We start from the raw sequence: 55,972 nt of genomic DNA on the forward strand, positions 1-55,972 counted from the left end.
TCAGGGGGCAACCCCCGACACGGCCTGGGGCTAGTACTAGCCGCCGCGGCGAGGACCGGCGCACCACCTGAGAGCGGCCCGAAGTTCCTTGACCTCGGCGAAGTGAAGGGTTGACCCATCAACTGGCGGGTTGCCCCCTGGGATCTCGGCGGGGCAACCGACCAGTTCAGGGGGCAACCCCCGACATGGCGTTGGCTAGTACGAGTTGTCGTGGTGGGGGCCTGCGTACCAGTTGAGGGCGGCTCGGAGTTCGTTCGTCTGGGTGAGTTGGCGGTGGTGGGTGGCGCCGTGGGCTATCGGGTAGATGCGTAGCGCGCCGTGGTGGCGGCGGTGCGAGACGGGGAGTTTGTTCTGGTACGGCGGCTCGAGCCAGGCGATCAGCCACGGGCGTTTGACGTCACCACTCACGCGGATCCGCGTCACGCCGTACCACGGGATGGTGGCCTCGCGGTACGCGCGCGTGACCGTCAATCCCTGTGGGGACAGGCGAAGGACGACCTTGGGTCGGAGGACGAGGATCCAGTGGCGGACGGCGAAGTACCCGAAGGCGAGGGAGACCAGGGCGGACAGGGTGGAGAGGACGGGGTGCAGGGCTTGGATCCGCGGGTCGCCGGGGATGAACGCCAACCCCAGGAAGCTGGTGATCGCGGCGAACACCGCAGGTCTCGCGCGGCTCGTGACGAAGCTCGCACCGACGCCCTGCGGCTGCGGCAGCTGGTGAAGCTGCGGTTGCAGCGGCTGGTGAAGCTGCGGTTGCGGCAGGTGGGGAGGCTGCGGCGGGTTCAGCGGCGCTGGGTTCAGCGGCGGCGGGTTCAGCGTGGGCGGGTTCAGCGTGGGTGGGTTCAGCGTGGGTGGGTTCAGCGTGGGTGGGTTCAGCGCGGGTGGGTTCAGCGTGGGTGGGTTCGGTGGTGGTGGGAGGAGTTTGGTTGGGGGTGGGAGGGTGCGGGTGGTGGGGTGCTGGAGGGTGGTTGGGGTCGGAGGGCCGAGGGTTTGCAGGACGTCGGCCGGGGTTGGGCGTTGGGCGGGATCGCGGGCGAGACATCGGCGTACGACGTCGTACAGCGGGCCCGGGAGTGGTGGGATGTTCGGCTGCTCGTTGACGATGCGGTGCAGCAGCGACGCCGGGTTCCCGGTCGCGAACGGGCCACGCCCGGACGCCGCGAACACCAGCACCGCACCCAGCGCGAACACATCACTCGCCGGCCCGATCCCGCTCCCCGTGATCTGCTCCGGCGACAGGTATCCCGGCGTACCGATCACCATGCCCGTCGCCGTCAGGCTCGCCTCCTCCAGCGCTCGCGCGATCCCGAAGTCGATCACCCGTGGACCGTTGTCGGTGAGCACGATGTTCGACGGCTTGAGATCGCGATGCACCAGGCCGCTCGCATGGATCGCCCCCAACGCCTCGGCCAGTCCGCCCGCGAGCGCCCAGACGCCGTCCGCAGGCAACGGTCCCGAGGTCTCGATCGCCTTCTGCAGCGTCGGTCCCGGCAGATATTCGGTCGCCAGCCATGGCCGGTCAGCGTCCGGATCGGCGTCGATCACTGCCGCGGTGAACGCCCCGCTCACCTTCCGTACGGCGGTGACCTCGCGCGCGAACCGCGCGCGGAATCCCGAGTCACCGGCGAGCTCGTCGCGCACCACCTTCACCGCGACCAACCGGCCGCCCGGAGATCGCGCGAGATAGACCGCACCCATCGCCCCACGGCCGAGCCGGCCCTGGATCGCGAACGACCCGACCACCGCCGGATCCTGTGGGTGCGTAGTCATCGGGCGTCACGCTAACGCGCTTCAGGACCGCGGGTACCCGATCTCGGCGATCCCTTCGGCGAGGTCAGCCAACCGCCGCTGCCGGTTGAGCGACGTCACGACGTACTCCGTCAACGGCATCAGCGCGTACACGTACCGGATCGCCTCCAGGTCGAGGGCGACCTCGTAGTAGTCCTCGGCGAACGTCAGGTACGCCTCCGGTCGCCCGTCAGCCACCAACTCGAACAGCCAGTCGGCCCCGTCGGCCTCGACGTTCTCGACCGGACCGCACTGCCAGGCCGCGTCGCCGGTCGTCCGCCAGAAGCACACCGTCGCCCGCGGCCCACCGGCCACGTCCCAGAACGCCTTGTCGTCCCGCGCCTCGCGGAACTCCTCCGGGACGCCGTCCAGCAACCCCGGCCACGGCCGCATGTCGTTCCCGTACGGCGACATCGGCGACTCGTGATCGAACCCGTACGCGAACGCCCCATCCGGCGAGAACACGATCGAGTACTCGTTCCCCGACCCGTCCCGCATCAGTGCCGCTTCCTCGGTCGCGGACCAGCGCGCATCGAACTCGTAGTACCGCGTGGTGGCGTCCTCGTTCAACACCAGATCGAGCACTGCCAACGCGCGGCTGACCCGCCGTACGTCGCTGATTTCCGGCATCCGCCGCACCACTTCGAGAACCGACACCGCACCATTCAACCGAGTCCCGGGTGCAGAGCTCAGAACGGGTCGAGGTAACGGCCGCCGCACCCCATGACGGCGGTGCGGAACTGCTCGAGTTGTTTGGTGCGCTTACGCGTGGACCGGCCGAGCCCGACCGGGAGCACCCAATAGCTGCCGTCCTCCCGACGTCGGACCGGCACGTCGTCCGGGGTGACTGTCGCGTCGAGCCAGACCACCACCCACGGGACCTTGGAGTGCCATTCGACGCGGACCCGCCCGACGGACTGCCACGGCGCGATCAGTTTGCGACGGCCACGTTTGATCGTCAGCGCGTCCGACGCGAGCCGGAGCTCGAAGCGCGGACGCAGTACGGCGATCCACGCGCGGACCGCCAGGACGAGAAACAGCAGGCAGACGAGGTTGAAGAACACGTCCCAGACCGGGTGCTCGTACTTCAGATCGCGGGGGGAGAAGCCGACGACGAGGAACGTCGCGATCGGCGCCCAGATGATCGCCCGCACGCGCGACGTACTGAACGTCGCGCTGAGTTCCTCCACCTGCTGGTCCACAACGGGCCTCCTGACCGGGACGATCCCTCACCGTAGGGGCTGAGGACCCCGCGTGGGCCGGTCAGGAGCAAGCTGTGGATAACTACCGGCGCTGGACGACTTCCTCGGCGACCTCGACCAGTTCGCGGTCGGTCGCCTCGGTCTCGGCGTCGTGCGCCGGCTCCAGCCGGTCGTGCGCGATCAGCGACTGGATGGCCCGCAGTACGGCGCTCGCCGCGGCACCCCACGTGGAGACGTAGGAGAACTGCCACCACCACAGCGCCTCGACGACCCGGCCGTCCTCGTAGTGCGCGAGGCCGTGCACCAGGTCGGTCGCGATCGCGGTGAGGTCGTCGGAGAGCCGGTTCACGGTGATCTCCGGCGGAGCGGCGTACGGGTCGAAGACCTCGGCGTACTCGTCGAGGCCCTCGAACAGCACCGCGAGCCGGTCGCGCATCGCGTCCAGGTCCGGGTCCGGACCGGCGTCGCTCTCGAACCGCTCCTCGGGGACGAAGTCCTCGAAGGCGCCGAGCCGGCCGCCGGCGAGCAGCAGCTGGCTCACCTCGAGCAGCAGGTACGGCAGTGAGGCGAGGCCCTCGTCGACCCCGTCCTCGTCCGGCTGCGCGGCGATGTCACGCACCGAGATCAGGAAGCTCCGGACCTGGTCGGCGATCTGTTCCGCGAACTCGGTCAGGTCCTCGTTGTCGGTGGCCAAAGCGCGTTCCGCAATATCCGTTGGTTCAGTCATCGATCGATCGTCGCCCTTCAAACGCCCGTCCGAGGGTGACCTCATCCGCGTACTCGAGGTCACCGCCTACTGGAAGTCCACTAGCCAATCGGGTCACGCGCAAGCCCATGGGCCGGAGCAGACGGCTCAGGTACGTCGCCGTCGCCTCGCCCTCCAGGTTCGGATCGGTGGCCAGGATGATCTCGGTCACCTCACCGCTGGCCAGCCGCTGCATGAGCTCCTTGATCCGCAGCTCGTCCGGCCCGACGCCCTCGATCGGCGAGATCGCCCCGCCGAGCACGTGGTACCGGCCACGGAACTCGCGGGTGCGCTCGATCGCCACCACGTCCTTGGCCTCTTCGACCACACAGATCAGGCTCAGGTCCCGGCGCGGGTCACGGCAGATCCGGCACTGCACGTCCTCCGCGACGTTGCCGCAGATCTCGCAGAACTTGACCTTCTCCTTGACCTGCACGAGCACGTGCGCAAGCCGCCGTACGTCGGTCTCGTCCGCGGCGAGCAGGTGGAACGCGATCCGCTGTGCGGATTTCGGGCCCACTCCGGGCAGGCGCCCCAGCTCGTCGATGAGATCCTGAACGGCCCCCTCGTACACGTCAGGCCGGGTTCTGACCGGGCTCGCCGGTCGCGCTCCCCGGGTTCACGAACCCGACACCGCCGCTCTTGTCGCTCGCGCTGCCCACGTCCTTGCCGGTCGCGCCGCCGGGCGTCGGCTCGTCGTCGCCGGACTCGACCGCCGGCTGCGCCGCACCAGGCAGGGTGAATCCGGCCGGGCCGGACTGTCCGCCGCCGAAACCGGGGATGCCGCCCTCGCCGCCGAACGCACCGCCGAGCCCGCCGGCCAGCGGTCCCATCGCGGCGGCCGCGGCCTGCTTGGCGTTCTCCGAGGCGTCGCGCACCGCGGCGACGATCAGGTCAGCCAGCGTCTCCGTGTCGTCCGGATCGACGGCTTCCTTCTTGATGTTCAGGCTGAGCAGCTCGCCCGTGCCGGACACCAGAGCGGTCACCAGACCACCACCGGCCGAACCCTCGATCTCCTGACCCTCGAGGTCGGCCTGCGCTTCCATCAGCTGGTTCTGCATCGCCTGTGCCTGCGCGAGCAGGTTGGACATGTCGAAGCCCCCAGCACCGCCACCGTCGAACACTGCGATCTCCTCGTCCGAACCGCTCTCCCGAGCCCCGTGCTTACCTTCCCGGCCTCGACACGCCTCTCCGGGCCTGTCTGCCACCGGAGCCTCAACACTAGCCGGTCCTCCGGACAACCCCAGCCGCACCCAGAAACCGACCAGTCTCCCCATGGTTGTTCACACTGTTGTGGACAACCTTATCCACAGGCCTGTGGATTATGGGGATACTGCGCGTGACTGCGCTCCGCAGCGTGTGGACGAGCCTGTTACCAGCGAGCGACGCCGGCGTGAACTCAGTTGGGCTCTTCGGTGATGATCTGGGCACCGAGCGTGTCCCGCAGCAGGTCGGTGTGCGATCGCGAGTCCTCTTCGAGCACCAGGTCGTCCTCGCCGATCGAGTCCGCTTCCTCCTCCGGCGTCAGCGGCACCTCAGGCGCCGCCGGAGCCGCAGCCGCCCGCCGCGCCTGCTCGGCAGCAACCGCCGCCTCCGCGGCCCGCCGCTTACTAGCCGCCTGCTCCCGCCGATCCACCGCGGCCTGCCGCCCCGGCGACTGCCGCCCCGGCCGCGCCGCCGGCCCGTCCTCCCACGGATCCGGCTCCGGCGGCACATCAAACTCAGAGTCCGGCGGCTCCCGCAGCGCAACCGACCCTCCAGGCCCCTCACCCCAGGCCCCAGTCCGCGCGCCATCTCCACCGGCCGCCCCCTGGCCACCAGCTCCACGCTGACCACCAGCACCCCCAGCACCGCCAGAGGCCCCGGCACCGCCAGAGGCCCCGGCACCAGCGCCCGCGGCCGCACCAGCGCCAGCAGGACTACCGGCGCTCGCGGCGCCGCTAACACCTCCTGCCTCACCAGCACCAGCCGCGCCGCCGCCAGCTCCTGCGGAACCAGCCCCCAGGCCTCCGGCACCAGCGCCACCGCCAGCCGAGGCACCCCCGCCTACGTTTCCAGCACCGCCAGCCGCACTCCCCGCACCGCCGCCGTAACCAGCCGAACCGAGCGCCGCGCCACCAGCTCCAGCTCCAGCGCCGCCGGTGCCGTGCCCACCGCTCACGTTGCTCGCAGAACCACCAGATCCACCCGGCCCACCCGAGCCCCCGAACCCGTCCGCGCCGTCCGCGACGGCCGCGCCGCCTCGCACCGCGGCACCGGATCCACCCGAGCCAGCCTCGCCCGAGCCAGCGGCGCCGGATCCGGCCGCGCCCGACCAGCCGGCGCCACTACCGTCAACGCCCGTGCTGCCCGCGCCAGACCAGCCGGCGCCATCCCCGTCAGCGTCAGCGCCCATCGCACCAGGTCCGGTCGCACCAGGTCCGCTGCCGCCAGGTCCGGTCGGTCCTGAGCCGGTCGCTCCTGGACCACCCGCGCTGGAGCTTGCTCCGCCTGCGCCGGTCGCCGGGCCACCCGAACTCGCCGTACCAGCCGGCGCGCCTCCGCTCGGCGCGCCTCCGCTCGGCGCACCGGATCCGCCGGGCGCGTGGCCGCCTGGGCCGCCCGCCTGCGGGCTGGAGCCGCCGGGTTGGGGTCCGGGGCGGCTGACGGAGCCGCCGCCCGGATCGGTGGACGGGTCGACGACTGCCTCGACCCGTCGGTTCACACCGATCGTGTCGATCATCGCCTGCCGAAGAATCTCGTCGCTGCCGGACCGGGCAAAGCTCTCGCGGGCACCTGCGTTCACCAGGCCGAGCGTCAGAGTCTGATCGTCGATCGCGATCACCTGAGCGTTCTGGCTCAACATGATCCAAGCGAACCGCCGCTTGGCCTTCACCGCGTCCAGCACCTCAGGCCACAACCGCCGAATATCCGCCAGCCCAACACCCCCACCCTGCGCAACGGGCGAAGCCTGAGCGGCCGCCGGAGCCTGAGCGACCGGACCGGACTGCGCGGGGGCTGCGGACTGCGCAGCTGGTGCTGACTGTGTATTTGGTGCCGACTGTCCAACCGTCGCAGCCGACATCGGCGGCTCATCACCCCAAGCCCCCGTACGCGCACCACCAGCGCCGCCTGCCGCCGCACCACCGGCACCACCCGAACCCGCACGACCCGAGCCCGCCCCACTCGAGCTCGCCGTACTCGAGGCCGCACCACTCGAGGCCCCACCGCTCGAGGCGGCATCAGCGCCTGCGGCACCAGATGCAGCAGCACCGGGCGCCCCACCAGCACCCTGCGACGCCGCAGCGCCAGCGTCGCCTGCAGGAGCACCACCGGACGATCCGCCGTCTGCTCCGCCGCGACCATCGGCACTACCCGACCCACTCGGACCGTCCGACCCGCCTGCACGGTCGGCGCTAGCTGGACCGCCCACACCCGCCGGGTCACCCATGCCACCTGCAGCAGATCCGGACGGGGAGTCCGCGGTGCCAGCGCGGCTGGTGGTTGCGGCAGCTCGAGCCGCGGCTCGGCTGCTGGAGGCGTCGGCTGGGGGGGTACCAAGGCCCGCGTCGCCGTAGGAACCTGCGGCCGAGGCCGAGCTCGGGGCCGCGGCGCCGGGCGCGAGGTCCGGCGTACCTCCAGGGACCCCGATGGCCAGGCGGCGTTCCATGCGGTCGAGGCGGGCCTGGATGCCGTTGGTGGAGTCGTCGGCGCCGGGCAGAAGCACCTTGGCGCAGATCAGTTCCAGCTGGAGCCGAGGCGCTGTCGCCCCCCGCATCTCCAGCAGACCGGCCGCGACGATGTCCGCCGCCCGCGTCAGCTCCGCGGGACCGATCCCGGCGGCCTGCGTCTGCAGCCGCTCGCCCTGGTCCTCGGCGGCCTCGATCAGGCCGGACGTGATCGCAGACGGTACGGCGGACAGCACCACGAGATCACGTAGCCGGCGCAGCAGGTCCTCGGCGAACCGCTTCGGGTCCTGGCCGGTCTCGATCACCTTGTCGATGGTCTCGAACACCGCCGCGCTGTCGTGCGCCGCGAACCCGTCGACGCACGCGTCGAGCAGCGAGTCGGGCGTGAAGCCGAGCAGCGCGACCGCCAGCTCGTACGTGACCCCTTCGGGGCCAGCGCCGCCGATCAGCTGGTCGAGCACGCTCAGCGAGTCACGCACCGAACCGGCACCGGCCCGCACGACCAGCGGCAGCGCCGGCGACTCGATCGCCACGCCCTCCGACTCGCACAGCCGGGCCATGTAGTCGGCGAGGACCTTCGGCGGCACCAGCCGGAACGGGTAATGGTGCGTCCGGGAGCGGATCGTCCCGATCACCTTGTCGGGCTCGGTGGTCGCGAAGATGAACTTGAGGTGCGGCGGCGGCTCCTCGACCAGCTTCAGCAGGGCGTTGAAGCCCTGCGTGGTCACCATGTGCGCCTCGTCGATGATGTAGATCTTGTAGCGGCTCTCGACCGGCGCGAAGAACGCCCGCTCGCGCAGATCGCGAGCGTCGTCCACACCACCGTGCGACGCCGCGTCGATCTCGATCACGTCGATGCTGCCGGGCCCGCCGCGCGCCAGGTCGGTGCACGACTTGCACACTCCGCACGGCTCGGCGATCGGGCCCTTCTCGCAGTTGATCGCGCGGGCGAGGATCCGCGCGCTGGTGGTCTTCCCACATCCGCGTGGCCCGGAGAACAAGTAGGCGTGATTCACCCGGTTGTTACTCAACGCGTTCCGCAGCGGTGCGGTGACATGGTCCTGCCCGATCACCTCCGCGAACGTCTCCGGGCGGTACCGGCGATACAGAGCAAGAGGCGCTTCCACGCGGCAACCCTAGCGCCGCCCCCGGACATTTCCCCGCCCACTCCACGTCCCGGCCTCGCGCGACCAGCGCGGCCCCGGTGATACGGCGGCGGCCTAGGGTGGGCTGGATGTGGACTGGGGACGAGCGGCAGCAGGGCGTGATCCAGCGGGCGCGCGAGGCGTTTGTCACGGACCCCCGGGTTCTGGCGGTTTACCTGGTCGGCAGCTTCGCGACGGGTGCGGCCGACCGGTTCAGCGACGTCGATGTGCATCTGGTGGTGGCGGACGAGAGTACGGCGTGGTTCCAGGACCACTGGGACGACGTACTGCGGGAGCTCACCGGGCCGACCGTCCACACGGACCGAATCCCCGGGCTGGTCGGCGGGCTGGGCATCACGCCGGACTGGCTGCACGTCGACCTGATCATCCACCCGCTCGCCTCTTTCGACCGGCTTCAGTACGACGGGGTCAAGGTGCTGTTCGATCGGGACGGGACGTTGTTCCCGGACGGCGACATCGCGCCCCAGGGTGGTCGCCCAGGTGACCCGTACTGGCCGACCGATGCCGTCAACCTCTTCTTCTACTTCCTCGGCAACCTGGTGACGGTGCTCGGTCGTGACGAGCGGATCGTCGCGAACCAGGGCGTCGGCGCCGTACGCGACCAACTCGTCACGCTGATGCTGGCCGAACGCGGCGTACGCCGGACCAGCGGGGCCAAGCGCCTCAACGCCCTACTCTCCGACGAACAGCGCGCAGCGCTGGAGGCCATCCCCGCGGCCGGCACCGACCCGGCCGACGTGATCGCTGCGAACCAGTACATCTGCCGCCAGTTCATCACCCGCGGCACTGCCCTGGCCAAGCTCACCGACACCCCGTGGCCCACCGAGTACGTCGAGGCGACCCTCCAGCACCTCCACAACCACTTCCACACCAACTTCGCCTGACCCACCACCGCCGTACGCAGAGCTACCGCCGTACGCAGCGCTACCCGTCTTGGCGCGGGCCCCGAGAAGGCACACACGGGTGGATGCCCCTCGAGACGGAGGGTTGCCCCCTCAGAATCCGAGGGGGCAACCCTCCACTTGAGGAGGCACCCCCCAGAGCGCGATGGCCTCGGCTGGCGGGACGTACTGGGCGGCGGCGCCGGGAGCCGCCGGACGCTCGCACGAATGTCAGACGAGGGGTTAACCGTCAGTGTTGTCCCTTCTCCCCTGGTACAGGAGGGGAGAAGGGACAACACGAGGGGATATCCCCTGAGATGGAGGGTGCCCCCCTAGGAATCTGAGCGGGCAACCTTGGTAGCTGCGGGGGGCAGCTACCAAGCCGATGCCTGTCCGCCGGCACGCCGGATCCGCGGGGATCGTGTTCGGGGCGACCGAGACGGGGAGTTCACGGTCGCGGAGTAGCGTGCCGGACGGGCCGTTCACGGTCGCGGAGTAGCGTGCCGGACGGGTCGTGCGGGAGGGACCTTCCGGGTGGACGATCCTTGGCGACGCCGGGTGCCCCTCCGAGCGCATCCACAAGAACCGTGAACGCTCACCGGTGGTGCCGTTCGCGCCCGCGCTCCCCGTCGCATCCCCCGCCCGGGCCGTCACCCCCGCCAAGCTTCCCCACGCTCCATCTCTCCCGCCAAGCCTCCCCACGCGGTCGCCGATACGCCGCTCGAGGAATCCACACGGCTCCTCGGGGTGGTTGCCGTGGGCACGGATGCTCACGGCAACCAACCTGCATCGGCCGAGGACTTACTTCATGTGGTAGTTCGCGAACCTCGTCCGCAGATCCTTCTTGGAGAACTTGCCGACCGACGTCTTCGGGACCTCGTCGATGAACTCGACCGCATCCGGCAGCCACCACTTCGCCACCAACGGCTGCAGGTACTCGAGGATCTCCTCGCCCGTCACGCTCGAACCCTCGACCCGTACGACGCACGCGAGCGGCCGCTCGTCCCACTTCGGGTGCGGTACGCCGATCACCGCGGCCTCCTTGACCGCGGAATGGGCCATCAAGAGGTTCTCGAGTTCGACCGAGCTGATCCACTCGCCACCGGACTTCACCAGGTCCTTGGTCCGGTCGACGATCCGCACCGAGCCGTACTGGTCGATCGCGGCGACATCGCCCGTCTTCATCCACCCGTCCTCGGTGTTCAGCTGAGCACCGTCGTCGGGCCGGTAGTACTCCGCGGCGATCCACGGGCCGCGGACCTGCAGCTCGCCGGTCGCTTCGTCGTCCCAGGGCAGCGGCGTGATCGAACCGGGCTCGACGATCCGCACCTCGACACCAGGCAGCGGCAGACCGGCCCGCGCCCGCAGGTGCGCCTGCTCCTCCTGCGGAAGATCCGCGTTCCGCGCCGGGACGTGGGAAGCGGTCGCCACCGGGCTCGTCTCCGTCATCCCCCACGCCTGCAGGATCGGCCTGCCGAGCTTCTCCCGGAACGCCTCCGACAACGCCTCGGGTACGGCGGACCCGCCGCAGGGGATCCGCCGCAGCTTGGGGAGCTCGACCCCGTCGAGCAGCGGTAACAACCCCTGCCAGATCGTTGGCACGCCCGCCGACAGCGTGACCTCCTGCTCCTGCAGCAGCTTGAGAATCCCCTTCGGCGTCATGTCCGGCCCCGGGAAGACGAGCGACGCGCCCGCCATCGGCGCCGCATGCGCGAGACCCCAGGCGTTCGCATGGAACATCGGCACGACCGGCATCACGGTGTCGGTCTCGGTGAGCCCGATGCCGGCGTTGGTCAGGACACCGATCGAGTGCAGCCAGGTGGACCGATGGGAGTAGACGACACCCTTCGGATTCCCCGTCGTACCGCTCGTGTAGCACATGGCGGCGGCCTGGTTCTCGTCGTCGACGTGGAACTCGACCGGGTTCGCGGCGGCGAGCAGCTCCTCGTAGTCGTGGAAGCGCGGATCGTCCGGGATCTCGGCGCCGGGCGCGCCGGGCGGCAGGTCGTCCATCACGACGATGTGCCGCAGCTGGGTCAGCCGGTCGAGCAGCGGCAGGAACAGCCCGAGCAGTGACCGGTCGACGAACACGACCTCGTCCTCGGCGTGATTCGCGATGTAGACGACCTGGTCGGGGAAGAGTCTGATGTTGAGCGTGTGCAGCACCCGGCCGGTGCAGGGCGCGGCGAAGTACAGCTCGAGGTGACGGCCCGAATTCCACGCGAAGGTGGCGACGCGGCCGTCGGGGCTGATCCCGAGCGTGTCCAGGACGCCACCCAGCCGTCTGGTGCGGTCGGCCCATTCGCCGTACGTCAGCGTGACCGGCGCCGGGCCGCCGGTGTGCACCGTCTTGTCCGGGTAGAACTGCTCCGCACGACGGAAGATCGTGTCCAGTGACAGCTGGTAGTTCTGCATCAGACCCTTCATGCACACACTGTGCCAGTCGCGATGTCACCTTGACCATGACCTCAACCGGACTTTCTCCGGCACTCTTCCGGAACCGGCGCCTCGGGCAACAGCGATCGGCCGATCACCGGAAACACGCCTGCCAGATAAATGACACGACATACATGTCGTGTAATATGTCCGGCATGAAGGTTGTCGAGGAGCTTCGCTATCTCGTGCTGGCGATTCAGCGCGAGGGCAATCGGCTGCTCGCTGCCGAGCTACGCCCGTTGGGCATCACGCCCTCCCAGGCAGAGGTTCTGCGCGTCCTCCGCGACCACGGTCCGATGACGCTCAACGCACTGGGGGCCCTGCTCGTCTGCGAGACCGGTAACAGTCCGAGCCGACTCGTCGACCGGCTGGTCGCGCAGGGCCTGGTGAAACGTGGCATCGACCAGGTGGACAAGCGCTATCTCACGCTCAGCCTGACCCCGCAGGGCCGCGCCCTGCACCGGCGCATCATCACCGCGGAGAACCGGCTGCATCGCACCATGCACGACCTTGTCGCCGGCCAGGCGCTCGACGAGACCATCACCACGCTCCGCACGCTCGCCGACGCCTTTCCCACCGGGGCCGCACTGGCCCGCCGACGGGGTCCCGTCCTCGCCCACCAGGAGAACTAGTCATGGAACAGGCCACCGAGACCATCCACGCCGGCCAGGCAGCGATCCGTCAGGTGCTGCTCGACGCCCTCGGACTGCCGGAGTGGAACGAGGCGTTCCTCGCCATCGACGGCCCCCGCGAGACCAACCCCGGCACCCGCTACTCGCTGCGCGTCCGGCCGGGCTTCTCCGGCGAGCTGCAGTACACGGTCGTCGAGGCGGACCGGGTGGAGATCGTCTGGCAGGTCCCCGGCTTCCGCGAGGTCGGCACGTGGACGATCGGCGACGACAGCCGGGTCACCCACACGTTCGAGCAGTCCGGCCCGCTCGCGACGGTCCTGCGCCCGGCGTACCGGAACATCGCGACCATCCGGCTGGCCCGCCTCGCCAACCGCATCCGGCAAGTTCAACTGGCCCATACCGCTTGACGCGTGCGCGAACTACGCTCACGCCATGCTGACGAAGGTCCGTGACACCAGGCTGTACGTCGACCAACGCGGACCCGCGGACGCGCCACCACTGCTGTTCGTCCACGGCGGCCCCGGCGCGGGCTCGTACGACTTCCTGGCGTTCCAGGGCGATCGCCTCGCCAAGAGCTTCCGGTTGATCGCCGTGGACCAGCGTGGCGTGCAGCAGTCCGACCCACTCACCGGACCGGTCACGGAGCAGGACCTGGTCGCCGACTACGAGGCCCTGCGTCAGCAGCTCGGCATCGAGCGGTGGGCGGTCCTCGGCCACTCGTACGGCGGCCGCGTGGCGCTCCGCTACGCCGCTGCGCACCCCGACTCGATCACGAAGATCGTCTTCGAGAACCCCGGCTGGGACATGGTGCTCGCTACCGACACTCTCGTCCGCGCCGCGCTGCCACTGCTCCCCGGTGCGGAGCTCCCACCGCACACCGGCCCAGCGACGAAGGCAATGTGGGACGAGCGGACCGGTCTGCTCGTCCAGCTCGGTGACCGGCGTATGGAGATCTACCTCGGCCCGGACTCCCGTGACCTGCAGCTCCCGGCGGACAGCGAGATCCCCGCCGAGTACCACCAGCGGTCCGGTCAGTTCTCCGAGGCGATCACCTCGTCAGAGAGCTTCGCCGAGCCGTTGCTGCCGTCGCTCGCCAAGCTCACCCAGCCCGCCCTGCTGATCAAAGGCGAGTACGACCCGGTCACCAGCCCGGAGGAGATCGAGTTGTTCCGCTCCGACGTAGCGACCGGCACCTATTACTACGCGACCGGTGCCGGTCACTTCGTGCACGCCGAGCAGCCGGAACTCTTCACCCGGCTGGTGACCGAACACCTCAGCTGAAGGCGACCGGGACGGCCCGCTTGTGAGCGGTACGGCGGTGCGTCGCGATGATCGTGCTCGCCGCCTTCTCGTCCACGTCGTGGCCCTCGAGGAAGTCGTCGATCTCGTCGTACGTCACGCCCAGCACGTCCTCGTCCGGGACACCCGGGTTGTTCGTCTCCAGGTCGGCGGTCGGGATCTTGCCGGTGATCTCCGGCGACGCACCGAGCCGCTCGCCCACCGCGCGGACGCGACGCTTGGACAGCCCGGACAGCGGCGTGAGGTCGCAGGCGCCGTCGCCGTACTTCGTGTAGAAGCCCATCACGGCCTCCGCCGCGTGGTCCGTGCCGACGACCAGGCCGCCGCGGGCGCCGGCTACGACGTACTGCGCGACCATCCGCTGGCGGGCCTTGATGTTGCCGACGTGGAAGTCCTCGCGGTCGCCGAGTCCGGCGTGCCGGACCGACTCGACCATGGCGTCAGTGGCCGGCTTCACGTCGACGACCAGCGTCTCGTCCGGCTTGATGAACTCCAGTGAGCGCTGCGCGTCCGCCTCGTCGGCCTGCACGCCGTACGGCAACCGCATCGCGATGAACGTCGCCTGACCGCCCTCCGCCCGCACCCGCTCCACCGCGAGCTGGCAGAGGCGCCCCGCGGTCGCGGAGTCGACGCCACCACTAATGCCCAGCACGTACGCCGTCGCGCCGGTCTGCCGGAGCCGGTCAGCCAGGAACTCGACCCGCTGCTCGATCTCGCCGTCCACGTCGAACGCCGTCGGCACGCCGAGCTCGGCGATGATCAGTTCCTGCAGGTAATCGCTCTCGGGGTTCATCGATCTCCTCAGTCGTGGGAGACCAAGCCTAGACATGAGCCCGGACATGAGGATTCCCCGCGCACCCGGAAGAGCTCACTTACCCTTGCTGCCTTCCGGCCCTGGGGGGTTTGGGCGAGATACCGCCACGCGGGGAACCAGCCATGAGTGTACGGGATCGACTGACCACGCCCGAAATCCGCCTCGGGATCGATCACCCGGACGGTCGCGGAGGCCAACCTCTGATCCGCCCTGAGCGAACAGGGGTGCCGGGGTCGGCCGGCGGGGTTCAAGCTGTTTGGGTGACGGATCATCAATTCGGCCCGTTCGGGATCACCACCGGGCTCGACAGCAGCGCGGAGTCCATCGCGGCGGCGCAAGCAGCCGAAGATCTCGGGTACCCGGTGATCTGGTTGTCCGGCGGGCCGCTGCCCGGACTGCAGACGATCACCGACCTGATCGGGGCCACGGCGTCGATCCGGTTCGTCACCGGGATTCTGGCGGTGGACAAGTACCGCGCGGCCGACGTGAGCGCGAGGTACGCCGTACTCGAGGCGATCGCACCGGGGCGACTCACTGTCGGTCTCGGCGGGGCGCACGGCGCTAAGCCGCTGGCCACACTCAACGCGTACCTGGACGAGATCGACGTACCTGTGGATCGTCTGGTGCTCGCAGCGCTCGGTCCACAGATGCTGAAGCTTGCCGGCGAGCGGACCGCCGGTGCGTACCCGTTCCTGACCGCCGCGTCGTACTCCGCCGAGGCGCGGAAGGTGTTGGGACCGGACAAGCTCCTGGCCGTCAGCCACCTCGCTGTCGTCGAGGAAGACGCGGACCGGGCGCGCAGCATCGCGCGGGACACCATCAGCTTCTTCACCCGCATCCCTGGGTACGTTGCCTCACTGAAGAGGCAGGGGTTCACTGACAGCGATCTGTCCGAGCTGCCGGACCACATGGTCGATTCACTCGCCGCGTGGGGCAGTCCGGCCGACATCAAGGCCAAACTGACCGAACACCTGGACGCCGGCGCCGACCACGTCGCAGTCAACGTCATCACGGGCGTGACCGGTCCACAGCCGGTGGAGCAGTGGCAGACGCTAGCTCCCGTCCTGCTCAGGTAGCTGCTTCTCGTACAGCCGGGCGGTCGTCTCGAGCTTGTCGTAGGTGTACGGGCGCTCCTCGCCGGTCGGCGTGAAGCCCTGCCGCAGCCAGAACCCGGTGGCGACGTCCGAATTGGTGTCCACCACGGCGAGCCGCATGGTCCGCACCTCGGGCCACGCGCTCTCGACGTACCGCTGGACGAGCCCGTACGTCGCACCGCCGTACCCGCGACGCTGGTGACGCGAATGGACCTCAAGCAGACCGATGAACGCAGTCCGGTCGTTCGGGAACCCTCGGAGCAGGTCGACGGCCGCCACCAACTGCTCCTCCGCGAAAGCCCCCAGCACCACCTTCGCGTCCTGGGCGAGCCCCTCCGGCCGCATCATCAGCAAGCTCTGCGCGTCCGCCGCTCCCGGCGGATTGCCCGTCACCCGCTCGGTGTACCCCGGGTCGGACTCGATCAGATCCTGCAACGCCCCGACGTCCCCCGGCTCGATCAGCCGCAGCACCAACTCCGCCATGCGCCCGACCCTAGCCGCCGCCCCGATTTCGGATTCGCCGCCACCGCCCGGTATCCTCTCCGCTTGGAGGATTCGCCTAGAGGCCTAGGGCGCACGCTTGGAAAGCGTGTTGGGGGCAACCCCTCACGAGTTCGAATCTCGTATCCTCCGCCAGTCTCCCGGACTGAAGAAACCGCAGGTCACACGGAGACATGCACCGCAGAGGGGCCGGACGCTGAGCGTCCGGCCCTTCTTTTGTCCAAGGGTTCAGCTGTCGTGCGGCGCGCCGGTCGGGGCTGCGACCGCAGGGGCCGTCTTCGCAGCCGTGGGAAGGTTCATTGGGGTTTCAGCTCGACGCGGTAGGCCCGGTAGGCATGATCGTCGATGTTCTCCACTGAGTGGGGACCCTCGGCCTCCATCCACCGGGGTTCGCGCGTGCCCGGTGGCTCGTCCTCAACCGACTCGAACATCAGCCGGGCACCCCTGAAATAGCGGATCTTGGTGGCTTGGGTCACGACCATGACGCTCGGCCTGGCGTGTGTGTGCTCCGGCTCCCGCTGTCCAGGTTCGAGCACGACCTCCAAGACCCTGATCTGGTCGTTCTCGAAGATGACCCGGTGTGACTCCGGAGCAGCGACAGCACCATCGAGCCGATCTGGCCATGGCCACGCATCTTGCTGGGTCAACGCCGGCCCCCTTCAAGCGAACGAGTTCTCAGAACCCTAGCCATTTCCGAGTGTGGCGAGTTACGGCAGGTGATTCAGGGACTTGCGGAGGAAGGCGTCGCGGCGGGCGGTGGCGGGGGCGGCGTACAGGGTGGTGGGGGTGTTGAGGGCGGCGACTGCGTCCCAGTAGGCGACGTGGTCGGCTCTGCGGCCGGTGGCTTGTTCCCAGCCGGTCAGGACGTGGGCGGGGGCGTCGGGGCCGAAGCTGATGGCGACCTGTTTGCGGAGCTCGGACAGGTCTACGCCGGGAGCGCCGACGCCGGCGGTCTTCCAGTCGATGAAGGCGGTCAGGTGGTCGCCGGCCCAGACGATGTTGCCGGGCCAGACGTCGCCGTGGAGGAAGACCGGTTCCGCAGCCGGCAGACCGTGGGCGGTGACCAGGTTGTCGGCCTGCTGGAGGAGAGCCGTGGTCGGCATGCGTCCGGCGCGGCGGTCGGCGGCGAAGTCGTCCACGGCGATCGGGCGAGGACGGAACGGCAGGAACTCCCGCGGAGGCATCTGAAGGTCGTGCAGGCCGGCCAGTGCGGCGCCGGCTGCGCGGAGGCTGTCAGGCGTTCCCACCGACCATTCCGTTGTCCCAGGAGCCACCGTCTCCAGAGAAGCGGGTACGCCGGCATGCTCGCCGGTGAGGTCTGCGGCCAGCAGGCGTGGCGCCGGCAACCGATGGCGCTCAGCCACCTGGAGAGCCGCGGCGGCGGTCGCGATCATGGTGGCGTCGATTCGTGGTGTCGGTGCGCGCAGGATGCACCGCGTTTCGCCTGCGACGAGCAGCCACGGGCCTTGAGCGCCGTGCAGGGGTCGGACTTCGCGGATCGGCGCACCACACCAGGTGGCGGCCCAGGCGGCCGTGGTTTCCCTCATGGCCGAGCTTACGTCGCCCCCGGGGTGATCAGGCCGGTCTCGTAGGCGAGGACCACGGCCTGGGCCCGGTCCCGGAGGGAGAGCTTCGCGAAGATCCTGGCCGCGTGGGTCTTGACGGTCGCCTCGCTCAGGGTGAGGGCAGTGGCGATCTCGGCGTTGGACAGGCCTTGGCCCATCAGCGTGAGGACCTCGAGTTCGCGTGGGGTGAGTGTGGCGAGATCACGGTGGATGGCGGGCTGGGCGGCCGCTGGCGTGGCGAAGCGTTCGACCAGGCGGCGGGTGATCGAAGGCGCCAGCAGCGCGTCGCCGGTGGTGACCAGACGGACGGCCGCGGCCAGGTGTTCGGGCGTGACGTCCTTGAGGAGGAAGCCGCTGGCGCCGGCCGCGAGGGCGGCGTACACGTAGCGGTCGAGGTCGAAGGTCGTGAGGATCAGTACGCGGCAGTCGGTCGGTGTAGCGAGGATGCGCCGGGTGGCCTCCAGGCCGTCCATCGTGGGCATCCGGATGTCCATCAGCACGACGTCGGGGCGCAGGCGCCGTACGGCATCCACTACTTCGGCGCCGTCCGCTGCCTCTCCGACGACCTCGATACCGCGGGCGGCGAGGATCATCCGGAAGCCGGTCCGCACCAAGGCCTGGTCGTCGGCGATCACCACTCGCGTTGTCACGGGCGCTCCAGCGGCAGCTTGGCCCGGACGCGGAAGCCACCACCGAGTCGACGGCGCGCGTCCAGGTCCCCGCCGTACACAGCCACTCGTTGTTTCAGGCCGTGGAGACCGCGGCCCTCGCCTTCAGGAGCCGGGGGACGCCCACCGGTGAGAATGCTCGGTCCGGTGTTGAGAACCTCCAGGCGCAGAGCGTGCGGCGCGTAGCGAACCGTCACCTCGGCTCTGACGCCGTCACCGTGCTTGAGCGCGTTGGTGAGGGCCTCTTGAATGATCCGGTACGCCGTGACGTCCACCCCAGCCGGAAGCTCGCAAGGCTCACCAGAGATGCGTACTTCGACCGGTAGGCCCGCAAACGCGATTCGGTCGATCAAAGAACTCAGCCTGGTCAGACTCGGCTGCGGAGACAGCTGCTCGTCCGACTCGGCCTGCGGTACGAGCACACCGAGCAGATGGCGAAGCTCAGCCATCGTGTCGCGACCGGCGGCCTCTACTGTCAGCATTGCCGACTCGGCCTGTTCCGGCGCAGTGAGAAGGACGTGCCGCGCCGCACCGGCCTGGATGACCATGACGCTGACGTTGTGACTCACGATGTCGTGCAGGTCGTGAGCTATCCGCGCCCGCTCGGCGTCGACTGCGTTCCGGGCGGCTGTCTCCCGTTCGCGTTCCAGCAGCCACCCGCGCTCCTCCAGGGCTCGGGCGTGTGCACGTCGCGCCCGTACCAGTGCGAGCGTGAGCAGCGCGGCCACGACGGCCAGCGCCGCGACAACTAGCCAGAGGATCGTCACGAGGTCCACTGTCCCAAAGGCGTCCGCTGGTACGCATCATCCGCAAGGCGCACGCCGTACATCTCCAGGATGACGGCCGCCGGTCTTTACCTCGGCAGGGTGACGCCAGCAGCCTGCAAGCGGGCCTAGCGTGAGCGGCATGACGGAGGACGTAGGCAACGGACAGGCGGTCGTACAGCTCACCGCCGTGCACAAGGAGTACGGCGAGTCTCTCGCGCTGGACGGGGTATCGCTGGAGATCCACGCCGGTGAGGCAGTCGCCGTGATGGGGCCGTCCGGCAGCGGCAAGTCGACATTGCTCAGCATGGTCGCCGGACTGGACCGACCGACGTCAGGTTCCGTCGTGGTGCACGGCGACGACCTCGGCACACTGGACGAGAAGGGCCTGGCCCTGTTCCGCCGCCGGCGGATCGGGATGATCTTCCAGTTCTTCAACCTGCTGGACGACCTGTCCGCGCTCGACAACGTCGCGCTGGCCGCACAGCTCACCGGTACGTCGGCCCCGCACGCCCGTAAGCGTGCACTCGAGCTCTTCGAGGAGCTGGGCATCGCAGGCCGACGCAACACCTACCCGGCGCAGCTGAGTGGTGGTGAACGGCAACGAGTCGCTGTCGCCCGCGCCCTGATGAACCGCCCGGCCGTCCTGCTCGCCGACGAACCAACAGGTGCCCTGGACACGCGGTCCGGTGAACAGGTCATGGACCTGCTGCTGGACCTCAACCAGATCGGCCAGACGCTGCTCCTGGTGACACACGACCAGCAGCTCGCGACCCGCTGCGCCAGCCGAGTCATCGACTTCGTCGACGGCCGGATCGCCGGCGAACGCAGCCTGGAGCGTACGTCGTGACCGCGGTGTGGCCGGTGTCGCGAGCAGCGGTACGACGCCGTCGCGTGCAGACCGTGGTGATCGGCGTGGTCGTCCTGCTCTCCACAACCATGATCGTGGTCGCACTGGGACTGCTGGCCGCCTCAAGTGGTCCGTTCGATCAGGCGTACGCCAAACAGAGCGGTGCGCAACTGGCAGCGTCGTACGACCGCACCAAGGTCAGCGACGCCCAGTTGACGGAGGCTGCGCGGAGTGCGGCGGCTACGTCCGGACCGTTCGCGCAGGCGACGCTGGACGTTTCTCAGCCACCGATGCTCGGATCACTGGTGGCTGTGGGCCGCGCGGACCCGAATGGCGCCGTCGACCGGCTCAATGTCTGGAAGGGGCGCTGGGCCGACAAGCCGGGCGAGATCGTGCTCAACCGAAACCCCACCGACTCCGCCGGGCCTGGTACGCCGCAGCTGAACGGGACGCTGACGATGTCGGACGGTCGGACGCTGACCATCGTCGGCTTCGCGTACAGCGTCAGCCAGTCGGCGGACGCATGGGTCAGCCCGGCGCAGATGAGCGAGTTGAAGCCGACGTCGACGCAGATGCTCTACCGGTTCACCCACGCTGCGACGAACGCTGAGGTGACGGCCGGCCAGAATGCTGTGACTGCAGGCCTCCCTTCCGGCGCACTCCTCGGCGCACAGTCCTACCTGGCGTTGCGGGCGGCCGCGGCAGGTGAGCCAAACACCTTCGTACCGTTCCTGATGATGTTCGGCTGGCTGGGGCTAGCGGTCGCCGTACTGATCGTTGCGAACGTCGTCAGCGGTGCTGTGGTCGCCGGCTTCAAGCACATTGGCGTGCTGAAGGCTCTGGGGTTCACCCCGACACAGGTGCTGGCCGTGTACCTCGGGATGGTGTCGATCCCTGCCGTCATCGGGTGTGCCGGCGGGGTTGTGCTGGGCAACGTACTCGCCACTTCCCTACTGACCAGGGCTTTCGAGAGCTATGGAGCCGGTGGGCTCGGCGTACCTGTCTGGGTCGACGTCGCCACGCTGATCGGCGTACCTGCTCTAGTGGCGTTGTCTGCGTTGGCGCCCGCGCTGCGAGCACGGAGTCTTTCGGCAGCACAGGCGATCAGTGCTGGAAGCGCACCGCGGGCCGGGCGCGGTCTGACCGTACAGCGCTGGCTGAGCGGGACTCGACTGCCACGGTCGGTCAGTCTGGGCCTGGGACTGCCTTTTGCTCGTCCTGGACGTACGGCGCTGACGCTGGCAGCTGTCGTGCTCGGCGTCACCAGCGTGACTTTGGCGGTGGGGCTCGGGAAGTCGCTGACGACGTACCAGACTGCTGCCAGCCGGGTGAACGCCGTTGACCTGACGTTCCTTGCCGGTCCGAACGGAGCGAATCCAAGCGACCCCGAGGGCCCGCCTGGTGCGAAGTTGAGTGACGCGGAGGACGAAGCGGTACTGCGGTCCGCTCCAGGCGTCACGTCGGTCGCAGCGATGGCTGAGCTGGACATGCGGATCGTTGGTACGCAGACCGACCTGCGGACGTCGTTCTACCGCGGGGACTTCGATCAGCTCGGGTACCGCATCCTCGCCGGGCGCTGGTTCGACGGACCGGGCGAGGTGGTCGTGTCGGAACGCTTCCTGCGGCAGCGGGGACTGGCCGTCGGCGACACGATCACACTGCAAGGACAGGGCAAGACTGTTCGCGCAGAGATCGTCGGGAAGGCGATGTACAACTCTGCCGACGAAGTGCTGTCCAACTGGTCGACACTCGCACTGATCGCTCCCCAACTGCGCGCGAACCTCTATGAGGTCAATGTGAAGCACGGGACAGATCTGAACGCGGTCGTGCAGGCCGTGCAGGCAAAGGACTCCGGTCTGGAGCAGGCAGATGGCCAGGACGCCGGCACGTTCGTCACCGTGGTCCTCGCGACCGTAGTACTGCTCACGCTGATGCTGGGGACTGTCGCCGCACTGGGTGTCTTCAATACCGTCATACTCAACACCCGAGAACGGCGGCGCGACCTGGGGATGCTCAAGTCGATCGGGATGACACCCGCACAGGTCACGCTGATGGTCGTGACGTCCATGACGGCGCTGGGCGCCATTGGCGGCCTGTTGGGCATACCGCTCGGCATCATCGCCCACCGCCTGGTCGTGCCCGCGATGGCGAACGGGGCCCAGATCGAACTTCCGTCGTTCATGCTCCATGTCTTCCCCGTGAGCCTGCTGGCCCTCCTGGTGCTGGCCGGGATGCTGATCGCGGCCGCCGGCGCATACTTCCCGGCCCGCGCAGCCGCCCGTACGACCATCGCCGAAGTCCTCCACAACGAGTAAACCGAGTTGCCTGATCGGCGCCGGTCGGGCTGACTGGACTCATGGACGAGGTGGTCGCGGGCAATCGCGTGGTCTGGGAGCAGGCCTCCAACAAGCACATCCAGGAGTACGACGAGTTGCTGGAGCAGGCCCGCGGTGACGGGTTGCTGTTCGAGCGGGAACTGGAGTTGCTGGCTCCTGTGCTCGCAGAGCGGCCGATAGTAGTGCATCTGCAGAGCGGACATGGGCTCGACGACATCGGCCTGGTCAAGGCAGGCGCCCAGTCGGTTACTGGTGTGGACTACAGCTCCGTAGCAGCCGGCGCGGCGCAGCGACGGGCTGACGAGCTCGGGCTGGCCTGCCGCTATACAGTGGCCGAGGTTCCCGGCGTACCGCTGGAGGACGGTTGTGCGGACCTTGTCTACACGGGCAAGGGCGCGCTGATCTGGATGCGGGACATCGACGCGTGGGCGCGGGACGCGGCGCGGTTGGTCCGGCCGGGTGGGCATCTGTTCGTGTACGAGGCCCACCCGGCCGTACCGCTGTGGAGCTGGGACGCGGACGAGCCACGGGTCCGTCCGGACCGCAGCTACTTCGCGGAGTCACACATCAACGACACGTTCCCGGGCAACGGCGCCCAGGAGTGGCAGTGGACGCTCGGCCAGATCGTCACCGCAGTCTCCCGTGCCGGTCTGCAGATCCAGGTCCTCGAGGAGTACGCCGAGCCGTTCTGGCGACCGCAGGACGACACCAACGCGGCCGCCTGGTCCGGTCGGCTCCCCAACTCCTACTCGCTCCTGGCCCGTAAGCCCTTATAGATAAGGCAGGAGCGCAGCCTCCTCGCGGTCCAGGTGGGCGTTGAGCTGCGCGATCAGCTCGTCGATCTGGTCGAGGACTTCGGGAGCTCCGACCAGGCGCTCCAGTTCACCGAGCAGTACGGCGATCTGGTCGTGCTCCACCTGGAGCGCGTCGACCACCTCGGTCAGCTCCGGGTGCTGCTGCACCAGCGCCGGGAACAGCCCGGTCGACTCGCCGGTGTGATGGAAGTGCAGACCCTGGCAGACCGTCAGGCAGTTGATGCGGAGCTGTGCGCCGAGCGTCCCGGAGGTCGCAACCTCCTTGCGGATCAGGGAAAGCTCGCGCCGGAAGGCGGCGTGGATGATCTTCAGCGCCTCGCCGAACCCCCGGTCGGCGCCTGGCGGCGGCCCCGGGCGCTGCTCGAGCGCGACGACCGGAATCGCCCGGGTGGTCTTCTTCTGGTACTCGCCCCACCCCGGGTCGGCCTCGACGAGTCGTGCGAAGACCTCGTCGCGCTCCGAGCCCCGCAGTACGACGGCTGTTGCGGGGTAGCTGAACAAGCCGAGGTCAACGGTGACCTCGGGATCGGCGAGCAGGTTGTGGTACCAGGCCGGGTGTTTCGGACTGCCGCCGGCCGAGCCGACGACCAGGGTCCGGGCGCCGTCGGGGTAATAGGTGAGGATCGCCGTCCGCGGCTGGCCGGTGCGCGCGCCGGTGGTTGTCAGGAGCAACAACCGGGAGTTCTCGAAGGGGCCGCCGACCTGGCCGGCGTTGGCCCGGAACTCGTCGATGAGTCGTGCGGTGAAATCGTTCAGGATTCGCTTCTCTCTGGGTCGTGGAAGAACGTGCGGACGAGGAGAGAAGCAGGCCGGCGGGGCCCGCGCGGCGCTCAGAACGCAGCCGGGAACCCGACTCGTGAATGGCTGGAAGCCGACCCGGCAGTCACGCCGAAGATCGTACCCAAGCCACCGGGCCAACCCAAGGACGGCAACAATGTTCCCGTGTCCGATGTGTCGAAGTCCGAGGCAGCCCTGCCCGATCGGCTCGTCCAGGCCGGGGTCGACCTTCTCGAGGAGGAGGGTCTCGGCACCTTGACCCTGCGCGCGATCGCCCGCCGTACCGGCGTCTCACACGGCGCGCCGCGGCGGTACTTCCCGACCCACAACGCGCTTCTGGCCGCGATCGCCGCCACCGGACTGACCGACCTGGCCGCTCGACTGACGCCGTCCGCCGAGGGAGCGCCCGAGGACCAACTGGTCCGAGCCGCCACCCGCTACCTCGAATTCGCCGCCGAACGCCCTGGCATGTTCGACCTGATCTTCCGCCACGACCTACTGTCCGGCGCCGGCGGCAACCTTCGCGCGACCTCGCTGCCACTGTTCCAGACGTTCGCCGACCTGATCGCTCGCCAACACCCCACCGACGCGAACCTCCGCGCCACCGCCCTGTGGACGAACATCCACGGCCTGGCCACCCTCCGAGCCACCAACGCCCTGGAACTCCTGGGCACCACCGACCTCACCCCAACCATCGAACACGTCGTCCACACCCACCTCAGGTAACCCACCGTCGTCGGCCGTCTGCGGTACGTCGTTATTCGGGGGTCATGGTGGAAATCGGGGTCGTACTAACGAAAAAACCTCACGAACGCTGTAACGACCCGCACACTGGGCCGATAAACGGGTGAGTGACCCAGTGGGGGGACCAGGTGGGGAGCTCCGGTGTTTCTTCGGGACCACCGCGTGTGGAGGGGGCCTCGCAGGTGCTCACCCGGGGCGGGGTGAGCACCTGCTCGAGGGCTTAGGGCGTGTCTCCCAATCCCGCGCAGTAGGCGGGGGATTGGGAGACACGCCCTAACCCTTGATGCCGACGTTCGCCATTCCTTCGACGAACCGCTTCTGGGCGAACACGAACAGCACGATCATCGGCAGCGTCGCGAGCGCCGTACCGGCCATCAGGTACGGCCACTGGATCTCGGCCGGGTTCTGGGAGAAGATCGCCAGTCCCAGCTGCAGCGGCCGCATCTCGTCCGACGTGGTGATCATCAGCGGCCAGAGGAAACCGTTCCAGGCGGCCTCGATCTGGAACACCGCGATCGTGATCAGCGCCGGCTTGATCAGCGGCGTCATGATCCGCCAGAAGATGCCGAACTCACCGAGCCCGTCGACCCGGGCCGCCTGCGCCAGCTGATCCGGCAGCGAGACGTAGAACTGCCGGGCCAGGAACGTGAACAGCGGCGCCGCCCCGAGCGGGATGATCAGGCCCCACCACGAGTTCAGCCAGCCGATTCCGCCCTGGCCGAGGATGTTGTTGCCCCCGAACAGCGGGATCGACTTCACGATCAGGAACAGCGGCACCAGGATGATCTGGAACGGCACCATCAACAGCACGATGAAGTAGCTCAGCAGTGCCTTGCCGCCGCGGATCGGCAGTTTCGCCAGCGCGTAGCCGGCCGTCGTACAGACCGCGAGCGTGAACGCCGTCTCGCCGACCGCGATGAACAGGCTGTTGCGGAAGTACCGCAGGAACGGCGCGGTCTGCATCGCCTCGACGAAGTTGTGCCAGCGCAGCTCCTGCGGCAGCCAGCCGAACTTCGCGATCTCCAGGTTGGACTTGAACGCGGTCAGCAGCATCCAGACGAACGGCACGATCATCAGGAACCCGCCGACCGTGAGGACGACGTACAACAGGATCCGGCCCGGCCGGACGGCCGGCCGCTTGGTGCCGGCGACGGCCGGCAGCGTTGCGCTAGTCATTGGCATCCGCCTTCTGGAGCAGACGCCCGGCGCCGATGAAGAGCGCGATCACGATCATCATGATCACGGTCTCGGCGGAGGCGTAGCCGAGTTTCAGGTTCTGGAACGCGTTCTGGTAGATGTCCATCACCAGCACCCGGGTCGACGAACCGGGGCCGCCCTGGGTCATCACGTACACCAGGTCGAACACCTGGAAAGTGCCGACGATCGACGTGATCAGTACGAAGAACTGGACCGGCCCGATCGCCGGCCAGGTGACGTTGACGAACCGCTGCCAGCGGCCGGCACCGTCCAGCTCCGACGACTCGATCAGGTCGCGGGACACGCCCTGCAACGCGGCCAGGTAGATGATGATCTTGGTGCCGAGACCCTGCCAGATCCCGACCACCATCAGCGATCCCAGCGCGGTCCCCGGGTCGGCCAGCCAGCGGTTCGGCGCGAAACCGAACAGGCTCAGGAACCCGTTCGCCAGGCCGGAGCCCGGGTTGTAGATCCACAGCCAGATGGTGGCCACGGCGACCGTCGCGGTGACAGTGGGGATGTAGAACGCCGTCCGGAAGAAGCCGAGGCCGCGGATCTTCTGGTTCAGCCCCATCGCGACCGCGAGCGAGACCGCCATCGAGATCGGGATCACGATGATCGCGTACAGCACGGTGTGCCACAGCGACGCCAGGAAGTTGGCGTCCCGGAACAGGTCCGCGTAGTTGCCGAACCCGACCCAGGAGAAGGAGTCACCGAAGCTGTAGTCGGTCAGGCTGAGCACGAGGACCGCGATCACCGGGAGCACGATGAAGATGCCGGAGTGCAGCAGTGCGGGGGCGAGCAGCGTCCAGCCGGCCCGGACCTGGCTGCGGATCAGCGTTCGATCGGCCTTCGGCGGCGTCACCTTGCGAGGCGTGGCGACCGCCGGACGTTCAAGAGTTGTACTCATCGCGACTGTCCTGCCAGGTTGTGCAGCACCTTGGCGGGATCCTTCTGTCCGAGGACCGCCTGGGTGAGCTGGATGTCGAAGTTGCCGCGCATCTCGAGCCAGTTGGCCGGTACCTCGTTCTCGTTGACGGCGTACGGCAGGCCGTCGGCGACGAACTGGCTCAACGGGTTCGACTTCGCGGCCGGGGAGTTGCTGGCGTCCTTGTAGGCCGGGATCTTCTTGTTCAGCTTGGCCAGCGCGTCCAGGGTGGCCGGCTTGGTGAGCGTCTGGATGAACGACCAGGCCGCGTCCTTGTGCCGGCTGCGCGACCCGATCGAGGCCAGGTCGCCACCGACGTACTCGATCTCCTTGCCGCTGTCGAAGCGGAAGAACTCCAGGTCGTCGCAGTTCTTCTGCCCGATCCCGTCCGCGGAGCAGTCGACGCCGCCGTTCACGATGCCCATCGCGGCCTCACCAGTGAGCACGAGTGGTTGCTGAGCGGCGTTCGTCTGGCCGTACGGCTGGACGTTGTTGATCATCGACTTGATCCACAGCAAGGTGTCGAGCCCCTCCTTGTTGTCGAAGTTCGGCTCACCCCCGATGTAGAGCGGCGTACCGGTCGCGGCCAGGAAGGTCACGAACGACTGCCGGAAACCGGTCGCCGAGGCGAGGTCGAAGCCGCTGCGGGTGATGTTGCCGTTCTTGTCCCGCTTGGTCAGCTTCTCGGCCACGGCCTTGATCTCGGCCAGCGACTTCGGCGGCTTGGACGGGTCCAGGCCGGCCTCCACGAACGCGCTCTTGCGCAGCGCCACCGCGCGGGCGTCGGCGATCAGCGGGTAGGCGTACAGCTTCTTGTCGTAGGTCACGGCCGGGATCAGCGCGGGCGTGCTCTTCTCCTTGATCACGTCCGGCGTCACGCCGTAGTTGCCGAGATCCTCGAAGATCCGCTTGGACGCGAACGGCTGAACCCATCCGACGCCGGTCACCATCACGTCGTACGGGATACCGGCCGCGATCGAGGTGGACATCTTCTCGTTCAGGTTCTTGTACGTCGCGAAGTCCGGCTCGACCTTCATCTTCGGATAGGTCTTGTGAAAGTCGTCGACGACCTTCTGGAACTCGGCCTTGCCCTTGGCACTGGGCGGGTAGGACGGCAGCAGCACCCGTAAGGTCCCGGTCGCCTCGGCCGGCGGCACGCCGTCGGTGCTCTTGTCGATCACCCCGTTGCCACAACTACTGACCACCACGCTGAGCGCAGCCGCCAGCAGGGTCAGTCCCACTCCACGTCTCACAGGGGAACTCCTTCGCTGACTGGTTCAGCCGGGGCCCAAGACCCCACCCAAGTGCAGCGAAAGTATGGGAAAGGGCTTTCCTCGTCAATACCCAACCGCTCGAACGATCACATTCGATCAGGATCGATGCCTGGGGGTTATCTGAGGTGGGGGTCGGCCGCGCCGCAGGAGGTTCGGATGTTGAGGGTGGGGAGGAGGCTGAGGTGCTGGACGGGGGTGGTGGGGGTCTGGATCTTGCGGAGGAGGAGGTCGCAGGCGGTTTCGCCGAGGGCCAGGCGGGGTGGGCAGACGGCGGTCAGGGGTACGACGGCCAGCGCGGCGGTCACGTCGTTGTACGCGATCACCGACAGGTCCTCGGGGACGCGCAGGCCGAGCTCCATGGCGCGCTCGACCAGGCGGGCGCCGTGTTCGTCGGAGTGCACGAGAACGGCGCGGCTCCCGAACGACTCGCACTCGGCGAGGAACGCGTCCAGCTGCGCGACCGCGCCGGGGTCGTCGCCGCGCATCGGGAGGTCGACGGGTGACAGGAAGACCTCGACGCCGAGCGCCTTCGCGGCGGTCTCGAGGCCGAGCCGCAGCCAGTACGCCGTGACCGTCGCCTGCAGGTTCACCGCGATCCGCCGATGACCGAGCGCCACGAAATGCCGGAGCGCGAGCATCGCGCCGTACGCGTGGTCGGTGCGCACGTGGTCGTACTCGCGTGCCACGTGCGGGAACCCGAACGCCCGCTCCATCAGCACCACGGGTACGTCGAGCTCGTCCAGCCGGCTGCCGAGTCGATCGGCCGCGCCGTCACCGAGCGCCGTGCTGATCAGCAGTCCCGCGATCCCGATCCCGAGCACCTTGTCGATCCGCTCGCGTTCCGTCGCCGAGTCGTACCCCGAGACGCCGAGCACGAGACGGGCGCCGTACCGATCGGCCATCGCCTCCGCGCCGCGGATCACGTCCGAGTAGTACGGCGCCGCGCTCGGTACGACGATGCCGATGGTGAGCTGACTCCCGCGGGCCGGCAGTTCGGCGGTGCGGGTACCGATCGCGCCGCCGTGCACGCGGCGGAGCAGGCCTGCCGTGTCCAGTTCGGCCAGGTCCCGGCGTACTGTGATCGCGGACACGCCCAGCTCCGCCACCAGGTCCGCCACCCGGAGCCGGCCGTGCCTGCGCAGGCTGCGCAGGATCAGCTCGTGGCGCTCCTGTGCAAGCATGCTGTCCCCTGGCGGTCCCGGTGAGGTGGCTGCGTGATTGTTCGTGATCATACGATCAAGGCACGCTCGGACGGAACGAGGAGGCGATCGGTGGAGAAGGCCGGCCGGACGAACACCGTGTTGTCGAAGCTGTCGGTCGTCGGCGACCTGTTGATGCTGCAGTTGGTGTTCCTGGTGATCAGCCTGGCCATCGTGACGTTGTTCCCTGCGGCATTCGCACTCCAACGGGTGCTGCCGGATGCGATCAGTCAGGACAAGCCGAAGCTGGTGCGCCGGTACTTCCGCGAGTTCCGCTGGGCGATGAAGCACTTCTGGCTGTCCGGCTTCGCCCTGTACGTCGGTGGGCTGATGCTGGCGTTCGGCATCTCCTTCTGGGCGTACGCCGCCGGACCGGCGCGGATCTTCGCGCTCGCAGTCCTGATTCCGCTCACCGGGATGATCCTGGGGCTCTACCTGAGCGGACTGGCGATTCTGCCTGAGGCGCCGGAGACGGCGACCATGAAGTCGCTGTTCCGGTCCGCCAACCTGTTCCTGCTCCGTCGACCGCTCCCGGTGGCCGGCGGGGTCGTCGTACTGCTCACCTGGTTCGCTCTGGCATCGCAGGTACCCACGCTGCTCGTCGTGGGGTCCGGACTGGTCCCGGCACTCACGGCGTACGCCATGTCACGCACTCGTCGCGAAAAAACTTCTGAAGACGTGTCAATCTGAGCTCTCCCCGTCCGACGTAGAGGTGAAAGGCCAAAACGACGGACCGAAGGAGAACCGGAATGTACGCGACGACCGACACCCTGGCGACTGCGCCGGCCGCGCAGGGCGGCCGCTCGCGCTGGCTGGCGCTCTACACGCTGTGCGCGGGCATGTTGATGATCGTGCTCGACGTCACCGTGGTGAACGTGGCCCTGCCGGCCATCCAGGACGACCTCGGCTTCACCAGTTCCTCCCTCGCGTGGGTGGTGAACGCCTACCTGATCGCTTTCGGCGGCCTGCTCCTGCTGGCCGGGCGGCTCGGTGACCTCCTAGGCCGCCGGAACGTCTTCACCGCCGGACTGGTCGTCTTCACGGCCGCTTCCGTGCTGTGCGGTCTCGCCAGGTCGCAGGAGGTGCTCGTCATCGCGCGGTTCATCCAGGGCGTCGGCGGCGCGCTGACCTCCGCAGTCATCCTCGGCATGATCGTGACGCTGTTCCCCGAGCCGCGGGAGCAGGCCAAGGCGATCGGCATGTACGCGTTCGTCGCGTCGGCCGGTGGGTCCATCGGTCTGCTCGCCGGCGGTGTGCTGACGCAGGCGATCAGCTGGCACTGGATCTTCTTCGTGAACCTGCCGATCGGCGTGCTGACGACCGTACTGGGCGTCAAACTCATCGAGAAGGACAAGGGGCTCGGGCTGGGGCGCGGAACCGACGTACCGGGTGCTGTGCTGATCACCGCCGCGCTGATGGTCGGTGTGTTCACCATCGTGAAGCCGGCTGCTGAGCTCGGCTGGACCGCTCCGCGGACGCTGGTGCTGGCTGCGGTGACGCTGGTGCTGCTGGCCGGGTTCGTGGTCCGTGAGGCGACTGCCGACAACCCACTGGTGCCGCTGCGCATCTTCCGCTCCCGCACTCTGACCGGCGCCAACCTGATCCAGGCGCTGTCCAGCTCCGGGATGTTCGGCATCTTCTTCCTCGGCTCGCTCTACCTGCAGCGAGTGCTCGGGTACGACGCTCTGGAGATCGGACTGGCCTTCCTGCCGACCACGCTGGTGATGGGGCTGCTGTCGGTGAAGTACTCGGAGAAGCTGGTGATGCGCTTCGGCCCGCGGCGCCCGCTGATCGCCGGACTGTCGCTCATCGTCGTCGGACTGGTCCTCTTCACGCAGGCTCCGGTCGGTGGCAACTACTTCGTCCACGTACTGCCGGTACTCGCGCTGCTGGGCCTCGGCGGCGGCATCTGCTTCCCCGCACTGATGGGTCTGTCGATGTCAGACGTCAAGCCCGAGGACGCCGGCCTGGCGTCCGGCCTGATCGGCACCATGGGCGAGGTCGGCGCCGCACTGGGCCTGGCGATCCTCGCCACCCTCTCCGCCACCCGCACCGCCGCCAGCCCCAAGCCCGCCCTGGAAGCCCTCACCGACGGCTACCACTTCTCCTTCGCCATCGCCGCCCTCATCGTCACCGCCTCAGTCGCCATCGCCATCACCGTGATGCGCACCCCCAAGCCCCAGCCCGAGCCGCAGGCCGAGGAGCCCCTCCTCTGCGAAGCCGCCTGACCCCGCACGCCGAACTCCCCGCGACCACACCGGCCACGGGGAGTTCGGCGTACCAGCGGAGGACCACGGCAACCACGCCGGGCCGCCGACGTTCGCTCACTGTCTGGTTCGGGCGTGTTGGCGGACGACGCCTGTTGCGGTGAGGACGAATGCCGTCGGTACGGCGATGTAGAGGCTGGTCGGGTGGCTCAAGAACTTGGCGAGGAGCACGAAGAGGGCGCAGAGCATCAGCAGGAACATGCATACGGCGCTGAGAACCAGATGACGCTCCAACGCGGCGAGACGAGCGCGGTGTGCCTTCGGAGCGATACCGGCCGGCAGGAACAGCACCACGCCGAACGCTGCGGTCAAGATGTCGTCGAGCCGGTGGCTGCCGACAGCCTGCACGATCATGGCGATCGGCATGACCAGGCAAAAGACGCGCATCCCCCTGGACGACGGCTTGGCGTTCCGCTCGATGAATCTGTCGAACTGGCCCATGTGGTTCCTCCCCAGAACGGGATGATCGCATGGGTTGTGCACCGGTGGGGATGGGACGGGTTTCGGGGTGGGGGGTGGGATGCGGAAGGATATGGGGCTGCCCAAGGCAGAATGCTTCGCGGTGTGTTGGTCGTAGAGGGGAACGGACAGTGGTGGTGCAGTCGGTCGAGCAGCGGATCGCCGGAGAACTCGAGGTCGGCGAGAACCAGGTGCGGGCAGCGGTGGCGCTGCTGGACGAGGGCTCGACGGTCCCGTTCATCGCGCGGTACCGCAAGGAAGTCACCGGGATGCTGGACGATGCCCAGCTCCGGACGATCGAGGAGCGCCTGCGGTACCTCCGCGAGCTGGAGGAACGCCGGCGGACGGTGCTCGAGTCGATCGAGAGCCAGGGCAAGCTGGACGACGCGCTGAAGGCCTCGATCCTCGCCGCGGACACCAAGTCCCGGCTGGAGGACATCTACCTGCCGTTCAAGCCCAAGCGCCGGACGAAGGCGATGATCGCCCGGGAGAACGGTCTGGAGCCGCTCGCCGACGGGCTGATGGCCGACCCGGACGTCGAGCCGTTCGCCGCCGCGGCGGTGTTCGTGAACGCCGAAGTACCCGATCCGCAGGCTGCGCTGGACGGTGCCCGGGCGATCCTGGTCGAGCGGTTCGCCGAGGACGCCGACCTGATCGGCGAGCTGCGCGAGCGGCTCTGGGAGCAGGGCCGGCTGGCGTCCACGGTGCGCGAGGGCAAGGAGACCGAGGGCGCGAAGTTCTCGGACTACTTCGACTTCGACGAGCCGTTCACGAAGATGCCGTCGCACCGGATCCTCGCGCTGTTCCGCGGCGAGAAGGAGGACGTGCTGACGATCTCCGTCGAGCCGCTGCCGGCCGGCGTCGAGGTCGACGGACCGACGGAGTACGAGACCACGATCGCCCGCAAGGTCGGCATCGAGAACCAGGGCCGCCCGGCCGACAAGTGGCTGGTCGAGACGGTCCGCTGGGCCTGGCGGACGAAGATCCTGGTGCACCTCGGCATCGACCTGCGGATGCGGCTGCGGCAGGTCGCCGAGGACGAGGCGATCCGGGTGTTCGCGGCCAACCTGCGCGACCTGCTGCTGGCCGCCCCGGCCGGTACCCGCGCGACGATGGGCCTGGACCCGGGCTTCCGCACCGGCGTGAAGGTCGCCGTCGTGGACGCGACCGGCAAGGTCGTCAACACCGGCGTCATCTACCCGCACGTCCCGCAGAACCAGTGGGACAAGTCGATCGCCACCCTGGCGCAGCTGGCGGCCGCGCACAACGTCGACCTGATTGCCATCGGCAACGGTACGGCGTCCCGCGAGACCGACAAACTCGCCGCGGAGCTGATCGCGAAGCACCCCGAGCTCAAGCTGACCAAGGCGGTCGTCTCGGAGGCCGGTGCGTCGGTGTACTCCGCGTCCGCGTTCGCCTCCCAGGAACTGCCCGGGATGGACGTGTCGCTGCGTGGCGCGGTCTCGATCGCGCGCCGTTTGCAGGACCCGCTGGCCGAGCTGGTGAAGATCGACCCGAAGTCGATCGGCGTCGGCCAGTACCAGCACGACCTCCCGGAGAACTCACTGTCCCGTTCGCTCGACGCGGTCGTCGAGGACTGTGTGAACGCGGTCGGCGTCGACCTGAACACCGCGTCCGCGCCGCTGCTGACCCGGGTCTCCGGGATCACGCCCGGGCTGGCCGACAACATCGTCCTGCACCGCGACCAGAACGGTCCGTTCAAGTCGCGGACGGCACTGAAGGAGGTCCCGCGGCTCGGCCCGAAGGCGTTCGAGCAGGCGGCCGGGTTCCTCCGGATCCCCGACGGTGAGGACCCGCTGGACGCGTCCAGCGTGCACCCCGAGGCGTACCCCGTCGTACGGCGGATCCTCGACGCGACCGGGTCGGATGTGAAGGCGCTGATCGGCTCGCCGGAGCTGAAGCGGCTGAAAGCGGCGGACTTCGTCGACGACATGTTCGGTCTGCCGACCGTGACCGACATCCTGGCCGAGCTGGAGAAGCCCGGGCGGGACCCGCGGCCGGCGTTCAAGACCGCGGTGTTCGCCGAGGGTGTGGACAAGATCGCGGACCTGAAGCCGGGGATGCGGCTGGAGGGTCAGGTCACGAACGTGGCCGCGTTCGGGGCGTTCATCGACATCGGTGTGCACCAGGACGGGCTCGCACACGTGTCGGCGCTGTCGAAGAACTTCGTGAAGGACCCGAGCGAGGTCGTCAAGGTCGGGGACATCGTCACGGTCAAGGTCCTCGAGGTCGACATCCCGCGGCAGCGGATCTCGCTCACGCTGCGGCTGGACGACGAGGTCGGCTCGGGCGGTCAGGGCGGCCGTGGTCAGGGCCGGGGTCAAGGTGGCCAAGGCGGTCAGGGCGGGCCGGGTGGGCGCGGCGGTCAAGGCCGCGGACCAGGCGGAGGTGGCGGCCAGGGTCGTGGACCCGGTGGCGGCCAGGGTCGCGGACCGGGTGGACCCGGCGGGCGCGGTGGGTCCGGCGGCCAGGGCGGTCGCGGTGGAAACCGTGGCCCGGGCGCCGGCCGCGGCAACCAGCAGGACACGCCGATGGACGAGACCTCGCTCGCCGACGCCTTCCGCAAGGCCGGCTTCACCGTCCGCTGACGGCGAGGTTCCGGAGGGTCGGCTTCAGTGGCAGCCGACGCCGACTTTCCGGAGCGTCGGCAGCTGATTGCGGACGGGTTAGATCCCCTCGGCCTGGTAGCCCGCGGCCTCGACGGCTGTTCGGATGACTGCCGGGGCGAGGGGCTGCTTGCTGACCAGGGAGACCGTCCCGGTCGGCAGATCGACCGCGACCGATTCGACACCTGGCAGCGTCTCGAGCTCCTCGGTCACGAACCCGACGCAGTGTGCACAGGTCATCCCCCGCACCTGGAACGTCGTCATGACGCGCTCACGTCGCGCGTGGCCTGCGTCGTACGGCGCATCCGTCCGTCCGGCGCCAGCTCGCCGAACAGGTACACCTCGGTGGAGATCGTCCGTCCATGCCGCGTCTCCGCGTGGATCGTGAACCGAGCCGCCACCCGATCGCCGGTGCGGATCGCGTCGTGAACGTCGTACCGGCAGGAGATCACGTTCTTCCGCACCGGGCGGATGTGGTCGAGCAGGCGTTGCCGGTCGAGGGTGATCCCGTCGGCGGTCTGCTCGATGTCGGGGGTGTAGTACCGGTCCACGACGGCGGCGGGATCGTCGGTCCCGACGACCTCCCGGGTGAACGACTCGTAGAAGTCCGCGACGAACTCCCGTGCGCTTAAATCTGACATACCGTCAAAGATAAGCACCTCCGCTAACCTTGACAAGGTGTCAGAGAACAAGCCGGTACGCCGTCGGCGCCGCGCGGACGCGGACCGCAGCCGGACCGCGATCCTGACCGCGGCGGTCACGGTGCTGGACGAGCGGCCCGACGCGAGCCTGGAGCAGGTCGCCGAAGCAGCCGGGGTCACGCGGCAGACGGTGTATGCGCACTTCAAGTCCCGGGATGTGCTGGTGAGCGCGGTCGTCGACGAACTCACCGCGGAGAGCCTCGTCGCGATGGACGAGCTCGACCTCGATCACGGGTCGGCATTGGAGGGCGTGCTGCAGCTGATCCAGGTGGCGTGGCGGATGTTCGAGCAGCACCCGTTCCTGCTGCACCTGCCGCAGACCGGCGTACAGGACGAACGGCACGATCCCGTGACGGCACGCCTCGAACGCCTGATCCGCCGCGGCCAACGCGCCGGGGAGATCACCCGCGACCTCCCCGCCCCTTGGCTCGTCACCACCGTCGTAGCCCTGGGCCACGCCGCCGGCGAGTCAGTCGCCTACGGCACCCTCACCTCCCGCGCCGCCCCCAAGACCCTCCAAACAACCCTCACCCGCCTCCTCCAACCCACCTAGCCCGCAGGTCGACGTCGGCGAGGCGGCGGCCCAGCGGACGTTCGCGAGGCGAAGGCCGGCTGACCCGGGCGAGGCGGAGATCAGCGGAGGTTCGCGACGCGAAGGCCCGCTGACCCGGACGAGGCGGAGATCAGCGGAGGTTCGCGACGCGAAGGCCGGCCGACCCGGACGAGGCGGAGATCAGCGGACGTTCGCGACGCGAAGGCCCGCTGACTCGGACGAGGCGGAGATCAGCGGAGGTTCGCGACGCGAAGGCCGGCTGACCCAGGCGAGGCGGAGATCAGCGGAGGTCGGCCAGGTGAGGGCCTGGGTCGCCTAGGTGGATTGCCGTGGCTTGGGGGGTGTAGGCGAGGCGGCGGTAGACGCGGTCGGCGCCGTCGTCGCCGGGGGTCAGCCAGGCGAGCGTTGCGCCGCCGAGTTCGAAGGACTTGCGGGTCGCGTACGCCGTCGCGATGCCACCGAGCCCGCGGCGCCGGTGACTGTGGATCGTGCCGACCCCGGCGATCTCCGACACCTCGTCGGCGACCGCGGTCCACGCAGCGGTCGCGACCGGTACGTCGTCGGCGTACACCAAGACCGCGCCACCGTCGACCGGATCAGGCTTGTAGGCGAAGTCGGCACCGTCCATCTCGTACGCCGCGGCCGAGACAGCATTCGCGACCTGCTGATCGGCGTCCGACGCGACGACCTTCACCGTCACACCATCCGGGAGCTCAGGCACGACCAGGTCAGGAGGCTCAACGACCAGCAGCGGCAGATGGGAGACGATCGTCATCCCATTGGCCTCGAGCGCCTTCGCGAGACCGGGGCTCGCTTCTTCGACGAGCTCGGCACTCAGCCACCGATCTTCGGCAGCGAACGCCTGCCGGATGATCGCAAGGTTCGACGCGACCTCCTCGACATCGAACGGTTGCCCAGGCTCCGACGCGACCATCCCCGACAAGTACCACTCGTCCTGGTCGTGCAGCATCCCCGTCAGCGGCCCCGCGACGATCTGCCGCCGCGATCTCCCCAACCCCGCCACCTGCGCCCGCGCGATCCGCGTCCCGATCTCCATGCCGCGGACCCTACGGCGCCCGCCCCTAACCCGCGAGCACATAAACACCCCCTGAGCCCATCTCGCGCTGCCGGGGCAAGCGGCCAAGCACACGCGGCGGACGCGTGCGGCGCAAGCACGGCGGGCACCCGCGGCGCGTGTGGCGCAAGCACGACGGGCACCCGCGGCGCGTGTGGCGCAAGCACGGCGGACACGTGCGGCGCAAGCACGGCGGGCACCCGCGGCGCGTGTGGTGCAAGCACGGCGGGCACCTGTGGCGCGGGTGGGCACACGACGAGCGCACGGTGAACGTGTTGTGCGCGCGTGCGGCCGCGCACACCTGGTGGGCGGTGGACGCACGGCGGCTGAGCGCGGCTCAACCCGCCGAGCGCCTGGCCCGCCGAGCAGCCAGCCGGTGGTTCACTCACGGAACCACATCAGGCAGAAGAACGGATAACCCCTCGAACTGGGGGTTCTTCCCTCTCACACCAGCAGACAACCCCCAACACCAACGGTTATCCCCGCCTACGCGACCTGCGGTTCGATGCCCGCCGCGCCGTTCGGGTGAGGGCGATGGACGCGCGGTGGGTGCGCGGTGGGTGCGCGGTGGGTGCGCGGTGGGTGCGCGGTGGGTGCGCGGTGGGTGCGTGCGGTGGGCGCATGTGCTGGGGCAGGCCGCGGGAAGCCTGAGCAGCGGTGGACGAACGGCGGCACGAGCGGCGGGCACGCGTGAGCAGCGGTGGACGCGAGGTGGGCTGGGCGGCGGTAACGCGTGAGTGCCGGTGGACGCACGGCGGGGGGAGGTGGTGGGCGGCGAGTGAGCGCGGCGGCAGAGCGGACAACCGGTCGAGCAGCTGGCCGGTCGTCCGCTCTCGGAATCACAGCAGGCAGAGGAACGGAAAACCCCTCGGAGTGGGGGTTCTTCCCTCTCACACCAGCAGACAACCCCCAACACCAACGGTTATCCCCGCCTGCGCGGCGCGCGGTTCGGTGCCGGCCGCGCCGTTCGGGTGAGGGCGGGCGACGCGGCGCGGGTGTACGCGGCGCGGGCGAGTGGGCGCGGGTGGGTGGGAGTAGGCGAGTGGGCGCGGGTGTATGCGGCGCGGGTGGGTGGGCGTAGGCGAGTGGGCGCGGGTGTACGCGGCGCGGGCGAGTGGGCGCGGGCGTACGCGGCGCGGGGGTACACCGCGCGGGTGGGTGCGGCGCGGGTGAGTGGGCGTGGGTGTATGCGGCGTGGGCGAGTGGGCGTGGGGGGTGGGCGTGGGGGTGGTTAGGCGAGTTGTAGGAGGTCGAGGAGGCGGTTGAGGTCCGCGGACGTCGGGGGGTGGCCGAGGAGGTGCGTGAGCGCGTCGAGGGTCGCGATCAGCTCGCGGCGGGTCGACGCACGCGATCTCCCACCGGCTATGCCCGCGAGGACCGCGTCGACGCGATCCGAGGCCGCGACCAACTCCGCCCCGGCCGATGGCGGTGGCGCCGGCTCCTCGTCGCCGATCCGGACCTCCAGTCGCGCCCCCAACGCCGTCGCCAGCCGATCCAGCGCGGCAACGGTCGGATTCCCCCGCCCGTTCTCCAGGTTCGCGATGTACGGCACCGACAGACCCGCATCGACCGCCACCGACGCGATCGTTCGCCCAGCCGCCTTCCGGCGCTCCCGCAGTACGTCGCCCAACTCCATGCGATCTATCTTCACAGAACACTCTTGCCGATGTCTATCCCGACAAGATAGATTCCGTCGCCGTGAGGAATCGAGACTTCCAGCGACTCTGGTTCAGCGGCGCGGTATCCGGCATCGGATCCTGGCTGCTCGTCGTCGCGATCCCGTTCCACGTCTACGCACTGACCGGCTCAACCGTCACCACCGGCCTGACGCTCGCCCTCGAGGCGCTCCCCGCGCTCCTCCTCGGCCCGTGGGCCGGCGTACTGCTCGACCGCTGGAACCTCGCCCGCGCCATGTGGATCGCCGACCTCACCTGCGCGGCCGCGGTCAGCCTGATCCTGTTCGCCGACCGCGATCACATCTGGCTGATCTACCTGGCGATCCTGCTCGAGAGCAGCGCGACCATCGTTTTCCGGCCGGCCTCCCGGGCGCTGCTCCCCGCCGTCGTCGGCACCGGCCCCGAACTGGCCAAGGCGAACGCGATCAACGCCACCACCGGCAGCGCCATCCGCCTCGCCGCCCCACCGCTCGGCGCCCTGCTGCTCGGCGGCCCCGGGATCCAGTTCGTGCTCGCGGTCGACATCATCAGCTATTTGTTGTCCGCAGCAACCATCGCCACGATCCGCACCCGGCGGCCGATCACCCACGACAGTACGACGGACCACCCACTCGCCGGACTGCGCTACATCGCACGGCATCGCGTCCTGCGCGGCATCCTCCTCGGCCAGACGATCTTCCTGACCGCGAACGCCGGCCTGACCGCACTCCTCGTCCCGTTCACGGTCCAGCGCCTGCACGCACCCGGGTACGTCGTCGGCTACCTGATCTCCGGCCTCGGCGCCGGATACCTGATCGGCGCCGCACTGAGCACGAAAGCCCTGACCTGGTTGGGCATCCGTGATCTCCTGGCCGTGACCCAACTCGCCACCGCCGCCGGGTTCTTCGCGCTGTTCAACGCACCGAGCGTCCCGGTCGCGATCGGCGCCGCGGTCCTGATCGGCCTTCCCGGCAGCATCCTGCTGATCACCGCGCAGACAACGATCCAGCGGACCACACCACAAGCCGTACTTGGCCGCGTCGGCGCACTCTTCTTCGCCGGCGACTCCCTGGCGCTGCTGATCGGCGCACTCGGGTCACCCGCGATCACACTGGCCCTCGGACTACCGCTGACCCTCAACCTCGTGGCCGCCTCCGCCGTTCTCGCGGCCGTCCTGACCTTCGTCGCCGTACCGGGTCATCCGGCCGCGTTCACGAAGACACCGGCTCAGCAGTAGTCGCGTCGTACCGGGCGCGGGCCGCGGCGATCTCGGCCTGGTGGCTCTCGGTCCAGGTGACGAGGGACTGGATGGTGGCGTGCAAGGTCACCCCGAGCGGGGTCAGTTCGTAATCGACCCGCGGCGGCACGACCGGGTGCACGGTGCGGTTGACGAGGCCATCGCGCTCGAGCTGCCGCAACGTCACCGTGAGCATGCGTTGGCTGATCCCGTCGATCGTCTTCTTCAGCTCGGTGAAGCGCATCGACCGGTTGTCCAGCAGCGCGACCACCAGCAGGGACCACTTGTCGCCGATCCGGTCGAGGATCTGGCGGACGTCGCAGTCTTCCCGGGTGTCCCACTGGAACGCCTCCTCGGTGCAGCAGGAGTGACTCGGTTCCTTTGAAGTGCCTTCTTCCACGACTCCCGATAGTTCCTGATGATGGGGTCAGTTACAAGAGGTAACTATGGACGAAGGAGTTGTTCCGTGTCATCAACCGTCACCCCGGGCCGGCTGACCGGCCGGTCCTGGGCCGTGCTGTTCGTCCTCTGCGGCGCGATCTTCCTGGAGGGCATCGACGTCTCGATGATGGGTGTCGCGCTGCCTTCCATCCGGGCCGAGCTCGGCCTCGCGACCGGTGAACTGCAGTGGATCGTCAGCGCGTACGCCCTCAGCTACGGCGGCTTCGTACTGCTCGGCGGCCGCGCCGCGGACCTGCTCGGCCGGCGCCGGATGTTCGTCGGCTGGCTGACCGTGTTCCTGCTGTTCAGCGGGCTGGGTGGGTTCGCGACCGAGGGTTGGGTGCTGATCCTGGCGCGCTTCGTCACCGGTGTGGCGGCCGCCTTCATGACTCCGGCCGGCCTGTCGATCATCACCACGACGTACCCGGAAGGACCGCAACGCAACAAGGCGCTCCTGGTGTACGCCGGGACCGCGGCCGGCGGGTTCTCACTCGGGATGGTCACCGGCGGACTGCTGGCGTCCATCGACTGGCGTTGGGTCTTCTTCGCGCCGGTGATCGTGGCCGCAGTGGTCCTCGCAGGTGCGCTGGCACTGATTCCGCGGGACACCCCAACGACCGCGCAGCGCCCCGGATTCGACTTGGCCGGCGCGCTGACTCTGACCGGCGCAATGCTTCTGCTCGTAGCGACAGCAGTCCGCGCACCCGACGTCTCACCCGCGCTGACGACCCTGACCGCGGCGGCCGGCCTGCTCCTGCTGGCGAGCTTCGTCATGATCGAGCTCCGCACGTCCGCCCCGCTGGTCCGGCTCGGACTGCTCCGCAACACCGCCCTGATCCGCGCGAACCTCGGCGCGATCCTGCTGGTCGGGTCGTTCGTCGGGTTCCAGTTCGTCGCCGTTCTCTACCTGCAGGAACTGCGCCACTGGACCGAACTCGAGACCGGCCTCGCCCTGATGGTGATCGGCATCGACGCGGTGCTGGCGCCGACGCTGACCCCATGGCTGGTCAAGCGCTTCGGCAACGGCCGAGTGGTGTTCGGAGGCTTCGTCCTCGCCGCGCTCGCCTACGCAGCGTTCCTGCCACTGAACATCGATTGGACGTACGCCGCCATGCTGCCGGCCTTCCTGCTCCTCGGACTGGCGTTCGCGCTGACGTACGGCCCGCTGACGATCGCCGCAACCGAGCGCGTGGCCGAGAACGAGCAGGGACTGGCCGGCGGCATCCTGACGACGTCGTTCCAGTTCGGGTCCGCGCTGGGTCTCGCGATCGTGGCCGCCGTACTCAGCGCAGCGGACGAACTGACCGTCGACACGTTCCGGTCCGGCCTCTTGGTGCCACTCGCGGCCGCCGTCCTCGGCGTACTGGTATCGGTCGCAGGCGTGCCTGCGCCAATGCGTGAGCGGCTGCACGCAAAGGGTTAGCAGGACGTCATAGATTTCTACGCCGATCGAATAACCTGGGCGTCTCCGAATCGTTATCTGCAAATAACTGCAAACATTCTTGACAGGGTTTCCGGGCCTGCCGGTGACGCGCCGGAGACGGCGTTGACCTGCAGGTTCGTGGGCCGTCCCTACTCTGCGTTAGGCCTCTGTAAAGGTCCCTATCAAACTGTTCCGAAGGTGGCGGCAGGTGCGGTGTTCTTTATCTCAAGGCCGGACAAAGCCGTCCGGCCCTCGACCGAGACTGCCGAAGGAACCGCGATGACCGAGACGCTCGAAACCCCCGTAACGCACCGTCGGGTGCGGGTCTGGTTCGGCGCTCATCCGATCGCGGACCACACCGCCGCCGCGGAACTGGCGGGGCAGTACGAAGAAGCCATGCGGCGCCGGTTCGCGTCCCTCCGGGTGACCAGCGAGCCGGTACTGGACAGCGCGGCAGAACGATGACCACCCGGCCGACGTTGCTCGGGTACGTACGGGCCGACGCGCTGAGCTGCGCGGAGGAGCTGGCCGCGGCGACCGATTCACTGGTCGCTTTCGCCAGCGCCGAGGGGTTCACCCTCGGCACCGTCTACACCGAGCGTGACGCGGCCGAGTCCGCAGCGTTCCACGCGTTGCTCGACGAAGTGAAGCGGTCCGATGTCCGGGCGGTCGTCGTACCGACGATGAGCCACCTCGGGCTCGGGCAGCCGGGGGACACCCCGACGGCCCTGCGGCAGCACCTCGAGTTCCACCAGGCGCAGGTCTGGGCCGTGAACTCGCGCACAACTCCATAGACAAGCGGAGCCGACGTCTTGACCCCTGCATCGGCGTCGGTTCCGCTCTCCACCTCCACAGCTGCACCGGGGATGCCCGGGCGGTAGTGGACCAAACAAGACCCCACCGGCTGCTACCGGTGGGGCCTTGTCGTTGTCGGGGGTGCTCAGGCGACGATCGTGTACCCGTACCGCTTCATCTCGGCCGCCACCGCCGAGTTGAAGATCCCGGTGACCTCGAGCTTGAAGTGCGACTGCACCTTCCGGATCACCCGCTGGAAGTGCAGGTGCCACGGTACGCCGGCCGCCGGGACCGTCTCGGCCTTCGTGATCGCTCCGACCCGCGGGTGCGCCGCCCAGGCGATCACCCGGGCCCGGTCCGCGCCCCAGACCCCGGTCATCGCGTCGTGCGTGCGCGCATACGCCATCGCGGCCAGCGAGATCGTCGAGTCCGGCACCGGATCCTTCGGCGGGTGCTGTTTCTGGTACAGCTCCCAGGTCATCCCGTAGTACCCGGCCGGGCCGTCGTCCGCGCCGCGGTTGGCGAGGCCGTTGCGCTTGCGGTGGTACTCCGCGACCTGGTGGGCGGCGCCGCGGGACAGGTCCTTGTCGCCGACCGCGATCGCGTGCACGTGGTACGGCCAGTTGCCCTGCGCGGGCGTCCGCAGCCAGGCGGCGAACCCGACCTGCCGGAGCGCCTTCACCACCGCGACCCGCTGCGCGGCGCTCTTCGTCCGGACGTCCACGTCGACCGCGCCGCCGCCGTCGTGGGTCCCGGCCGAGGCATCGACGCCGCCGGCGTTGTACGAGCCCTGCAGGATCGCGAACTTCGAGTGGTACAGGCCTTCGGCGGCCTCGACCATCGCCACGGTCCGCCGGTTCATCGTGAAGCCGCGCCAGGAAATCCTTGCCTCAGGCATCTTTCTCACCCGGTCCGGCGCCGAGGATCAGCTCCGCGTCGTCCGCGGCACCGAGCGCCTCCAACCGGTCCAGCTCGGATTCCGGCAACTCGTCGTCGAACACTTCCGGCATTGCTGTTCCTCCCCCTGAACGCTCGCGCCGGTGCGCGAAACCGCAACCACCGTAAGCGGGTCTCAGGTCACGTCCGGCGAGCGTTACACCGAAAAGTGTTCGAGGAACGTCAAGTTTTCCGTCCGCGATGCGCGTCGGAGTGTGTACGGAGCCGCGTCATGGGGTACCTCTAGGTGGTCCCGCGGTTCGGTCAGCGCCATTCGGGCATGGGTGGAGTTCACCGAGCCGCGAGTTCTCCCACTGAGGGGCGGGAGAACGACCGGCCCGGCGGGTGCGTCTCTCCCAGGATGCACCCGCCGGGGTACGGAACCGGACTCGTCCGGTACGGGTCTCCGGAAAACCGGAAGCCCGACGCGGATCGCCCCGCTACGGTGTCGCGGGTGATCGAGCTGCCCGACGAGTTCCTGCGGATGCCACGGTGGTGGACCGAGGGCGCCGACTGGCTGCGCGACCTGCCGATGGCAGTCGACCGGCAGTGCGCCCGCTGGGACCTGCGGATCATCGGACCAGTGGCGCACGGCTCGAACGCGGTCGTCGTGCCGGTCACTCACGCAGACGAGGAGTTCGTATTGCGGATGTCGCCACCGGGAGACGAGGTGGCGCAGCAGGCGTGGGCGCTGCGATGGTGGGCGGGCCGAGGCATGGCCAACCTCTACGACGCGGACGTCGACGCCGGTGCGATGTTGCTGGAGCGGTTGTCCACGCCGTTGTCATCACGTCCCGTCGACGAGGCAGTCGCCGTACTCGGGCAGCTGATGCGCAGACTCGCCGTACCGGCGCCGGAGGATGCGGAGTCGACGGGGGCCATCGTGACCAGGCGGTCCGCTCAGCTCGAGCCCGAGTGGGAGCGGCTCGGTCGGCCGTTCGACGCCGGGATCCTGCGCGAGGCACTCCGAGTCGCGCCGTACGAGACCAGCTCCACGCTCGCGGTGAACGGCGACCTCCACTCCGACCAGGTGCTCGCCGGCACGCGCGAGCCCTGGCTCACCGTCGACCCCGTGCTGCTCCAGGGCGACATCGAGTACGACCTCGGACGCGTCCTGTGGACCCGTCTCGACGAGATGACCGACATCACCCGGTACTTCGACCTCGCGGTGGCCGCAGCCGGCCTGAACCGGGACCGCGCCCGCGACTGGGTGATCTGGCGAACCGTCGACTACTGGCTCTGGGGACTGTCGGTCGGCCTCACCGAGGATCCGGTGCGGTGCGCCCGGCTGGTCAGCTCGCTCGCCTGATGAACCGGCTGCGCATCATCCGCGGCGTCTCGGCGGCGTTCGGCGCGATCGAGTGCAGGATCCACGGATGCGTCACGTACACGTCGCCGGCCTGACCGGTCAGCTCGACGACCCGGACCGGCAGGCCGTCGAGATCAGCCGGCGCCATCGGGTCCACCGAGCGCTCCTCCGCGGTCAGGTTGCGGAACCACGGATCCGAGCGCAGGACCTGGTCACGGACGGCCTTGAACTCCCGCTCGCCGGTCGTGGTCAGGAAGCGCGAGATCACCTTGTGGGAACCCGCGACCTGCGGAGTCCCGCCGCCACCCGGCTCGAGATCGCCGAGCAGCGCCCAGATCTTCACCGAGTCCGGAACGGTCTCGAACCCGACGTCGGTGTGCCACAAGCGATGCGGCACCGCCCACGGCACGCCCTCGGGCATTGTGACCAGCACCTGTCCCTGGTGCGACGGCTCGACCCACTCGCCGAGCAGGTCGTCGAGAGCTGAGCGCACGGTCGGACTGAGGATCGCGTGGGCACGGCGATCGGACTTGGTGGTCTTCAGACCGGTCGGCCGGAGCGTCGTCCAGGTCGACCGGTCGTCGGGTTCCATGCCGTGCCGCGCGGACAGCTCGCGCCAGAGCGCGTCGCGCATCGCCGCGGCATCGTCGGTGGAGAACGCGGACGGGAGCTTCACGATCCCGTCCCGCTCGAAGACATCCAGCTCGTCAGCGGTGAGCATGGTCCATCGTGCGCACGCCGGCCAGCGATCCTCCACCGAATTAACAGCCGCGCACCGGCATCTTTCCGAAGGGACGACTCAGTGCTCCGGGGCGAAGTCGTGGAAGCCGATCAGCTGCCGGATCTTGCCCTCGGCGTCCAGGACGACGATGTCGGTTCCGCCCGCGACCGGTTCCTGCCCGTCGGCCTTCAGGTGCCAGGTCCAGCGCAGGTAGCCGTGGTGCTCGTCGATGGCACCGACCCGGACGAACGACAGCCCCGGGAACATCTGCTGCGCGGCACCGACCAGCTTGTTCAGCTCGTCGTGGCCGGTCGTCTCGAAGCTCGGGTCCTGGAAGGTCGCGTCCGCGGTCCAGGTGCCGGCGATCAGTTCGGCCCGGCGGTCGGCGTCGGCAGCGTTCCACGTCGCGAAGTAGAGGTCGGCGAGAGCGGTGGCGTTCATGGTGTTTCCTCCTCGATGGGTTGCGATGAGCAGAACCTTGCCGCCACGCTCGGCGGACGGTCGATGACGTCGCAGGTAATGGCGATGTCTATGCCAGCCGCTACGGTCGGAGCATGGCAGCGACGATCGAGGAGACCTTCCAGCGCCCGGTGGGTGAGCTTCTGCGCGGCTGGCGGGAGCGCCGGCGGCTCAGTCAGCTCGAGCTGGCGAACCGGGTCGAGGTGTCCACGCGGCATGTCAGTTTCGTGGAGACCGGGCGGTCGAAGCCGAGCCGGGACATGGTGCTGCGGTTGGCCGAGCATCTCGACGTACCGCTGCGGGACCGGAACCAGCTGCTGCTGGCCGGTGGTTTCGCGCCGATCTTCAGCGAGGCCTCGCTGCACTCGCCGGCGATGCTCGCCGTGCGGACCACACTGCGCCGGCTGCTGAAGGCGCACGAGCCGTATCCGGCGTTCGTCGTCGACCGCTGGTGGAACATCGTCGAGACCAACTCCGGGATCGGGATCTTCACCGCCGGCATCGACGAGAAGTTGCTGCAGGCACCGATCAACGCGCTCCGGCTGACCCTGCACCCGGACGGCCTGGCCCAGCGGATCGGCAACATCGCCGAGGTCCGCGCCGCCGCGCTCGCCAGCCTGCAACGGCACGTCGCGAGCACCGCCGACCCCGAGCTCCAGGACCTGTACGACGAACTTCGCGGGTACGCCGTCGACGACAAGCCGGCGCCACCCGGTCCGGCGGACGTCGTCGTACCGTTCAAGCTGACCCACGACGGACGGGAGTTGTCGCTGCTCACGATGATCGCGACCTTCGGGACGCCGCTCGACGTCACCGTCTCGGAGCTGATGATCGAGTCGTTCTACCCAGCCGACGACGACACCGCGGAGTACCTGCGGGGGTTGTCGTGAAGCCGGCGCGGGACCTGGCTGACACGATCGAGCTGCATCTGCAGTACCTCGATCGCTATCGCGGCATCATCGAGTCGAAGCTGACCGGGCTGCCGGAAGCCGACCTGCGCACCAGCCGGCTGCCGTCCGGATGGACTCCGCTGGAGCTGCTGAAGCACCTGATCTTCATGGAGCGGCGCTGGCTGCGCTGGGGATTCACGGCCGAGCAGGTCGCGCACCCGTGGGGTGATTCGGCGGACAACCCGGACGGTCCCTGGACGCTCGAGCCCGGCGACACGCTGGCGGGGCTCGTGGCTCAGCTGCACGCCGGAGGCGAGTTCACCCGGCAAGTCGTCAGCGGGGCCGATCCGGCGGCGATCGCGGCGGCCGGTGGTCGTTTCGGGACCGACGACCGACCGACGCTGAACTGGATCCTGTTCCACGTTCTCGAGGAGTACGCCCGGCACGCGGGCCACCTGGACGTGGCCCGCGAGCTGGCGGATGGTGCCACCGGCGAGTAGGGCTGCGTGACCTACTCGCCGGTGGCGGGGAGGCCCTACCGGCCGGAGGAGGGGTGGCCGGTCGGGAACGTCGTCGGGAAGCTCGGTGTCGGCATGCTCGGCTTCGTGGTCGGGAAGGTGGGCTTGGTGGTCGGCACCGGCGGCTTGTTCGGCAGCGTCGGCTTGCCGGTCTGCTGCTTGCCCGGGTCCACCGTGACCTCGACCCCACCGGAGACCGTCACGGTCGGCAGCGACGGCGCGGTCGGCTTCGTGGTCGGCAGGGACGGCTTGCCCGGCAGCGGCGGAGTCGGCACCGAGGGCTTCGGGGCGGTCGGCTTCGTCGTCGGTACGCCGTGCACGCAGTCCGGCACCGACGGAGCCGGCTTGCCGGACGGCACCGTGGTCGGCAGCGCGGGCGTCGGGAGCGACGGCTTGCCTGACGGGACCGTCGGCACGTTCGGCTTGGCCGGCAGTGTCGGCAGGCTCGGCTTGGTGGTCGGGATCGTGGGCTTACCCGGCAGCGACGGCTTCGTCGTCGGCAGGGTCGGCTTGCCGGGAAGCGACGGCTTGCCCGACGGCACCGTCGGCAGCGACGGCTTACCGGACGGCCAGGTCGGCTTCGTGGTCGGGATCGTGGGCCTGCCCGGCAGCGACGGCTTCGTCGTCGGCAGGGTCGGCTTGCCCGGCAGCGACGGCTTGCCCGACGGCACGCTCGGCAGCTTCGGCAGGGTCGGTTTGGCCGTTGGCGGCTGGTTCGGGTCGATGGTCTTGTTGACCGAGATCACGACCTTCGGCAGCTGCGGCTTCTGTGGCTTCTGGGGCAGGCAGGTCGGGTCCACCGACGGCACCTGCGGGGTGCCGGTCGGGACCACCGCCGGCACCGGCGGCTTCCCACCACCGGCCAGCATGTTCTTCACCGGCAGGGTCGGTCCGCCGACTGCCGCGGACACCGTCGCGACGGTTCCGGCCAGGGCCGTGACGCCCGCCGCCGCGAGGCCGCGGCGCAACCAGGTCAGCCGCTTGCCGCGCCGCATCAAATCACCGGCGTTCGGCTGCCACGGCTCCATGTCGTACGTGAGCGCGTTCCGTACCCGCTGCTCGTCACTCATCAGTTTCCTCCAACTCCGCTGTCGATCAGGTCGGGTGCCAGACGCAACTTGGCCAGCGCCCGGGAAGCCGTGCTCTTCACGGTCCCGGCCGCCATACCGAGCAGCTCGGCGGTCTCGGCCTCGGAGAGATCCTGCGAGTAGCGCAGCGCGACCACGGCTCTCTCCCGGACGGTCAGACCACCGAGGGCCGAGAGCACGGCCTCCCTGGTCTGGACCGCCCCGGCGAAGTCCGCCACCGCTCGCTGGTCCCAATCGTTCTGCACCGGATCACTGGGTACTTCGTTGTTCCAGCGCCGGCGGGCCTGGGAGAGGAATCGGTTGACCAGCACCCGCCGGACGTACCGCAACGGGTCGCCGTCCAGCCGGTGCCACTTCGGGTAGGACCGCATCAACGCTTGCTGCACCAGGTCCTCGGCGGTGTGCCGATCGCCGCACAGCATCTCCGCGAAGCGGAGCAAAGGGGTCGACTGCGCCACGACGAAGCGCTCGAAGTCGGCGTCCGCGGTCCGGGTCATCGATTCTCCTCAGCCTCTGTCACACCGGTCCAAACCCGGTGAGCGACCGATCGGGTTCTGTTTCGTCACCAACTCCTCGGAAGAAATTTATTGACGGGCTAGTCAGAGGAGATGTTTATGAGTCACATTGGGTGAGCACACCTTCACCGCCCCGGAGGTTCCGCCCATGCGTATCACTCGTTCTGTCGCGCTCGCCGCCTGTCTGGCCGCGACCGCGGCGATCTTTACCGCGACCTTGCCGACCAGTGCCGCCGTACCGGATCAGACCTCGGTCGGCGCGCAACCGGTCGCCGGATCCAGCAACGTCACGATCGAAGGCAACCGGATCGTCCTCGGCGACGCCGCGGCCGCGATCGGTGCCAGTCAGATCAAGCAACGATCCGGTCTGGCCGAGCTCGCGCCGGTCCGGTTCGCCGAGTCCACGTCAGCCGTTGTCGTCGGCTACAAATCCGCTGCGCCGGACGGTTCCTCGACGGAGGTCGACGTACGGTCCTGGAACGGGAACCGGTGGTCGGAGTGGACGGCCGCTTCATCCGGTACGCCGACTGCGCTGCCGGCGGCCGGTGATCAGGTCCAGGTCCGGATCATCGTGCTGGCGCCACCGACCGGTGCGAAGCCGTGGGTCAGCGACGTCACGGTCGCGCCCACCGACAAGGTGACCACGCCGCGGATGTCCATCCAGGCGGCACCGCTCAAGTCGCACGTGTTCGCGACCCGCGAAGGCCTGGTCGGTGGTACGACGGCCAACGGGCACGTGATCGTCAGTCGCGACCACTTCGTCGCGCTGCCGTCCCGACGGGGACTGTCCGGCAGCCGGTCGGGCACGTACTCGGTGAAGGTCTGCACGGCGTCGCGATGCGCGTTCGAGCCGGTGTGGGACGTCGGTCCGTGGAACACCAAGGACGACTACTGGAACCCGAGCGCGACCCGCGAGATGTGGAAGGACCTGCCGCAAGGCAAGCCCGAGGCGCAGGCGGCGTACCAGGACGGGTACAACGGGAAGAAGGACCAGTTCGGCCGGACCGTCGCCAACCCGGCGGGAATCGACCTTGCGGACGGTGTGTTCTGGGATGCGCTGAAGCTGGCCGACAACTCGTGGGTGGACGTCACGTACCTGTGGACCGGCGACGGCGGGCGCGGGACGGTGTCGATCTCGTCCGGATACCTGAACGTGCGGAACGCGCCGAACTCCACCGGCGCGGTCGTCGGGATGGCCGGCAAATCGGCGCAGGTCACGGTCGAATGCCAGACCACCGGTGAGAGCGTGACCGGTTCGCAGGGGACGAGCAACGTGTGGCTCCGGGTGAACGCCGGGATGTACGTCGCCAAGGCGTGGATCTCAGCCGGCACCTTCGGCACCTGCTGAACCTGCAGCACTCACCAACTCCCAGCACAACACCGGCCGCACGCTCGCTGACTCGGTCAGCGGGCGTGCGGCCGGTGTTTGGTGAGTGGTGGGCGTCCGCTATTTCCCGCGCGGCGCAATCGTCGCTGGCTCCGCCCGCGTCGCGCGCGGCGTGGGCGTCGACCGCGGGGGCGCGGCTCGGGTTGGCGGGACCGGGTTGCCCCCGCCATCGCTCCGTTTACCGCGGTAAACCGGGTGCTACTTGCCGCGCGGGGCGACGGTTGGCGGCTCCGACGGAGTTGCGCGTGGCGTCGTCCAGCGGGTGGGGGTGGCGCGCGGCGGGCGGGTTGGGTAGATCGACCGGGTCGCCCGTGGCGGCTGCGTGGGCTCGGGCCGCGACGAGCACAGGGGGCTCGCTGTCGGGGCAACTGTCGCTGGACGTGAAGGGACAGCTCGCGGGGCGCGCGTCGGTGTAGAGCGGGCCTCGCTTGGGGTGGCGCGTGGGGGTTGGGTTGGCGTGGTCCATCGCGTGGGTGTTGCCGGCGGCGGGCACGTAGCGGGCGGGCGCGGTTCCGGGACGCGGGTCGGCGGGACCGAGGGCGACGCGGTCGGCGTGCGGCGGCCGGGGAGTGTTGGCGACTCAGTGGGGACGGGGCGTGGGGTCTGCACCCGGGTCGGTGTCGCGACGGGGCGAGCTGTGTCGACGGTCGGGGACGGTGTCGTCGCGGCCGGCCCGCCCTGCGCCACCGTGTCCGCGGACGAGTTGCCGCTGCGCGCCATCGCCGTACCCGCGACCGCGACGCCGACCACCGCCGCGGCGGCGAGCCCGCCCAGCACCATCCGGGTCAGCCGCCGTTTCCGGCCTGCCTCGTTCATTCGTTGCCCTCCGCACCTTGTGATGTTCGGTCGGGCTCAAGGACGCGAGCAGGCAACGAAAGGTTCTGCGGGCCCGTCAGTTCGGCGAACTGGTCGGCGGCGTCGAAGGTGCGGCGAAGCGCGACCGCCGGCCCTGCGGCACCGCGGTCGTCGCCCGCGGCGGAGCCGTCGGCGTCACGTTCGCCGGTGTCGAATATGTCGAGATCGAGTTGGTTGGCCTCACGTTCGTCGGCGTCGCCGGGGTTCGGTGCACGGAGCTCGGCGGACGCTCCGGCGCCGTACCGGGCGGCGTCACCGGCCGGCCCGGCGGCATTGTCGGCGTCGCGGACGGCCGGCTCGTCGGACTCGGGGGCGTACGAGGCGGCTGGGTCGGAGTCGCCGTCGGAGCCGACGAAGGCACCTGCACCGTCGGCCCGGGCCCCGCAGGCTGCGGCCCGTCACCCACCAGGTTGCCCCCGACAACCGCCGCCGCCACGACCACCCCAGCAACCGCGACCGAAGCCGCCGCCGCAGCCGTGAGCCGGCCGCGCACCCGTCGACGCTGCGCCCCCGCGATCACCCGCGCCGGGTCCAGCGGCGCGACGGAGTCGTCCGGCGCCAACGCGACGCGGAGCTCCTCCTCCGCCGCGGTTCCGCGCTCGTCGTTCATGCTCTCTCCCCCACACCGCTCAGCTCCGGCGCGGTCCGCAACTTGTCCAGGGCCCGCGCGTTCGCGCTCTTCACCGTGCCGACCGCCACCCCGAGGACCGCCGCCGTCTCGCGCTCGGTCAGGTCCTCGACATACCGCAGTACGACGACCGCGCGCTCTCGCCGGCTCAGCGCGGCCAGCGCCGCTCCGATCGCGACCCGTCGGTGGATCGCGCCGGTGTGGTCGGACTCCACCGGTTCGAGGAACAGGTCGAGCTCGGCCGCGTCCCCACTCGGACGCTCGCGCCACGGACGCCGCCGTACCCAGGACAAATGCTGATTGACGACCGACTGCCGCACATAGGCGGACGGGTCGGCCATCTCGATCCGGTCCCAGCGCAGGTAGGCCTTCTCCAGCGCGGTCTGCACCAGGTCCTCGGCCAGGCCGATGTCACCGCACAGCATCCGCGCGAAGTGCACCAACCGCGCGGATCTGGCCAGCACGAACGCCGTGAAGTCGTCGTCACGACTCCCCGTTGCCGCCATCTGCGCTCCGTCCTGCCGTCCCTCACCTCACAGGACGCTGCGCACCGGCCAAAGGTTCTGCCGGTTCCGGCAATTGGGTGATCCGGGGCAAGGCGACGGTGTCGGCGGCCAGGCGGACCCGGTTCCGGCCGGCGGCCTTCGCGGCGTACATGGCGCGGTCGGCGCGGAGCAGTAGGTCGTCGACGGTCGCGCCGTCGTTCGGGTAGACGGCGACGCCGATGCTGACGGTCAGGTGGAAGGTGTCCGGATCCAGGTCCGGGTCGTCGAGTACGCCGGCGCACATCGCCGCCAGCGGGCTGTTGGCGACCGCGTTGCGCAACCGGTCGGCGGTCACCGTCGCCTCGTCGATCCCGGTGTCCGGCAGCGCGATCACGAACTCCTCGCCGCCGAACCGGCCGATCACGTCCTTCGCCCGGATGGCGCTCCGCAGGATCGTCGCGACCGCGCGCAGTGCCTCGTCGCCGACCAGGTGGCCGTGCCGGTCGTTGACCTGCTTGAAGTGGTCGATGTCGATCAGCAGCACCGCCATCGATTCGTGCTGGTTCCGCGAAGTCCGCAGCATCTGGTCGGTCCGCCGGCGCCACCAGTCGACCCGGGTCAGGCTGGTCTTCGGGTCGGTCTGGGCCTCGGTCTCGAGTTGGCCGAGCAGCAGGGCGCGCTGCGCGGTCAGCGTGATCGGGATCGCGACGAACGCGAACCACGGGCTGATCAGGCAGGCGGCCGCGAGCAGACAGCCGAGGGTCGCCGCGGTCGCGTCCGTGCACAGGTCGTCCAGGCCGCCGACGGTCTCGCGGCGGCTGCTGCCCGGGATGATGAGCGAGATCGCCAGTCCGCACAGCAGGGTGTCGGTGGCGACGTACGCGACCGCAGCGCCGACCATCGAGACCACCAAGCCGAGGCCACTGTCGCCGGTCAGGTGCCGGGCCGAGACGAAGACCGAGTGCGCCGCGCCGACCGCGAGGACATGGACAGCGGTCGAGAAGGCCCAGCGGTACGGAATGCACTTGCCGGCCCGGATCCGCCACCAGATCCGCAGCAGGACCGCGACCAGGATCGCCAGCGCCGGGTGCAGGATGACGGCCGCGGCGATCATCCAGGCCGGGGCGAGGTCCTTGTGCAGCGCGCCGCCGCGCCGCCGCCGGCTCTCCACCCGGCGGGCGCCCTCGACCGAGATCAGCGCGGACACGGTCAGGGCGAACACCACGTTCAGGCCGCGCCAGCTCGGGCGGTCGGTGACCGCGTGTGCGGCGTACCCGATGGCGCCCAGATCGACGAGCACGACGACGGCGAACGCCGGGACCGTCAGGGTCCAGAGCGCCCAGGAACGAACAGTTCGCCTACTCTGCGCAACCATCACCTCACACGGTACGACGAGTGAGCGTCAGGTCCCAATCCGCGACGGCGCGGCTGTGGATGACGACTTGGAAACGATCGACAATGCTTCATGATTCAGTCGTTTGATCAACAACCTACCGCAGGTTTTCCCTGGTGGGTAAGGGAAAACCTGCCCCCGACGGTGCCGGAAGTCAGCGCTTCCGCGCCGCGCCGAACAGGCCCCGGACGATCTCCCGGCCGGCCGACCGCGCGAACTGCTTGAACGCCGACGAGCCGATCACCTGCTCGACCATCGACTTCTCCGGTTTCTGCGCCCGCGGCCGTGACTCCGGCTGCTGCTTGGCCTGCTCCTGCTGCTGCTTCTCGGCTTCGGCCTGCTCCGCCCCGGCCTGCACCTTCGCGGCCAGGATCTCGTACGCCGACTCGCGGTCGACCGCCTGCGAGTACTTCGCGTTGTTCGCCGACGCCTGCACCGAGGCCGACATCTGCTCCGCGGTGGCCGGCGCCATCAGCGACTGCGGCGCCCGCAACCGGGTCCAGGCGACCGGCGTCGGCGCGCCCTTCTCGTTCATCACGGTCACGATCGCCTCGCCGATCCCGAGCTGGGTCAGCACCTCACCGAGGTCGTACGACGAGCTCGGGAACGTCGACACGGTCGCCTTCAGCGCCTTCGCGTCGTTCGGCGTGTGCGCCCGCAGCTGGTGCTGCACGCGGGACCCGAGCTGCGCGAGTACGGCGTCCGGCACGTCCTTCGGCGTCTGGGTCACGAAGAAGACGCCGACGCCCTTCGACCGGATCAGCCGCACGGTCTGCGCGATCGAGTCCAGGAAAGCCTTCGACGCGTCGTTGAAGAGCAGGTGTGCCTCGTCGAAGAAGAACACCAGCTTCGGCTTGTCCACGTCGCCGACCTCGGGCAGGTCGTGGAACAGGTCCGCCAGCAGCCACATCAGGAACGTCGAGAACAGCGCCGGCCGGTCCTGCAGGTTCGGCAGCTCGAGCAGCGAGATGACGCCCTTCCCGTCACGCTGCTGCAGCAGGTCGGCGGTCTCGAACTCCGGCTCGCCGAAGAACGCCTCCGCGCCCTGGTCGGCGAACCCGATCAGCGCCCGCAGGATGACACCGGCGGTCGCCGCGGACAGGCCGCCGAGCTCCTTCAGGTCCTCCTTGCCCTCGTCCGAGGTGAGGTGCTGGATGACCGAGCGCAGGTCCTTCAGGTCGAGCAGCGTCAGCCCGGCCTTGTCGGCGTAGTGGAAGATCAGCCCGAGCGACGACTCCTGGACGTCGTTGAGCCCGAGCACCTTGGACAGCAGCACCGGGCCGAACGAGGTGATCGTGGCGCGGATCGGGACGCCGGTGCCCTGGCCGCCGAGCGCGTAGAACTCGGTCGGGAAACCGGTCGCGGTCCAGTCCTGGCCGATCGCCTTGGTCCGGGCCAGCAGCTTGTCGCTGCTCGCACCCGGCTGCGAGATGCCGGACAGGTCACCCTTGATGTCGGCGGCGAAGACCGCGACACCGGCCGCGGACAGCTGCTCGGCCATCAACTGCAGGGTCTTCGTCTTACCGGTACCGGTGGCACCCGCGACCAGGCCGTGCCGGTTCATCATCCCCAGCGGGATCCGGACCGCCGCCTCCGGTTTCGGCTCGCCGTCGACGAGCAACGCCCCCAGCTCGAGGGCCGCCCCTTCGAACGCGTACCCCTGCTTGACGGTCTCCACGACGTCGGCTTTCTCGGCCATCAGCGTGCCTTTCCCCGGTTGACGGAACTACCCGTCGGGAATGCTAGTGCCTCGCCTCGCGGTGTCGACGGATCCCGCACGGGCGCACGATCTTGCCCCGGGCACCGATCGGCCCGCACCTCGGACACCGTGACGGCGCCGCCCGGGCCTGACGCCTGGTGGCGGTAAAAGGTTGCATCGCGGCTCCGGACTGTTCCGGTGACGTTCATGACCTCCTCCGGAGACCTGGAATCCCGCTAGACTCCGGGAGGTGATCTTCAAGCGCGTCGGGGACGATCGGCCGTACCCGGACCACGGGCTGCGGCCCAAGGACTGGTCCGCACTGCCGCCACGGCAGGTACGGCTGGACGAACTCGTCACGACGAAGGGCACTCTGGACCTGACCGCGCTGCTCGACGAGGACTCGACCTTCTACGGCGACCTGTTCGCACACGTCGTCGAGTGGAGGGGTGACATGTACCTCGAGGACGGTCTGCACCGCGCCCTGCGCGCGGCGCTGCAGCAGCGTCAGGT

55 protein-coding genes, 1 tRNA gene and 1 other RNA gene (1 of these 57 running past the window's edge) are annotated in these 55,972 nt (G+C 69.1%); 23 read left to right on the plus strand and 34 right to left on the minus strand.

The window, feature by feature from the left end:
• Positions 1–195 precede the first annotated feature (195 nt).
• The 7 genes from ACFYRH_RS03105 to ACFYRH_RS03135 all read right to left on the minus strand — a co-directional run bounded on the left by ACFYRH_RS03105 (position 196) and on the right by ACFYRH_RS03135 (position 8,530).
• The gene (locus ACFYRH_RS03105; RefSeq protein WP_387767208.1) at positions 196–1,770 is read right to left on the minus strand and encodes a serine/threonine-protein kinase; all 1,575 of its coding nucleotides are present in this window, start codon (positions 1,768–1,770) and stop codon (positions 196–198) included.
• A 21-nt stretch (positions 1,771–1,791) separates the two neighbouring features.
• Positions 1,792–2,445 (minus strand): hypothetical protein, encoded by a 654-nt coding sequence (locus ACFYRH_RS03110; protein WP_387767211.1) that lies wholly within the window; start codon positions 2,443–2,445, stop codon positions 1,792–1,794.
• A 32-nt stretch (positions 2,446–2,477) separates the two neighbouring features.
• Positions 2,478–2,990 carry a hypothetical protein gene (locus ACFYRH_RS03115; protein WP_387767214.1) on the minus strand — a complete coding sequence of 171 codons (513 nt, stop codon included), beginning with the start codon at positions 2,988–2,990 and terminating at the stop codon, positions 2,478–2,480.
• An 82-nt stretch (positions 2,991–3,072) separates the two neighbouring features.
• Positions 3,073–3,717, minus strand: a complete 645-nt coding sequence (locus ACFYRH_RS03120) for a DUF5063 domain-containing protein (protein WP_387767217.1) — start codon at positions 3,715–3,717, stop codon at positions 3,073–3,075.
• A complete protein-coding gene (gene recR, locus ACFYRH_RS03125; protein ID WP_387767220.1) occupies positions 3,710–4,309 on the minus strand; it encodes a recombination mediator RecR in 600 nt (199 codons plus the stop codon). The genes ACFYRH_RS03120 and recR overlap by 8 nt, the downstream gene beginning before the upstream one ends.
• Position 4,310: 1 nt before the next feature.
• A complete protein-coding gene (locus ACFYRH_RS03130; protein ID WP_387767223.1) occupies positions 4,311–4,859 on the minus strand; it encodes a YbaB/EbfC family nucleoid-associated protein in 549 nt (182 codons plus the stop codon).
• Between the two features lie 275 nt (positions 4,860–5,134).
• Positions 5,135–8,530 (minus strand): DNA polymerase III subunit gamma and tau, encoded by a 3,396-nt coding sequence (locus ACFYRH_RS03135; protein ID WP_387767226.1) that lies wholly within the window; start codon positions 8,528–8,530, stop codon positions 5,135–5,137.
• A gap of 107 nt (positions 8,531–8,637) precedes the next feature.
• On the opposite strand from ACFYRH_RS03135, the gene ACFYRH_RS03140 reads away from it, so the two are divergent.
• Positions 8,638–9,453 (plus strand): aminoglycoside 6-adenylyltransferase, encoded by an 816-nt coding sequence (locus ACFYRH_RS03140; RefSeq protein ID WP_387767229.1) that lies wholly within the window; start codon positions 8,638–8,640, stop codon positions 9,451–9,453.
• A 798-nt stretch (positions 9,454–10,251) separates the two neighbouring features.
• Here ACFYRH_RS03140 and ACFYRH_RS03145 read toward each other — a convergent pair.
• Entirely contained in the window at positions 10,252–11,877 is a 1,626-nt protein-coding gene (locus ACFYRH_RS03145; RefSeq protein ID WP_387767232.1) for a long-chain fatty acid--CoA ligase, read from the minus strand.
• 164 nt (positions 11,878–12,041) lie between these two features.
• Between ACFYRH_RS03145 and ACFYRH_RS03150 the strand changes: the two genes are divergently transcribed.
• Genes ACFYRH_RS03150 through ACFYRH_RS03160 form a run of 3 tightly spaced genes read left to right on the plus strand, consistent with a single transcriptional unit; the run spans position 12,042 to position 13,799 of the window.
• The gene (locus tag ACFYRH_RS03150) at positions 12,042–12,518 is read left to right on the plus strand and encodes a MarR family winged helix-turn-helix transcriptional regulator (protein WP_387767235.1); all 477 of its coding nucleotides are present in this window, start codon (positions 12,042–12,044) and stop codon (positions 12,516–12,518) included.
• Positions 12,519–12,520: 2 nt separating this feature from the next.
• Positions 12,521–12,925 carry an SRPBCC family protein gene (locus tag ACFYRH_RS03155; RefSeq protein WP_387767238.1) on the plus strand — a complete coding sequence of 135 codons (405 nt, stop codon included), beginning with the start codon at positions 12,521–12,523 and terminating at the stop codon, positions 12,923–12,925.
• Positions 12,926–12,950: 25 nt separating this feature from the next.
• The gene (locus tag ACFYRH_RS03160; protein WP_387767241.1) at positions 12,951–13,799 is read left to right on the plus strand and encodes an alpha/beta fold hydrolase; all 849 of its coding nucleotides are present in this window, start codon (positions 12,951–12,953) and stop codon (positions 13,797–13,799) included.
• Here the strand turns inward: ACFYRH_RS03160 and nadE are convergent.
• On the minus strand, positions 13,792–14,610 hold the full coding sequence (gene nadE, locus ACFYRH_RS03165) for an ammonia-dependent NAD(+) synthetase (RefSeq protein ID WP_387767244.1): 819 nt from the start codon (positions 14,608–14,610) through the stop codon (positions 13,792–13,794). The two genes, ACFYRH_RS03160 and nadE, sit on opposite strands and share 8 nt — an antisense overlap.
• A 45-nt stretch (positions 14,611–14,655) precedes the next feature.
• Positions 14,656–14,752: signal recognition particle sRNA small type (gene ffs / locus ACFYRH_RS03170), an RNA gene on the minus strand.
• 139 nt (positions 14,753–14,891) lie between these two features.
• Here ffs and ACFYRH_RS03175 point away from each other — a divergent pair.
• The gene (locus ACFYRH_RS03175) at positions 14,892–15,707 is read left to right on the plus strand and encodes a TIGR03620 family F420-dependent LLM class oxidoreductase (RefSeq protein ID WP_387767247.1); all 816 of its coding nucleotides are present in this window, start codon (positions 14,892–14,894) and stop codon (positions 15,705–15,707) included.
• Here the strand turns inward: ACFYRH_RS03175 and ACFYRH_RS03180 are convergent.
• Positions 15,684–16,208 (minus strand): GNAT family N-acetyltransferase, encoded by a 525-nt coding sequence (locus ACFYRH_RS03180; protein WP_387767250.1) that lies wholly within the window; start codon positions 16,206–16,208, stop codon positions 15,684–15,686. The two genes, ACFYRH_RS03175 and ACFYRH_RS03180, sit on opposite strands and share 24 nt — an antisense overlap.
• A gap of 65 nt (positions 16,209–16,273) precedes the next feature.
• On the opposite strand from ACFYRH_RS03180, the gene ACFYRH_RS03185 reads away from it, so the two are divergent.
• Positions 16,274–16,361: transfer RNA gene (locus tag ACFYRH_RS03185), tRNA-Ser, on the plus strand.
• A gap of 161 nt (positions 16,362–16,522) precedes the next feature.
• Here ACFYRH_RS03185 and ACFYRH_RS03190 read toward each other — a convergent pair.
• The 4 genes from ACFYRH_RS03190 to ACFYRH_RS03205 are packed head-to-tail and all read right to left on the minus strand — an operon-like array spanning position 16,523 to position 19,226.
• Positions 16,523–16,873 carry a hypothetical protein gene (locus tag ACFYRH_RS03190; RefSeq protein WP_387767252.1) on the minus strand — a complete coding sequence of 117 codons (351 nt, stop codon included), beginning with the start codon at positions 16,871–16,873 and terminating at the stop codon, positions 16,523–16,525.
• 60 nt (positions 16,874–16,933) lie between these two features.
• Positions 16,934–17,773, minus strand: coding sequence for an aminoglycoside phosphotransferase family protein (locus tag ACFYRH_RS03195; RefSeq protein WP_387767255.1), 840 nt, complete (start codon positions 17,771–17,773; stop codon positions 16,934–16,936).
• Between the two features lie 8 nt (positions 17,774–17,781).
• Complete coding sequence (locus ACFYRH_RS03200; RefSeq protein ID WP_387767258.1) at positions 17,782–18,441, minus strand: response regulator; 660 nt, start codon at positions 18,439–18,441, stop codon at positions 17,782–17,784.
• Positions 18,438–19,226 carry a sensor histidine kinase gene (locus ACFYRH_RS03205; RefSeq protein WP_387767261.1) on the minus strand — a complete coding sequence of 263 codons (789 nt, stop codon included), beginning with the start codon at positions 19,224–19,226 and terminating at the stop codon, positions 18,438–18,440. Before ACFYRH_RS03205 ends, ACFYRH_RS03200 begins: the two co-directional genes overlap by 4 nt.
• Positions 19,227–19,365: 139 nt before the next feature.
• Between ACFYRH_RS03205 and ACFYRH_RS03210 the strand changes: the two genes are divergently transcribed.
• Genes ACFYRH_RS03210 through ACFYRH_RS03220 form a run of 3 tightly spaced genes read left to right on the plus strand, consistent with a single transcriptional unit; the run spans position 19,366 to position 23,185 of the window.
• Positions 19,366–20,073, plus strand: a complete 708-nt coding sequence (locus tag ACFYRH_RS03210; protein ID WP_387767264.1) for an ABC transporter ATP-binding protein — start codon at positions 19,366–19,368, stop codon at positions 20,071–20,073.
• On the plus strand, positions 20,070–22,388 hold the full coding sequence (locus tag ACFYRH_RS03215) for an FtsX-like permease family protein (protein ID WP_387767267.1): 2,319 nt from the start codon (positions 20,070–20,072) through the stop codon (positions 22,386–22,388). Before ACFYRH_RS03210 ends, ACFYRH_RS03215 begins: the two co-directional genes overlap by 4 nt.
• A gap of 41 nt (positions 22,389–22,429) precedes the next feature.
• Positions 22,430–23,185 (plus strand): class I SAM-dependent methyltransferase, encoded by a 756-nt coding sequence (locus ACFYRH_RS03220; protein ID WP_387767270.1) that lies wholly within the window; start codon positions 22,430–22,432, stop codon positions 23,183–23,185.
• Here the strand turns inward: ACFYRH_RS03220 and ACFYRH_RS03225 are convergent.
• Positions 23,180–23,983, minus strand: coding sequence for a nitroreductase/quinone reductase family protein (locus ACFYRH_RS03225; protein WP_387771700.1), 804 nt, complete (start codon positions 23,981–23,983; stop codon positions 23,180–23,182). The genes ACFYRH_RS03220 and ACFYRH_RS03225 overlap by 6 nt on opposite strands.
• A gap of 183 nt (positions 23,984–24,166) precedes the next feature.
• Here ACFYRH_RS03225 and ACFYRH_RS03230 point away from each other — a divergent pair, with 183 nt between their 5' ends.
• Positions 24,167–24,727 carry a TetR/AcrR family transcriptional regulator gene (locus tag ACFYRH_RS03230; RefSeq protein ID WP_387767273.1) on the plus strand — a complete coding sequence of 187 codons (561 nt, stop codon included), beginning with the start codon at positions 24,167–24,169 and terminating at the stop codon, positions 24,725–24,727.
• Between the two features lie 291 nt (positions 24,728–25,018).
• Here ACFYRH_RS03230 and ACFYRH_RS03235 read toward each other — a convergent pair whose 3' ends face one another.
• The 4 genes from ACFYRH_RS03235 to ACFYRH_RS03250 form a co-directional block, all read right to left on the minus strand.
• Complete coding sequence (locus ACFYRH_RS03235) at positions 25,019–25,921, minus strand: carbohydrate ABC transporter permease (RefSeq protein ID WP_387767276.1); 903 nt, start codon at positions 25,919–25,921, stop codon at positions 25,019–25,021.
• Positions 25,914–26,852 carry a carbohydrate ABC transporter permease gene (locus ACFYRH_RS03240; RefSeq protein WP_387767279.1) on the minus strand — a complete coding sequence of 313 codons (939 nt, stop codon included), beginning with the start codon at positions 26,850–26,852 and terminating at the stop codon, positions 25,914–25,916. Before ACFYRH_RS03240 ends, ACFYRH_RS03235 begins: the two co-directional genes overlap by 8 nt.
• Positions 26,849–28,123, minus strand: coding sequence for an extracellular solute-binding protein (locus ACFYRH_RS03245; protein ID WP_387767282.1), 1,275 nt, complete (start codon positions 28,121–28,123; stop codon positions 26,849–26,851). The genes ACFYRH_RS03240 and ACFYRH_RS03245 overlap by 4 nt, the downstream gene beginning before the upstream one ends.
• 137 nt (positions 28,124–28,260) lie before the next feature.
• Positions 28,261–29,325, minus strand: a complete 1,065-nt coding sequence (locus tag ACFYRH_RS03250) for a substrate-binding domain-containing protein (protein ID WP_387767285.1) — start codon at positions 29,323–29,325, stop codon at positions 28,261–28,263.
• Between the two features lie 90 nt (positions 29,326–29,415).
• On the opposite strand from ACFYRH_RS03250, the gene ACFYRH_RS03255 reads away from it, so the two are divergent.
• Positions 29,416–30,033: a DUF624 domain-containing protein gene (locus tag ACFYRH_RS03255; RefSeq protein ID WP_387767288.1), complete on the plus strand. Its 618-nt coding sequence runs from the start codon at positions 29,416–29,418 to the stop codon at positions 30,031–30,033.
• Positions 30,034–30,092: 59 nt separating this feature from the next.
• The gene (locus ACFYRH_RS03260; RefSeq protein WP_387767291.1) at positions 30,093–31,571 is read left to right on the plus strand and encodes a DHA2 family efflux MFS transporter permease subunit; all 1,479 of its coding nucleotides are present in this window, start codon (positions 30,093–30,095) and stop codon (positions 31,569–31,571) included.
• A 96-nt stretch (positions 31,572–31,667) separates the two neighbouring features.
• Here the strand turns inward: ACFYRH_RS03260 and ACFYRH_RS03265 are convergent, their stop codons facing one another.
• Positions 31,668–32,051 carry a hypothetical protein gene (locus ACFYRH_RS03265; RefSeq protein ID WP_387767294.1) on the minus strand — a complete coding sequence of 128 codons (384 nt, stop codon included), beginning with the start codon at positions 32,049–32,051 and terminating at the stop codon, positions 31,668–31,670.
• A 149-nt stretch (positions 32,052–32,200) separates the two neighbouring features.
• On the opposite strand from ACFYRH_RS03265, the gene ACFYRH_RS03270 reads away from it, so the two are divergent.
• Complete coding sequence (locus tag ACFYRH_RS03270) at positions 32,201–34,678, plus strand: Tex family protein (protein WP_387767297.1); 2,478 nt, start codon at positions 32,201–32,203, stop codon at positions 34,676–34,678.
• 78 nt (positions 34,679–34,756) lie between these two features.
• On the opposite strand, the gene ACFYRH_RS03275 is transcribed toward ACFYRH_RS03270, so the two are convergent.
• Both ACFYRH_RS03275 and ACFYRH_RS03280 read right to left on the minus strand, forming a co-directional pair.
• Positions 34,757–34,960: a heavy-metal-associated domain-containing protein gene (locus ACFYRH_RS03275; RefSeq protein ID WP_387767300.1), complete on the minus strand. Its 204-nt coding sequence runs from the start codon at positions 34,958–34,960 to the stop codon at positions 34,757–34,759.
• The gene (locus ACFYRH_RS03280; RefSeq protein WP_387767303.1) at positions 34,957–35,337 is read right to left on the minus strand and encodes a nuclear transport factor 2 family protein; all 381 of its coding nucleotides are present in this window, start codon (positions 35,335–35,337) and stop codon (positions 34,957–34,959) included. The genes ACFYRH_RS03275 and ACFYRH_RS03280 overlap by 4 nt, the downstream gene beginning before the upstream one ends.
• Before the next feature lie 37 nt (positions 35,338–35,374).
• Here ACFYRH_RS03280 and ACFYRH_RS03285 point away from each other — a divergent pair, with 37 nt between their 5' ends.
• Entirely contained in the window at positions 35,375–35,950 is a 576-nt protein-coding gene (locus tag ACFYRH_RS03285) for a TetR/AcrR family transcriptional regulator (protein WP_387767306.1), read from the plus strand.
• Between the two features lie 280 nt (positions 35,951–36,230).
• Here ACFYRH_RS03285 and ACFYRH_RS03290 read toward each other — a convergent pair whose 3' ends face one another.
• Positions 36,231–37,007, minus strand: a complete 777-nt coding sequence (locus ACFYRH_RS03290; protein ID WP_387767308.1) for a GNAT family N-acetyltransferase — start codon at positions 37,005–37,007, stop codon at positions 36,231–36,233.
• Between the two features lie 1,249 nt (positions 37,008–38,256).
• On the minus strand, positions 38,257–38,676 hold the full coding sequence (locus ACFYRH_RS03295) for a helix-turn-helix domain-containing protein (RefSeq protein ID WP_387767311.1): 420 nt from the start codon (positions 38,674–38,676) through the stop codon (positions 38,257–38,259).
• Positions 38,677–38,723: 47 nt separating this feature from the next.
• Here ACFYRH_RS03295 and ACFYRH_RS03300 point away from each other — a divergent pair, with 47 nt between their 5' ends.
• A complete protein-coding gene (locus ACFYRH_RS03300) occupies positions 38,724–39,917 on the plus strand; it encodes an MFS transporter (RefSeq protein WP_387767313.1) in 1,194 nt (397 codons plus the stop codon).
• Here ACFYRH_RS03300 and ACFYRH_RS03305 read toward each other — a convergent pair.
• Positions 39,892–40,317, minus strand: coding sequence for a winged helix-turn-helix transcriptional regulator (locus tag ACFYRH_RS03305; protein ID WP_387767316.1), 426 nt, complete (start codon positions 40,315–40,317; stop codon positions 39,892–39,894). The genes ACFYRH_RS03300 and ACFYRH_RS03305 overlap by 26 nt on opposite strands.
• Positions 40,318–40,383: 66 nt before the next feature.
• Here ACFYRH_RS03305 and ACFYRH_RS03310 point away from each other — a divergent pair, with 66 nt between their 5' ends.
• The 3 genes from ACFYRH_RS03310 to ACFYRH_RS03320 all read left to right on the plus strand — a co-directional run bounded on the left by ACFYRH_RS03310 (position 40,384) and on the right by ACFYRH_RS03320 (position 42,575).
• On the plus strand, positions 40,384–41,781 hold the full coding sequence (locus ACFYRH_RS03310) for an MFS transporter (protein WP_387767319.1): 1,398 nt from the start codon (positions 40,384–40,386) through the stop codon (positions 41,779–41,781).
• Positions 41,782–42,060: 279 nt separating this feature from the next.
• Positions 42,061–42,246, plus strand: a complete 186-nt coding sequence (locus tag ACFYRH_RS03315) for a hypothetical protein (protein WP_387767322.1) — start codon at positions 42,061–42,063, stop codon at positions 42,244–42,246.
• On the plus strand, positions 42,243–42,575 hold the full coding sequence (locus ACFYRH_RS03320) for a hypothetical protein (RefSeq protein ID WP_387767325.1): 333 nt from the start codon (positions 42,243–42,245) through the stop codon (positions 42,573–42,575). Before ACFYRH_RS03315 ends, ACFYRH_RS03320 begins: the two co-directional genes overlap by 4 nt.
• Before the next feature lie 146 nt (positions 42,576–42,721).
• Here ACFYRH_RS03320 and ACFYRH_RS03325 read toward each other — a convergent pair whose 3' ends face one another.
• A complete protein-coding gene (locus ACFYRH_RS03325; protein WP_387767328.1) occupies positions 42,722–43,474 on the minus strand; it encodes a hypothetical protein in 753 nt (250 codons plus the stop codon).
• 492 nt (positions 43,475–43,966) lie between these two features.
• Here ACFYRH_RS03325 and ACFYRH_RS03330 point away from each other — a divergent pair, with 492 nt between their 5' ends.
• Positions 43,967–44,821 carry an aminoglycoside phosphotransferase family protein gene (locus ACFYRH_RS03330; RefSeq protein ID WP_387767331.1) on the plus strand — a complete coding sequence of 285 codons (855 nt, stop codon included), beginning with the start codon at positions 43,967–43,969 and terminating at the stop codon, positions 44,819–44,821.
• On the opposite strand, the gene ACFYRH_RS03335 is transcribed toward ACFYRH_RS03330, so the two are convergent.
• Together ACFYRH_RS03335 and ACFYRH_RS03340 are read right to left on the minus strand one after the other, a co-directional pair.
• Positions 44,805–45,542 carry a phytanoyl-CoA dioxygenase family protein gene (locus ACFYRH_RS03335; RefSeq protein ID WP_387767334.1) on the minus strand — a complete coding sequence of 246 codons (738 nt, stop codon included), beginning with the start codon at positions 45,540–45,542 and terminating at the stop codon, positions 44,805–44,807. The genes ACFYRH_RS03330 and ACFYRH_RS03335 overlap by 17 nt on opposite strands.
• A 78-nt stretch (positions 45,543–45,620) precedes the next feature.
• The gene (locus ACFYRH_RS03340) at positions 45,621–45,983 is read right to left on the minus strand and encodes a nuclear transport factor 2 family protein (protein WP_387767336.1); all 363 of its coding nucleotides are present in this window, start codon (positions 45,981–45,983) and stop codon (positions 45,621–45,623) included.
• A gap of 113 nt (positions 45,984–46,096) precedes the next feature.
• On the opposite strand from ACFYRH_RS03340, the gene ACFYRH_RS03345 reads away from it, so the two are divergent.
• A complete protein-coding gene (locus ACFYRH_RS03345; RefSeq protein WP_387767339.1) occupies positions 46,097–46,891 on the plus strand; it encodes a helix-turn-helix domain-containing protein in 795 nt (264 codons plus the stop codon).
• Positions 46,888–47,391: a DinB family protein gene (locus ACFYRH_RS03350; protein WP_387767342.1), complete on the plus strand. Its 504-nt coding sequence runs from the start codon at positions 46,888–46,890 to the stop codon at positions 47,389–47,391. Before ACFYRH_RS03345 ends, ACFYRH_RS03350 begins: the two co-directional genes overlap by 4 nt.
• Before the next feature lie 35 nt (positions 47,392–47,426).
• Here ACFYRH_RS03350 and ACFYRH_RS03355 read toward each other — a convergent pair whose 3' ends face one another.
• A complete protein-coding gene (locus ACFYRH_RS03355) occupies positions 47,427–48,479 on the minus strand; it encodes a hypothetical protein (protein WP_387767345.1) in 1,053 nt (350 codons plus the stop codon).
• Positions 48,479–48,994: a SigE family RNA polymerase sigma factor gene (locus ACFYRH_RS03360; RefSeq protein ID WP_387767347.1), complete on the minus strand. Its 516-nt coding sequence runs from the start codon at positions 48,992–48,994 to the stop codon at positions 48,479–48,481. The genes ACFYRH_RS03355 and ACFYRH_RS03360 overlap by 1 nt, the downstream gene beginning before the upstream one ends.
• A gap of 166 nt (positions 48,995–49,160) precedes the next feature.
• On the opposite strand from ACFYRH_RS03360, the gene ACFYRH_RS03365 reads away from it, so the two are divergent.
• Positions 49,161–50,360 (plus strand): hypothetical protein, encoded by a 1,200-nt coding sequence (locus tag ACFYRH_RS03365; RefSeq protein ID WP_387767350.1) that lies wholly within the window; start codon positions 49,161–49,163, stop codon positions 50,358–50,360.
• Positions 50,361–51,860: 1,500 nt separating this feature from the next.
• On the opposite strand, the gene ACFYRH_RS03370 is transcribed toward ACFYRH_RS03365, so the two are convergent.
• From ACFYRH_RS03370 to ACFYRH_RS03380, 3 genes are all read right to left on the minus strand, one after another.
• Entirely contained in the window at positions 51,861–52,388 is a 528-nt protein-coding gene (locus tag ACFYRH_RS03370) for a SigE family RNA polymerase sigma factor (protein WP_387767353.1), read from the minus strand.
• A 22-nt stretch (positions 52,389–52,410) separates the two neighbouring features.
• A complete protein-coding gene (locus tag ACFYRH_RS03375; protein WP_387767356.1) occupies positions 52,411–53,742 on the minus strand; it encodes a diguanylate cyclase in 1,332 nt (443 codons plus the stop codon).
• Between the two features lie 172 nt (positions 53,743–53,914).
• Entirely contained in the window at positions 53,915–55,459 is a 1,545-nt protein-coding gene (locus ACFYRH_RS03380) for a helicase HerA-like domain-containing protein (protein ID WP_387767358.1), read from the minus strand.
• Positions 55,460–55,709: 250 nt separating this feature from the next.
• On the opposite strand from ACFYRH_RS03380, the gene ACFYRH_RS03385 reads away from it, so the two are divergent.
• Positions 55,710–55,972 carry the 5' portion of a type II toxin-antitoxin system VapB family antitoxin gene (locus ACFYRH_RS03385; protein ID WP_387767361.1) on the plus strand. The gene runs 31 nt beyond the window's last position, so the window shows 263 of its 294 coding nt (coding positions 1–263); its start codon is at positions 55,710–55,712; its stop codon lies beyond the right edge, outside the window.

This window comes from Kribbella sp. NPDC004875, assembly GCF_042873375.1.
Lineage (GTDB): Bacteria > Actinomycetota > Actinomycetes > Propionibacteriales > Kribbellaceae > Kribbella.

Bases quoted from the DNA above. Each gene is read 5' to 3' on its own strand.
- ACFYRH_RS03335 (WP_387767334.1), bottom strand. From the start codon at position 45,542: ATGCTCACCGCTGACGAGCTGGATGTCTTCGAGCGGGACGGGATCGTG.
- ACFYRH_RS03320 (WP_387767325.1), top strand. From the start codon at position 42,243: ATGACCACCCGGCCGACGTTGCTCGGGTACGTACGGGCCGACGCGCTG.
- ACFYRH_RS03250 (WP_387767285.1), bottom strand. From the start codon at position 29,325: ATGCTTGCACAGGAGCGCCACGAGCTGATCCTGCGCAGCCTGCGCAGG.
- ACFYRH_RS03105 (WP_387767208.1), bottom strand. From the start codon at position 1,770: ATGACTACGCACCCACAGGATCCGGCGGTGGTCGGGTCGTTCGCGATC.
- ACFYRH_RS03265 (WP_387767294.1), bottom strand. From the start codon at position 32,051: ATGGGCCAGTTCGACAGATTCATCGAGCGGAACGCCAAGCCGTCGTCC.
- ACFYRH_RS03210 (WP_387767264.1), top strand. From the start codon at position 19,366: ATGACGGAGGACGTAGGCAACGGACAGGCGGTCGTACAGCTCACCGCC.
- ACFYRH_RS03325 (WP_387767328.1), bottom strand. From the start codon at position 43,474: ATGCCTGAGGCAAGGATTTCCTGGCGCGGCTTCACGATGAACCGGCGG.
- nadE (WP_387767244.1), bottom strand. From the start codon at position 14,610: ATGAACCCCGAGAGCGATTACCTGCAGGAACTGATCATCGCCGAGCTC.
- ACFYRH_RS03220 (WP_387767270.1), top strand. From the start codon at position 22,430: ATGGACGAGGTGGTCGCGGGCAATCGCGTGGTCTGGGAGCAGGCCTCC.
- ACFYRH_RS03315 (WP_387767322.1), top strand. From the start codon at position 42,061: ATGACCGAGACGCTCGAAACCCCCGTAACGCACCGTCGGGTGCGGGTC.
- ACFYRH_RS03150 (WP_387767235.1), top strand. From the start codon at position 12,042: ATGAAGGTTGTCGAGGAGCTTCGCTATCTCGTGCTGGCGATTCAGCGC.
- ACFYRH_RS03360 (WP_387767347.1), bottom strand. From the start codon at position 48,994: ATGACCCGGACCGCGGACGCCGACTTCGAGCGCTTCGTCGTGGCGCAG.
- ACFYRH_RS03345 (WP_387767339.1), top strand. From the start codon at position 46,097: ATGGCAGCGACGATCGAGGAGACCTTCCAGCGCCCGGTGGGTGAGCTT.
- ACFYRH_RS03155 (WP_387767238.1), top strand. From the start codon at position 12,521: ATGGAACAGGCCACCGAGACCATCCACGCCGGCCAGGCAGCGATCCGT.
- ACFYRH_RS03180 (WP_387767250.1), bottom strand. From the start codon at position 16,208: ATGGCGGAGTTGGTGCTGCGGCTGATCGAGCCGGGGGACGTCGGGGCG.
- ACFYRH_RS03145 (WP_387767232.1), bottom strand. From the start codon at position 11,877: ATGAAGGGTCTGATGCAGAACTACCAGCTGTCACTGGACACGATCTTC.
- ACFYRH_RS03140 (WP_387767229.1), top strand. From the start codon at position 8,638: ATGTGGACTGGGGACGAGCGGCAGCAGGGCGTGATCCAGCGGGCGCGC.
- ACFYRH_RS03260 (WP_387767291.1), top strand. From the start codon at position 30,093: ATGTACGCGACGACCGACACCCTGGCGACTGCGCCGGCCGCGCAGGGC.
- ACFYRH_RS03275 (WP_387767300.1), bottom strand. From the start codon at position 34,960: ATGACGACGTTCCAGGTGCGGGGGATGACCTGTGCACACTGCGTCGGG.
- ACFYRH_RS03290 (WP_387767308.1), bottom strand. From the start codon at position 37,007: ATGGAGATCGGGACGCGGATCGCGCGGGCGCAGGTGGCGGGGTTGGGG.
- ACFYRH_RS03195 (WP_387767255.1), bottom strand. From the start codon at position 17,773: ATGAGGGAAACCACGGCCGCCTGGGCCGCCACCTGGTGTGGTGCGCCG.
- ACFYRH_RS03355 (WP_387767345.1), bottom strand. From the start codon at position 48,479: ATGAGTGACGAGCAGCGGGTACGGAACGCGCTCACGTACGACATGGAG.
- ACFYRH_RS03370 (WP_387767353.1), bottom strand. From the start codon at position 52,388: ATGGCGGCAACGGGGAGTCGTGACGACGACTTCACGGCGTTCGTGCTG.
- ACFYRH_RS03375 (WP_387767356.1), bottom strand. From the start codon at position 53,742: ATGGTTGCGCAGAGTAGGCGAACTGTTCGTTCCTGGGCGCTCTGGACC.
- ACFYRH_RS03280 (WP_387767303.1), bottom strand. From the start codon at position 35,337: ATGTCAGATTTAAGCGCACGGGAGTTCGTCGCGGACTTCTACGAGTCG.
- ACFYRH_RS03365 (WP_387767350.1), top strand. From the start codon at position 49,161: ATGCGTATCACTCGTTCTGTCGCGCTCGCCGCCTGTCTGGCCGCGACC.
- ACFYRH_RS03340 (WP_387767336.1), bottom strand. From the start codon at position 45,983: ATGAACGCCACCGCTCTCGCCGACCTCTACTTCGCGACGTGGAACGCT.
- ACFYRH_RS03235 (WP_387767276.1), bottom strand. From the start codon at position 25,921: ATGACTAGCGCAACGCTGCCGGCCGTCGCCGGCACCAAGCGGCCGGCC.
- ACFYRH_RS03240 (WP_387767279.1), bottom strand. From the start codon at position 26,852: ATGAGTACAACTCTTGAACGTCCGGCGGTCGCCACGCCTCGCAAGGTG.
- ACFYRH_RS03160 (WP_387767241.1), top strand. From the start codon at position 12,951: ATGCTGACGAAGGTCCGTGACACCAGGCTGTACGTCGACCAACGCGGA.
- ACFYRH_RS03120 (WP_387767217.1), bottom strand. From the start codon at position 3,717: ATGACTGAACCAACGGATATTGCGGAACGCGCTTTGGCCACCGACAAC.
- ACFYRH_RS03380 (WP_387767358.1), bottom strand. From the start codon at position 55,459: ATGGCCGAGAAAGCCGACGTCGTGGAGACCGTCAAGCAGGGGTACGCG.